Source organism: Sphingobium sp. B1D7B, from assembly GCF_025961965.1.
GTDB lineage: Bacteria > Pseudomonadota > Alphaproteobacteria > Sphingomonadales > Sphingomonadaceae > Sphingobium.
The window spans coordinates 3256241-3313149 of record NZ_JAOQOR010000001.1 but is presented as its reverse complement, the minus strand read 5'-3'; the positions used below and the strand labels follow the sequence as shown (position 1 = coordinate 3313149).

Genomic DNA, 56909 nt, shown 5'->3' with positions numbered 1-56909 from the left:
GGGTCTACATGTTTCCCGGAGTCTATCACTGCGCTGGCGGCTATATCGGCTATCAGCACGACCTGCTCGGGCCGATGGTCAATTGGGTAGAGCGGGGCGCGGCGCCCGGTGCGGTGGAAGGCGCTGCCATTCTGGCGGATGGCACGATCCGCCGCCGTCCGACCTATCCGTTCCCGGTGCAGGCACGCTATACGGGCCGGGGGGACATCAACGCCGCCAGCAGCTTTGCGCCGGTGCCCATCGCCAAGGATCATGACGACCGGTTCGATTGGGTGGGCGCCGGCATGGAGGCTGGTCCGCCGCCGGCTCCTTACTGACATGCGGCGCAGAGGGGAGACCGCTGCGCCGCATTCCACCCGCTACTTGCCGAGCTTCTTGTCGAAGAAGTTGACGATAACCTTGTAGGCATCCTGCGATTCCGGGATGACCGGATTGTAGAAGAAGCCGTGGAACAGACCGTCCCACACATGCAGATCGGCATCGGCGCCGGCCTTCACCATCTGGCCATGTGAGTAGACTGCGGAACTGAGCTCAAAGGCCCGCGTGCCGGTGATGAACAGCGTCGGCGGGAATTTGGCCAGCAGTTCGAGCGAGTTGGCCGGTGCGGCCAGCGGGTCCTTGATGTCGACCTTCTCGAGATACTGCAGCGGGGGAAGACCCTTGCCGAGTGGCGGCGGCGGCTCCGCCGGCGGGTTCGCCTCGCCGATGGCGGCGGTGGTATAATGCGCATCACCGCCGAAGCCGGGACCTTTTTCTAGCGTCATCCCGGCACAGAAAATGCCGATGGCGCCGGGCATGGGGAGCTTCTCCTTATCGAACCAGGCCATCGCCATGCCAACGAGCATGCCGCCCGCCGAGCAGCCATAGATGCCGATATCGGCCGGCTTGTAGGTCTTGAGCAGTTCGCGATAGACGCTGGCGACATCCTCGCTCGCGGCCGGGAAGCGATATTGCGGCGCCTGGCGATAATCGATCGTGATGACCTTATAGCCACCGAGCGACGCGATCGGCATCGATTCCAACTCGGCGCAACCCGGGTAGCAGCCGCCGAAGCCGCCGCCATGCAGGTTGAGCAGAATGCGCTTCTGGTTCTGCGGCTTGACCCCTTGCGTAGGCGTGTAAGTGATGGCGGGCACGCCTGCGATGGTCGTTTCCTGCCGGACCAGCGGGAACATCGCCTTGGCCGAGGCCATATAGGGCTTCATGAAGAAGGGGACGCCATTTTCCGGCAGCGTCTTCGATTCACGGTCCTGCATGTCGTGCAGATGCTCGGCCAGATAGGCCTTGGCTTCATCGGTCAGGAAACTGGAAACCGGTACGCTCATCGCGGGCACATGCACTGTGCCGTCGGAATCGATCTTCACTGGATTGCTGTCCGCCTTGTCAGCCGTTTGGGCCGGTGCGGCGGCGGGGAAGGCCAGCGCGACCACCGATGCGCCCGTAAGCGCCACTAGTCGCGACCACAGGCTGTACGCCGGGCGTTTGGCGAATGATTCTCCCATATAAACCTCTCATTTAGTCTGATTTTTGTGCCGCATCGCAAATTGGCATCTGGAATTGTTAGACTCACATGAATACAATCGATTGTAAAGGGGCCGTCCAAATCGGTCTTTTTGCTGGTCGAGGGAGAGTGGATATGGTCGGTCTGGCGCAGGGTAAGGGCGGGGTGCGGGCGCTTGCTGGCTTAGGAGCAGTGGCACTGGTGGCGGGCTGTCATCCTGCGGGGGCACGACCGGCGGCGGAGATGCCGACGGTCCAGCAACTCAGCACCGGCGGCGCGGCCTTTTCCGCCTCGGTGCCGGAGATCGCGGTCGACCCCGCTGACCCGCAGCGCGTCGCGGTCATATGGCGGGATCTGGCCATGACAAGGCCTGGCGAACCCGCCGGCGAGCGGGGCATGCAGTGCCACCTTTCGCTGTCCAAGGACGGTGGGCGCAGCTTCGATACCCAGCCGCTGGTCTGGACGATGGCCGACACGCCCGTGTGCAACTCGCCTTATGTGGACATTGGTCCGCAGGGCGAGCTGCTGATCGGCGCGACGCTGGCGGGCGTGCTGCCGCAGAACGCGCCGGAGGGCGAGCATGCGTCAGGGCGGGTAGTCATGCGCCTTTCGACCGACTGGGGCCATAATTGGTCCCCGATCTCCAGCGGCATCGCGACGGGGGAAGAGGCGCGGTTCGAGGCCAATGCCACGGTCCCGGCCGAAGCGACGCATGTGCCATGGGACGGGGGGCGCGGCGTGATCGACGCGGTGAGCGGGGAAATCATCCTCTCCGGCGGCTATCCGGCCCCGCCGGGCGAGGCGCTGCGCTCGCAGCGCTTCTACACCGTCTCGAAGGATCGCGGCAAAAGCTGGGGGCTGATCCGCGCCTTTGGTGCGCCCGGCTGGCCGCAGCGCTGGGACGGGCATTATGTCGTCGCCCACGGTACGCTTGCCTACAGCTATCTGGCGGAAGCCGTGCCGGTCGATGGCGTCAAGTGCTTGTGCGTGGTCTTCGCCACCAGCGCGGATGGCGGAGCGACGGTGCAGCGGCACCTCGTCACACAGGTCGAGTATTTCGACCGGCTGGTCCATTATCCGCCGATCGCCGCGCATCCGGCCCATGCTGGGCAATATGCGCTCGCGCTGGCGTCCGACAAGGCGGGGACGCCCTCGGTGCGCATCACGCGGGATGGCGGCGCCCACTGGCAGGCATTGGATGGCCCGGCTGCGCCTGAAGGCGTGGTGCGGTCGTCGCGGCCGGCGCTGGCCTATACGCCCGACGGCGTGCTGGGGCTGCTCTGGCGCGGCTATCACGCGGATGGCAGCTATGACCTCTACATCGCGGCGTCTGCCGATGGCGAGCGCTTCGGGCGGGTGCAGCGCGTCTCGCCCGCCTCATCCCGCGTGCCGGACGCGCTGGCGAAGGATTATTCCGCGGGTGGCGACTTCATCAGCAGTCTGGGCGCCGGGAGGGACGCGCTTCACGCCGCCTGGACAGGCTGGCCAGCAGGCGCGGCAGGGCAGGTGATATATGCGCGCGTTCCGCTGGCACCGCTGCTGGGCGACCTACCGCCGCCGAACAAATAAGATCGTTAGTCAAAACTAAATTCAAAATGTTGACACGATGTAGGGGATGGCCCTAGCATGACCATCAGCGGTGAAGGCGTGAGGGCTACAAAGTGCCCCCTGCCTGATCCTGCGCTGGAGGGGATGCATCGATGGGGCACCAGGCAAAGATCGTCGCGGCGATACTGATCTGTATCGCGGGCTTCTCGTTCAATCTGCTGAGCTTTGATTCCTTCATCTTCTTCGGCCTGCCGATGGTGGCCGGTGTTGCTGTGGCCTGGGCGAACACGCGCCGCCATGCCGATTGGCGGACGATTGACCAGGCGACCGATGTGATGCGCATCTACTTTGGCGGGCATCTGCTCTGGTCGTGCCTGCGCTTCTGGTTCACGGACATGCAACCCTCCGGGGCGCCCATGCATCCGATTGCGGGGCCGTTCCTTGCCTCGCTCTTTGCGACCGGCATTTTCCCGGCGGTCAAGGTGCTGGAGGGCATTGTCGGCGTAATGCTGCTGAGCAACCGTTTCGTTCCGCTGGCCCTCGTGCTGGAAGTGCCGACGAGCATGACGGTGTTCTATCTCAACACCTTCATCACCGCGCGGCTTAGTGGCCTGCTCACCGGGCCGACCGAATTGGGCGTAAACGTGCTGCTGATGCTCGCCTATTTCCAGCATTACCGCCCGATGCTGCGCGCAAAGCCGCGCGCTGCGCCGCCTTGGGCGCGCGAGGATCGCCTTGACGACAAGGCTCAATATAGTTATACAAAATCAAATAACATTTAATATACCGATGAATTCGGCGGTCTGGCGAGGTGCCAGTCGCTCAGGCATCCCGGCCATGATCGGGAGCAAGGGGAGGGAGATGAGATGAAGGCACGGAATTTTTCTGTCCGCGAACGGACGGGTCTGAAACTGGCGGTCTCCGCTTCGGCTCTGGTGTTGGCGGCGCTCGGCGCAGTGCCCGCCATGGCGCAGCAGGATGCATCGCCCCAGCAGGGCAGCTCTACGGATGCCGCGGATGCCGCGATTATCGTGACCGGCACGCGCATCAAGGGGGTCGCGCCGGTCGGTTCGCCGGTCATCCCCGTCGGTCGCGAGGAGATCGAGAAGCTCGGCGTCAGCACCACCAACGACGCGCTCCGCAAGCTCCCCCAGATCGTCAACTTCGGCGGCAATAACGAGCAGCAGGGTGGATCGATCATCCAGAACACCTCGCTCAATTCCTTCGCTGCGAAGTCGATCAACCTGCGTGGTCTGGGCACGGCCTCGACGCTCAGCCTGGTGAACGGCCACCGTGTCGCCCCGCAGGGCGCCAATGGCCAGCTCTTCGACGCCGATAACATCCCCGCCATCGCGCTGGAGCGCATCGAAGTGGTCGCGGACGGCGGCTCGGCCATTTACGGGTCGGATGCGGTCGGCGGTGTCGTCAACTTCATCATGCGCCGGCCGGACAATGTGTTCGAGGTGCAGGCCCGCGCCGGTTTTGCCGACTCCGTCGAGGAGTATATCGGCTCGGTCGCCTTCGGGCGGCGCTGGTCCAGCGGCGGCTTCTTCCTCGCCTACGAGTATCAGAACCGCACCGCGCTGGAAGCCGCCGACCGGCCGAACCTGTATAACAGCGACCTCTCGCCTTATGGCGGCGCGCCCAACCCGGTGCTCACCAATCCCGGCAACGTTCAGTTCGGGTCGAGCTTCTATGGTATTCCCGCCGGGCAGAATGGCACGAACGTGACGCTGGGCAAGCTGACGGCGACGCCCAATCGCGAGAATGCATGGATCGGCGCCGATGCCATTCCTTCCGGAAAGCGGCATACGGTGGTCGGCACCTTCCGCCAGGATTTCGACGATAACGTGACGTTCGTGGCCGATGGCCTGTTCTCGCGGCGTGAACTCACCAACCGTGGCATTGCCTCGACCGCGACGCTTTCGGTGCCGAACACGAACCCGTTCAGCCCGTGCGCGCCCGGCAAGGTGGACGATAGCGCCACGCTCAACTGCCCGGCCAATGGCACGCTGACCGTGCCTTACAGCTTCCTCGAGGATCTGGGTCCGCTCACGATCACCGGCTATGAGCAGATCTGGTCGCTCTCTGGCGGGCTGGAGATGAAGCTGAGCAACGACTGGAACGCCAACGTCACCACATATTACAGCGAGAACAAGGGCTACAGCCTGGCGACCAACCAGCTCAATACCAACGGTCTCAATCGGGCGCTCGGCGCTACCGTAGCCGGCACCACCAAGCCGGCGAGCGTGCCGTTCTTCAACCCGTTCTGCGACGGGCAGCAGTTCGATTGTAATTCCGAGGCGACTCTGGCGCTCTTCCGCGCGCAGACGGAACTTGAAGTGTTCAATCGCAGCTATGGCGGCTCGGCCAATATCGGCGGCTCACTCTTCCGCCTGCCGGGCGGTGACGTGCGCGTCTCGGTCGGTGGCGAGATCCGCTTTGACTATCTGTTCGGCAACGGTCAGCTCTCCAACACGCGCACTGCGAATGTCGATACCTTCGCGGGTGTGCCGACCTCTAACGAGCGCGACGTGCGTTCCGTCTATGCAGAAGCCTATGTGCCGCTGTTCGGCCCCGACAATGCCCGGCCGGGCCTGGAGAAGCTCGAGTTCAACGCCGCCGTCCGCTACGATCGCTATAGCGACGTCGGCTCGACGACCAATCCGCGCTTCGGTGTGACGTACGCCCCGGCATCCGGCATCCAGTTCCGCGGCAGCTACGGCACATCCTTCCGCGCGCCCTCGCTGGTCGACGTCAACAAATATGCCACCGCCGGCTTCCTGCCGCGCACCGGCAGCGGCTCGGCCGTGGGCCTGTCGCCCGCTGCGGGCTCGTTCCAATATGTCTATCCGATTGGCGGCAATCCGGACCTGAAGCCGGAGACGGCCACGACCTGGTCGCTGGGCATGGACCTGACGCCGGAACTGGCCAAGGGCTTCAACTTCAGCCTGACCTACTACAATATCGTCTACAAGGATAAGGTCGACACGGCCGCCTACAACGCGCCGATCGGCGCGGTGCTGAACTCGGGCGCCTATGACGATTTCATCGTGTTCAACCCGGTCTACTTCCCGAGCAAGACCAACCAGACGCTGGCCCAGTATGTCGCGTACTGGAACCAGATCACGGCCGATCCGCAATTGCCGGTGCTGGGCCTGGTCGACCCGACCACCGTCATCGCCATTGTCGATGCGCGCCGCAATAACAGCGGCGTGGTGGAGACGGACGGCTTCGACGTCTCGCTCGACTATACGCTCAACGGCAATGGCATCGATTTCCGCTTCGGCGCGCGGGCCAATTATGTCCTCCACTACAAGACCTCGCCGGTTCCCGGCGTTGCGCTCAAGGATGAGGTGAACCACTTCGGCTATCCGGCGCGCTTCACCGGCAAGGTTGAAGCGGGCGTGGACATCGGCGGCTTCTCCGGCACCGTGTTCCTCAACTATGTGAATTCGCGCACGATCACGCGTGACTTCCTGCCGGCAGCCGTGCCCGATCAGTATCAGAATATCGATCCGATCACGACGGTGGACCTCAGCCTGCGCTACAATTTCGGCGAAACCGGATCGATGATCACCAATGGTCTGGCGGCGTCGCTGAACGTGCTCAACGTGTTCGATGCCGATCCGCCGCTGGTGGTGAATGCGGGCGGCGCCACGCCGATCCGGTTCGACTCCAGCTATTCCAGCTCGATGGGCCGGTACATCTCGTTCCAGCTCTCGAAGAAGTTCTAACGGCTGAGGGGGGCGCCCGGACGAAGCCCAAGGGCTTCGTCCGGTCCGTCAGTTGTACCGGAGGCGATCCGCCATGGCACCCAGCACAGTCGCTTCGCCCACCGGTGGGCGCACGACCTTCGGCAGCGTCGTCTATGCCTGCCAGTTTCTCTATGGCGGCTGGTTCCTGTTCCACGGGCTGAACTACTGGCTGGAATTCTATCTGGACCGGTCGATCCAGCCGGGGCCGGGTCTCGTGCCCGCACTGGCAGAGTCCGGGGTGATGGCGCTGGTCAAGGCGCTGGAAGTCACCATTGGCTTGGCCCTGCTGCTCGATCTGTTCGCGGCGCTGGCGGTTGTCGCCGCCTGGCCGATCACGTTGATGATTGCGTTCGTCACGGCATCGCATGGCCGCCCGTTCGGCATGGGTGTGGCGGCGGTCATTATCGGGCTGAACGCGGTCATGTCGCTCGGCTATCTCCACCGCTACCGCCCGATGCTGGCGTGGAGCGCAGGGCCGCCCGGCGGTTCATCCGCCGCGCAGGGCTCGCGCATGGTGCCCGCGCGGCACGGCCTCGCCGCGCTTATGGGCATAGCCGCGGCCATCGGCATTACCTACCTCACTGTCTATCTTCGGCGCTAAGCGGGTATGACGTCTATCCGCCTGCCACTGCTCGCCTGTCTGCTGGCGGCTCTGCCGCTTTCTGTTGCGCCCGCACAGCAGAGCGCCGCTGCAACGCAGCCGCTCGTCATTGCGCGGCAAGGCAATTTCTTCGTCGGCGGGCATGAGGCGCAGACGCCGGACGGGCCGGTGATCGCCGGCGCCATGTACGTCGAATATCAGATCCCGGCGCAGCAGACGCATCCCTATCCCTTGGTGTTCTTTCATGGTGGGGCGTCCAGCGGGGCGAGCTTCTGGAGTACGCCCGACGGCCGCGAGGGCTGGGCGACGCTGTTCCTCCGCAAGGGCTATGCCGTCTATGTGGTCGATCGCCCGACGCTCGGCCGCTCACCGCATTATGAGGCGGTCGACGGGCGCAAGCTGATGCCTCCCGCCGGACTTCCCGCGCGGGAAGGGCAGGCGGCACCGCCTCCGCCGACCAGCAAGCCGGCGCATCTGCCCGGCACGAATGCGCCGGACGATCCCGCCGCCGCCTATATGCGGAGCGCGCGCCAATCCACCATCGAGGTGCCCTTCGGCGCGCCCGGCGATGCGCTGGCAGTCAGCGTTCATGTCGACCGGCTGGACCGGGAGGCGGGCGCAGCGCTGCTCGACCGGATCGGCCCCGCCATTCTGGTCACCCATTCGCGGGCGGGGACGACAGGCTGGCAGATCGCCGATGCGCGGCCGGCACTCGTCAAGGCCATTGTCGCCGCTGAGCCGAACGGCCCGCCTTTCTACAATGCCGCGCCAATGGGCACGCCGGGCGATCCGGTCGCGCGGCCTTTCGGTATTACCTATGCCGGCCTCCGCTTCGATCCGCTGGTCACGGAACTGCGCGACTTCGGGCCGCTCACGCAATTGCCGCCGGAGGATGGCCATAAGGTGGGCTGCTGGACGGTGGCGGGCAAAATGCCCCGGCTGGTCAATCTGGCGCAGGTGCGGGTGATCGTGCTGGTCGGCGGCGCATCCTATCATGCCGGTTACGATCACTGCACCGCGCAGTTTCTAGAGAAGGCGGGCGTATCCGTCGATCTCGTCCCGCTCGATGCGCATGGGTTCGTCGGCAACACCCATGGCTTCCCGACCGAGACCAACAATCATCTGATCGCCGATTTCATCGCCCGCTGGCTGGCGGAGCGCGACCTTTAGAACAAGCTGGGTCGCCGGTGCTGGAGCCCATCGCGGCAGCTTGGTTCGCCGATCTGACGATGACACCCCCGCTAATCGGCTTCCTGCCGCTTTCCGAAAGCGCCGCAACCCACCCTTAGCGTGGCGGTGGATTGCGCATATTGACAAGCGCGACGGAAATAATGGTCTATTTCCTGACATGTAAAGTCAATGTATGTAAATGACTGTCTCTACAATTTTGCGGAATTCGGTGCGTCCGAGAGAGCTGAAGTCGAAGTATAAATCAAATATTTTATTTAACGATTGTTAATTTAATATAACGATCTTAACCGACCTGGATTTCAATGACGACCTCTAAATACATCATGATGAAGAACGGAGGTGATGGCCTCGCGTTTATCGATTTCATTGTGACATATGGTGGATTGGCGTTGGATGGTCAGGACATCCAGTTTCTCGGCTCCTCATTGATCGATGCCGTTTTTGTCCGCCCCGGGGCGAGCTATGTTCTGAATACGGGAGGCGGAGCGGACCGCATTTATGTCGAAGGTCAGCTCTCCGATTACACGCTGAGTCGCAATAACGCGACGCTGATCCTGACGCGCACGGTGGACGGTAAAGTGGAGACCGTCCATGTGGCAGGCGCCAACGCGACGACCGCACCCGATGTGCTGGTGTTTTCAGATGGCAGCGTGAGCGTGAACGCCCTCTACACGCATGTTGCAGAAGGAACGGCCGTTCCAGTGCCGACGGGCGAAACCTCACTAGCCCCTCAAGGCGCGGCCGCGCCCGGTGCCGTTCTGGACGCCATAGTGAAGATCGGATGCTTCAACCCTGCTGGCGAGACGGTCGCCGCTTCGAAGCCGGGCGTCGCGTTCCAGATCCTCGGCAGTGCAGGTGTCGATAGGGTGTACGTCGCCGAGGGGACCACGATCGACGCTGCCTCGCTCGGCGGCGGCGTGGATGTGGTTTACTTCCGGGGACAATGGGCCGACTACACCAAGACCCTCACCGGCGCGCGTCTGACGCTCACCCGCACCGCAGGCGGGCACGTCGAGACGGTCGTCGTGGCATCAAGCGGCGGCACGCTCAACGATCTGCTGGTGTTCGCCGATGGGGCTGTGCGCTCGCAGGTGGCCGGCCAGGGGGTGAAGGCGGATGCCAACGTCGCTCTAGCGGATCTCGCCGGCTTTGATCCGAGCGTGTTCGTCGATCTGGTCGCACCCATTGCGCCCCGGCTATCGCTGGCCAACGATAACGGGACATCTCAGACGGACGGCCTGACCAATGACGGCCATATTCTCGTCACGCTTCTGGAGGCGGGAGCATCCTGGACATACAGTATCGACGGCGGACAGACCTGGCTCAAGGGCAAGGGGGAGACCTTCAGCCTTGCTGCGGGAACCTATGCGGCCGAGCAGGTTCAGGTCCGGCAGCGCGATGCGGCAGGGAACCTGTCCGAAGCCCGGCACAATGAGACTGTCCTGACCATCGATTCCACGCCGCCGGTGGCGCCCGTGATATCGGGCTTTTTTGATCCGATCGCGAGTTCGATCAACCCGTCGACGGGGGCGATCATCAACCTCGTGACGAGCCCGGTGGCTGGCGCTTCTGTTCTTCAGCAGGGCGCGACCAGTCTGCACGGAACAGGCACAGCCGGCAGCAAGGTCGTCGTCACCTTCGGGGCCTCTGAACAGCGGGTGGTGACGGTGGATGCCGCGGGGGCCTGGTCCCTGAATCTCACGCACGCGGACATCGTGTCATTCGGCATCGGGGCGGAGGCATTTACGGCCACCGTCAGCGATGACGCGGGTAATCTTTCAAGCACCACCGTCCCGCTGCAGATCAATGCACAAGCCTACACGACCAACGATGTGGCGGCCTCCGGCTATGGCAGTGAGTATGTCGACGCTCTGATTATCGGCGAGGCCGGCTGGTCCGGTGGCATCATCACTTACTCTTTCTCCGCCGGCTCGGGCGCGTCTGCCTGGTCGGAAAGTGAGAAGAGCGCCGTGCGATCGGCACTGGCTCTTTACGAGAATATCGCGAATTTGGACTTTCAGGAGACGGATGACTATGGCGAAGCGGTGGGCGGCGCGAATATCGCTCTCGAAAAATCGCCCGCTTCGACCTGGACCGAGCCTGGAATTCTGGCCGACTTCACCATTCCCTTCGGCGGATATAATGCCACGCAGGTCGGCCGCTTCAACTATGAGATATCCTATTGGCAGAATCTGAGCGAAGGGGGCCTCGCGTTCGACACGCTGGTGCATGAGCTTGGCCATGCCCTCGGCCTAGGCCACCCCTTCACGGATACCATCAACGGCGTCACGCAGACCCAATTTCCGGGTGTAGCGGCCAATGATGCCTATGCGCTCGGGACACTGGACCTGAATCAGGGCATCTGGACTATCATGTCCTACAATTTCGGCTGGGATGTGAAGGCGCCCCCAACCAGTTATGCTTGGGGCTTGTCGAAGACACCGATGGTCTTCGATGTTGCTGCGATACAGGCGATCTATGGCGCCAATCTCTCATACCGCACCGGTAACGACGTCTACACGCTGCCCACCGCCAGCAAGTCGGGTACGGGCTGGGCATGCATCTGGGATGCCGGGGGCGTGGACACGATCAGCAATGCGGGCAGTTCGCTCAACTGCGTCATCAACCTCAATGCCTATCCGCTCACGGCCGGCATCGACCCCACGCTCTATGTATCGCGGAATCTTGCGATAACCGGAGGATATACGATCGCTGCGGGGGCCGTGATCGAAAATGCGGTCGGCGGGGGAGGCCGCGACACGATCATCGGCAACCATGTTTCCAACCTGCTGACCGGGGGCGGCGCGGCCGATCAGTTCATATTCAATACCGCGCTGGGAGCGAGCAATGTCGACAGCATAAGCGACTTTTCTGTCAGCGCAGGTGACGTCATCGCGCTCGACAAGAGTATTTTCGACCGGCTCAGCAACCTCAGCGATCTGAGCGGTCACTTCGGTTATTCGACCCAGTCTGCGGATCCCGACCTGCTCGTCATTTACGATCCCGGCAGCGGAACGCTCAGTTACCGTGACGAAGCAAACGAGCTGATCGATTTCGCGATCCTGCTCAACAAGCCGCAGTCGATCACAGCCACATCTTTTGCGGTCCTCTGACCCGATCCGGCGCCGCCGCCGGACGCGGATCGCTAGCGTCGCGCATCGAAATAGCTGTCGAGGAAGGCCTGCGCTTCTGCGCGCGGGGTGCCGATGACGGCCGGCTGCGGGGAGAGGCGCATCAATTTGGGTGCCGTGTCGTCATAGCGCGGCCATTCCGGCAGGCCGGGGCCGTTGGGATTGCCGGTGCGGGCGAAGTTCACCCAATATTGCGAGACGAGGTCAGAGAGCTTGTGATCCTCAGGCGTCCACGGTTGATCCTCGACCTGCAGGTTGCGGAAGACATAGACGATCTCCGCTGAATGGAAGGCGCCCATTTCCGGCTTGCCGGGCCAGGGCTGATCGAACCAGTAGAGCCACGCGCCGGACTTACCGGTCTTGGCTTGAAGTTTGGCCCAGCTGCGCATCTGCCACTGGACGGCATCGGTCGAAGATTGGCCCAATTGGTCCTTGAATGCCCCGTAAATCCGGTCGTAAGCCGCGCCATTCGTGTCCGACCGCTGCACCCAATCCTTGCGGATGTTCGATCCCTCCATGGAGTTGGAGCCGACCAGCGTGGGCACGTCGTTCTGCTTGCCCGCTGCGAAGATGTTGTAGACGATGTCCGGCAGCACATAGCCGTCACGCTCGGTGGGCCAGAAGAAGGCCAGTTCCTTGGTGAACGCGTCCATCGGCAGCGCGCGGAGCTGCGCGACTGTTTCGCCGCCAAGCTTGCGGCCAAAGTCGGCACCATAAGCCTCCGCCTCGCGCATGTCCTTGCGGCCGACGAGGCCACCATCGGGATCGAACTGGGACGTGCTCTCGCCAATCGCGCGGTGGAACAATCCCTTGGCCAGCGGCGAGGCCTGCAGGATGCTGATCGCGGTGCTGCCGGCGGATTCGCCGAACACGGTGACGTTGCCCGGATTGCCGCCGAAGGCCGCGATGTTATCGCGCACCCATTTCAGCCCCTCGATCTGGTCGAGAATGCCGTAATTGCCCGAGGCCTTGTAAGGCGCTTCTGCGGTAAGACCCGGATGCGCCATGAAGCCGAGCGGGCCGACGCGGTAATTGAGAGTAACCAGCACCACACCCATTTTCGCAAGCGCAGTGCCGTCATAGGCTGGCTCGCGGTTGGAGCCGCCCAGGAAGCCGCCGCCGTAGATCCACACCATCACCGGGAGCGGCCCTTGGTGGTCGGCTGGCGTCCAGACATTTACCGAAAGGCAGTCCTCGCTCATCGGCCGTTGGTCGACCGGCGGGCGCCATTGCGGGCAGATCGGGCCGAACTGCGTTGCATCGCGCAGGCCGCTCCAACCGGAGGCCGCGACCGGTGCTTTCCAGCGTCGCTCGCCCGCGGTCGACGCGCCGAACGGGATGTTGAGGAACTTGCGCACGCCGTCCGCCTCGGCGCCTTTCAGCGCGCCCTGACGAATCGTCACCTGCGGCGCGGCGCCGGTGTCGGCTGCCAGGGGCGCGGCAGTGCCGGCGAGGAGGAGTGCGGCAAGCGCGCTACGGCGCATCAGAGGGATCGTCTTCATGGGAATCTCCGTTCAGGCCACACTGGCCGAGGGGCGGGCGCGGGCGGCAAATCCGGCCAGACCGCATAGAGCGAGCAGCACGGCGACGACGGCGAAGAAGGCAAAGGAGCCGCCCAGATCGAGCGAAATGACGCCGGTAAACGAGCTGAGCACCGCGCCCAGCCGCCCGGTGGCGGAGGCGACGCCCACGCCGGTTGCCCGCGCTGCGGTGGGGTAGGCCGTGGCGGCCAGCGTGTAGAGCGTGTTGTGAAGCCCCGCCATGCAGAAGCCGAGCGCGACCATTACCGGCAGGATGATGAGCGCCGAGACCACATCACTGCCGAGCAGCACGGCGAGAACGCCCGCGAGCAGGGCAGCGGCGCCGGCCAGGCCCATATGTGCGCGGCTGAACCCGGTGCGATCGAGCAGGATGCCGCTGAACAGCGCGCCGACCACCCCGCCCATATGGAAGGTGGTGATGCCAAGGCTGGTCATGGTGAGATCGAACCCCAATGTGCTCAGCATCGTCGGGACCCAGCTGAAGATGGTGTAGGAGGCCATCAGGCAGGTAAAAAAACCGCCCCAGAGCAGCAGGGTCTGGTGGCGCAGCGCCGGCGAGAGCAGCAGCCGCAGCGGCGCGATGACCGTGCTGGCTGGCGGCGGTGCATCGAAGCGATGGGCCGGGTCATGCGAGATGCGGCACCGCTTGAGCAATCGTGCCAGATCCTCATGTCTGCCGGCGCGCAGCAGGAAGCTGGGCGATTCCGGCAGGAAGACGATGAAGGCGAGGGCCAGCAGGATTGGCAGGGCGCCGGCGACGAAGAACAGTGTTCGCCATCCGAACATTTCCAATACCGAGGCGCCGAGCCCGCCGGCGATGATGCCGCCGATGGGGATGAACACCATGCCGATGGCGATGGCGCGGCCCCGGCGCTTTTCCGGCGTGAACTCGGAGATGAGCGCGGCACCGTTGGGGATCGCCGCGCCGATGCCGAGGCCATCGAGGAAGCGCACGAGCAGCAATTGCGTGGCGTCATGCGTGAAGCCACCGGCCACCGTCATCAGGCCGAACAGCAGGATGGCGACGATCAAGGCCCAGCGGCGGCCGATCCGATCGCCCATGATCCCGCCGATGATCGAGCCCAATGCGACGCCGGCCAGATTGGCGGCCGTCACCGGCGCGAACGCTCCACGGGGAATGCCCCAATCCGCAATCAGCGCCGGCAGCACGATGCCGAGAGACTGGTTGGCCAGCCCGTCGACCGCGAAGACCAGCGCGAAGCAGCCGAGCAACAGCTTCTGGAACGGGCTCCAGGCCGCATTGTCGATGGCCGTGCCCAGATCATGCGATACCACAGCTGACGCCGCGCCGCTGGGCTCGGCTGGCAGTGCCGTGCCGGCTGCTGGGGTGAAGGATGCCATGCTGCTCTCTCTCCGTGTCAGGCGTTGGTCTGTGGCCGGGGGCGATTCTGGTGTCGCGCGCTCACGGCGAATGGTTTCAAAGGGGGCGGGGCGGCTCCTGCGTGTCGAGGGCGCTCTCGCCCATGAAGCGCGGCGGCGCGGCATAGGCGCGCGCGGTCAGGAACGGCTGGTAATAGCGGAAATAGGCCAGCAGCAGCGCGCAGTTCACGCCGATCTCCAGCGGTCCTGTGATGAGCTGGCGCGGCAGGCCGACGACGATGGCATTGAGGTAGAAGATCGTGAAGCTGGTCGGCACCTGCAGCACCAGCATCAGCGGCACGAACCGGTTGGTCAGCAGCACGATGCCGACAAGGCCCTCCATGGCCTTGATGCCCGGGAAGAGGCCCATATCGAGCAGCGACTGGATGAACGGTCCGCCGATGGGGTGGGGCACGACCGGCTGCATGTCCGTCAGCCAGTAGCGCGAGGAGGACCAGATGAGATGCAGGCCGAAATAGATGCGCATCGCATCGGTCACATGGTCCGCCGTCGTACGCTTCGGGTCCAGCCGGCGCAGGATCAGCGCGCCCACGATACCGGCAAGGATCGGGAAGCCGAAGAACATGAACGTGTCGAACTTGCCGAACGCCAGATAGAGGCCGATGGCGCCGCTCAGCGCGGCCGGAACGATGAAGCCAGTGGTCAGCGGCTTGGGTGACGAGGGCATGGTGCTTCTTTCTGCTGGCGAGCGCCTTGGGGTCGTTCGCCCTGTGTCGTTGGTGGTGATACGCGGGTCATGTCCGGCGCTTGCGAGCCGCCCGATCAGTCGATGTAGCCCATCTCCCGATAATAGCGCGCGGCGCCGGGATGCAGCGGAACGCCCTTGCCGTCGCCAACCGTGCGTGGATCGATGGAATAGGGCCGCACAAACCATTTGAGCTCGCCGCGTGCCCGGTCGATGCCGCGCGCAGCGGCATAGGCGATGTCATCCGGCATATCGGCGCGACCGAACACGACTTCGCCGGACCGTCCGACCGTCTTGATCGCGCGATCCACCCCGCGCAGCACGCCCCAACGGGCGGTGGTGCGGACCATGTCAGCCTCCTTGACCATCTTGTCGAGCAGATCGTCCGGCAGATCGAGGAACTGGAGTTTGTGCGCGACGGTCAGCGCCGTCCAGAAGGAGGATTCAGGATTGTTCGCCGGGCTGGCGAGGCTGGAGATGACGACGTCGAATGGGGTCTCCGCCGTCACGTCGTGCGGGCTCTGGATCGAGCCACCCCAACTCTCCACGGTCGCCTTGTCGAGGCCGTAATAAGCGAGCACGGGCGCCTCGCTCGGCTGGCCATCGGTGAGAATGCGCACCGGCAGCTTGCGAGCACGGATTTCGGCGAGGCTCTTGATGCCGAGTTCCGGCTTGACCGCGACCAGCAGATAGGTCGGGTCCTCGATGCGCGCGATGAGGCGCAGGGCGGGATAGGGACCGTCCTTGGCGTAGATATATTGGCCGCGATAGGCCCAGCTCATCATCGATGCCTCGGTGATGCCAAAGTCGATGGGGGCGTTGATCCGCTGGGTCGTGCCGTGGCGCACATCGCCTTCCTTCAGCGGCGGGGGCAGGGCGGCCTTGCCCACCAGACGCGGCCCTTCGGTGCGGTTGCAATTGCGGCAGAGGATGATCTCATAGCCTTCCGGCGCCATCGCATCGCGGACGAACTCGCCCAGTTCGCCCCAGGGGCAGGCTTCCGGGCAGGCGGAGGCGAGGACGAGGCGCTTTGTGGCGTAACCGGTCTTGCCGACATCGGTCCAGCTTGAGTCGACGATCTTTTCCGGCTCTGCCGCGCGCGCCGGCATGCCCAGCGTGAGGCCGGCCAGGGCCAGGGCGATTGCAGATAGCAGCATGCGCATTGAAGACCGTCTCCCCTCAGGCGCCCGATCCAGTGTGTCGCGAGACTCGCAGGACAGGCAGCGGCTGGTCCAACCCCGCATTCTTCTGTTGGAAGCTTCGGTTAGGCAGCAAACAATATAAAAAATAGTATACTAATCTGGCGTCGTCAATGCCATGTGGTCGCGCGCCTTTCTAATATTTGACCTGTGGGCGCGCGAGAGCTTCAGTGCGCCATCTCCGCGGGTGCGCGCGGAGCATTCAGGGAAGCGGAGGCCTCCTCGGCGCGTTCGCGGGCGATGAGATCGGCCAACATGCGGCGCGCGGAAACCGGCGCCGTATCCGTCGCAAGCAGGATGGGGTTCAACTCGTTGATGTCGCTGACCGCGCCCATATTCTCCTGCACCATCTCGATCATCGGCTCGTCCTGCTGGCGGAAGGCCATGTCGAAGAAATCGAGCAGGGCTTGGTCGACCTCCGGCTCATCGCGACGGCGATTGCGGCCGTTGACGAAGAAATAATGGGAGGTGAACTCGGTCTCCGGCGTGATGATATGGAGCTGCGGGATATGCGCGCCGCTCTCGCGCGGCTGACCGACCTCCCAGCTGCCGAGCTTGAAGTCCAGCATCGCCGGCGGATGCCAGGTCATGGTGGTGTCGGTCTCCACCACTACCTTGGGGTCCATGCCGAACAGGCCCACATGCGCCGAGGAGGGGCCAAGGCCGCTGCGGATACGATGATTGGTGATCCAGCGATCGCCACGCTCCAGCCGCTGCGTGGTGGCGGCGAGCAATTGCTCTGGCGTGTAATTGCCCCCGCTGAACTGCGGGTGGATGAAGGCGGCGTGACTGAGGTCGAGCAGATTATCCACCACCAGCTCGTAGTGGCCCTTCACGTGCAACAGCCCGCGCACCACGGCATAGTCATCGGGCTGCTCAAGGAAATCGATGACCGGCAGCAGCGCCGGGTCCGCCTTTGCGGGGTCGCCGGGCCAGAACCAGATGATGCCGTAGCGCTCCAGCAGCGGCCAGGCGCGAATGTTCGCCGCAGGGAGTCCGGCCTTGGCCTTGCTATGCGGATTGAGCACGCATTCGCCATCCCGGTTGAAGCGCAGCCCGTGATAGGGGCATTCCAGCGTGTCATCGATGATCCGGCCGGCGGAGAGCGGCGCAAAGCGGTGCGGACAGCGATTGAGAATCATGGCTGCCTCGCCATGGCTGTCGCGGAACAGCACGGCCTTCTGATCGATCAGCGTGCGGGCCAGCGTGCCTTCGCCGAGTTCATGGGAATAGGCTGCGGCGTACCAGGTGTTTTTCAGGATCGAGAGCACTCACCACTCCATCAATATTTTGATCACGGCAACCGGGGCTTCCGCAACAGGACCAGGAGGCGCGCGCAGCAAACCTCTCCTGAATCATTGGTAGACGATTATGTATACCATACGAGTTATCCGCTGTCATCCGGCAAGTCGCCCGGTTGGTCACTCATCAAAGGTCCAGCACCAGCCGCTCGGTCAGCGCGCCGGAGCAGCAGATCATCATCATCTTGCCCTCGCGCTTCTCCTGCGGTGTCAGCACCGCGTCGAAATGTTCGGGCGTCCCGGCAAGCACTTCCGTTGCGCAGGCGCCGCAGGTGCCCTGCTCGCAGCTAGAGCTGGCCGGCACACCGGCCTCGCGCACCGCCTCGAGAATCGACTGACCAGGCGCCACGGCGAGCACCAGACCAGACCGGGCCAGTTCGACGATGATGCTGCCATCGGGGAGGGGCTGTTTTTCAGTCACGACCGGCAGTCTCTATCATGCTTTCCATTCCTCCGTCATAGGCCAGAATTATCTTAGTGCTAAGATATATTGACACGCAGCAAGGGCGAAAATACCCTCGGGGCCAATTCACCGGACGCGCCATTGCTGCACTCGGTGCCCCCATGATGGTTTTAGGAGATGCACAGTGGCCCGCGAAATGGTGACGGATGTTCTGGTGATCGGCGGCGGCTCCGCGGCCACGCGCGCGGCGCTGGAGGCCGCAGCGGCGGGCGTCGCCGTGATGCTTGTGGACAAGGGCACGGTCGGCGATAGCGGCTCGAGCCCGCACGCGCTGGTCGGCTTCAGCGTGCCGCTGCTGGATGAGGCGGATAGCTCCGCGCTGTTCGTGGAAGATTGGGCGAAGGCCAGCGGCGGCATTTGCGACCGTGATCTGGTGGCGCAATGCGCCGAGCATGGGCGCTTTCTGGCCGAGGATATGGAAGAGCGCGGCGTGCCCTTCATCCGCAATGCCGATGGAAGCTGGTTCATCTCCCGCCGCGCCGGCCATTCCGTGCGCCGGACCTTGCAGGCCCAGGGCCTGGGCAAGGGCAAGCACGCCAATGTCATTGCGCCCATGCGCACCGGCCTGATCGAGGCCGGCGTGACGCTGCAAGAAGGGACGATGATCACGCGCCTGCTCCTCAGCGATGGCGCCGTCGTGGGGGCATATGCGGTCGGCCCGGACGGCGAGCACTTCATCATCCGCGCCAAGGCCGTCGTGCTTGCCTCGGGCGGGGTGAACCGGCTCTACACGAAGCTCTGCGACGAAGTGGTCGAGCATGGCAGCCGCACCACGGGTGATTCCTACAGCCTGGCGTTCCATGCCGGCGCGCCGCTGATCGACATGGAGTTCGTCCAGTTCCGCGATTCGCCGCCCGCCGGGCCGATCTACGGCGCCGCTTACGTGAATTCGCTCGGCGAGCGGATCATGGAGAAATATGATCCCGAGAATATGGAATGCGCCCCGCGCTACATGATGGCGCGCGCCGTCTATACCGAGAATTTCGAGGGGCGCGGGCCGGTGGTCTGGCATGTCGAGGACGGGCAGGTCGCCCGCTCGCGCGCGCCGGTCGGCAATTATGAAGGCGGGCAGATCGTGGAGATCACCCTCATGTTCCAGCGCCTGATGGGCGGCGCGCGCATCGATGTGACCGCTGCGACGGCGGTGCCGGGCCTCTATGCAGCGGGCGAGGCGTCCGGGGGCATTCATGGCGGCGACCGGATGCAGGGCTGCGGCTTCCTGGAGACGCAGACCTTCGGCCGAATCGCCGGGCAGAGCGCGGCCCAGCGGGCGAAGACGACTGACTTGCCCGCGCTCGATCCCGCTGCGGTGGAGGCCGAGGCAGCGCGGCTGGCGCGCAGCACGGGCGCGCAGGATCCTGTCGCCCTGTTCGAGAGGGTGCGCGAGATCATGTGGGCGCAGGTCGGCGTGGTGTCCAACCGCACCCAGTTGACCGATGCCATCGCCAAATTTCAGGAGATCCAGCGCATCGCTGCGACCGATGTCGATCAGTCCGATCTGGTCGCCGCCGAGGAACTGCGCAATCTCGCGCTCACCGCCGAACTGGTGGCGACGGCCAAGCTCGCCCGCGAGGAGACGCGCAGCGGCCACGGGCGCACCGATTTCCCGCAGGAAGATCCCGCCTGGGTGCGCCACGTCCGCCTCGCGAACGCAGGCGATGGCGCGGTGGCTGTCGATACCATCCCGGTGGTCGAGTTCGCTGAAGCCTGACCGGCGCCACCACTCCCGCGTTCAGGGCAGCGCGGCCTCGATCGAGTGGAGCAGCTTGCGAAGGATCGCGTTGCAACGCTGCCGGTCCGCCTGCGAAAGGCTGCCCATCAGGCGCTGTTCCGTCGCAGTAAAGGCGGCCATGGTCCGCCCGGCCAGCGCGATGCCGTCGGGCGTGAGTTCGACGAGCAGCGAGCGCTGGTCGCTGGCATGCGAGACGCGGCGGATCAGGCCGCGCTGCTCCAGCCGCCGCGCCAGCCCGGTCAGCCCGCCCGAGGTCACCGGCACATAGCGCCCGGCGAGGTCGGTCGGCGCCGCGCGATAGGGCGCGCCGATGCGCATCAGGCCCGCGAGCAGACGAAACTCATTATCGGATAGCCCCGACGCCTTGAGCACCGCTGCCGTCTCCGCGCGCAACCGATCATCGATCCGCGCGACCCGCGCCGCAATCGCCCGCACATCGGCATCCAGCGCCGGAATGACAGCCTGCCACTCCCCGACAAGCGCATCGACCGCCGCATCCAGCCGATGCGCCTCGCTCTCCGCACGCAGGTGCGCAAGGCTCGGTGAGGAGCGTGTCGTGTCTGGTCCTGTCGAGCGCGCGCGGGAGGTCATCGGCGCTTCATAAGCCTTTGTAGCGGCTCAGTCCGCAGGATTATGCTTGGCGAGGAAATCCTCCATCGCGCGCAGGAGCGTCAACCGATCCGCTTCGCGCGTGAAATAGTGGTCTGCAAGCGGGACGGAGACCATCTCGACGCTCTTGCCGGCCTTCGTCATTGCGGCATGCATCCGGGTCGACTGGTTGTGATCGACGCGAACATCCTTCTTGCCGTGGATCAGCAAGAGCGGCGTCTTGATGCGACCCACGGCATTGTAAGGCGAAATTGCATCGAAGTCCGCCGCCATGCGCTGCCACTGCCCCTTGAAGAGGCGGGCGCGGGTTGAGCCTCCGAAGTCGTTCACATCGCGACGAACGTTGGATACGCCGCTGACCGAAATGGCACAACGATAGAGGTCCGGGTCCTTGGCGATCCCCCACATCGCTGCATAGCCGCCATAGGAAGCGCCGACGATGCACACCCGCTTGGGGTCGGCAATGCCCTGCTTCACAGCCCACATGACGCCGTCCGTCACATCATCCTGCATGGCCAGACCCATCTGGCCTTCGCCGGCTTTCAAAAAGGCCTCGCCATATCCTGTCGATCCCCGGAAGTTCGGCTGCAGAACTGCATAGCCCCGCTCGGCAAGGAACTGCACCCAGTAATCGTAGGTCAAACGGTCATGCGCCCATGGGCCGCCGTGCGGCATGACGATGAACGGCAGATTCTTGTCCGGTCTGCCGCGCGGCATTGTGAGCACGCCTTCGATCTGAAGCCCATCGCGCGCTTTGTATTCCACGTAAGTTGCGCGCGAGAGGCGTTTGCTCTCGATCCGCGGGTTGACGACGGCCAGCTTGGCCAGCGTATTGCTTGGTGCATCCAGAACATAGAGCAGGCCGGGATTGTCCGGCGTGCTGAATTTGACCAGCAGTCGGGAATGATCACTGTTGAAGCTGAGGATGTCGACCGTCGAGCCCGGCGAGGCCTTTTGAAGGTCGTTTTGATGCGCCTGCAAAGCGGGATCGAGCCAGCGGACCGGCGCCGCGCGGTCGTTCGTGACCACCCCGAGCAGCGCGGATGTCTGCTTATCCAGGATCACGGAATCGACTGGCGCATCGTCAAACACGGTGCGGGCGATTTTCCCCGTTATCAGGTTGCGCTCCACAATTGAGGTGACGCCCTTATCATTCGCCTCAAACACATAGCCATGGTCGGTCCCGGGCACGAAATAGAAGGGCACGGTGAGATATTCATCGACGCTGAGATTAGCGGTGTCGATGGTCCTCAGCCCGTTCTCGGCCTGTCCTCGGAACAGCAGGCTCGATTTGGTGGTCTGATCATTGTAGCCGATCCCGATACGGACCCGGCCCTGGGCATCGGCTCCCCATTCCGAGACGAACCGCCGGCTCTTTTCGACCAGCGATTTCTTTCCGGTCGTCACGTCGACGCTGTACACGGCACTCCAGAAGTCGGGATCACCCAGATACGGGCTGTTCTGGGCGGCCACCAGAATTCGCGTGCTGTCATCGGACGGCACCCAGAGAATATCGCCGGCGTTCTGCCCACCCATCTCCCAGAGCAATTGCGTTGCCTTGCCGGAGGTCCGGTTTACCGCGATCAGACGGCTCAGATACCAGTTCTCGCCTTCAATCGGCGCGAGCGCGATAACGTTGACGACAATATTATCATTGCCCACCCAGCGAATGGCGGACACGTCCATCAGATCGGGGACATTCAGGCGGATCATATTTGATCGGTCGCCTGTTAGCGGCATGATCGCGATCACCTGCTTGCCGCTGGTCGCGAGCAGGCCGGCGATGTTCTCACCATCGGGCGAGAGCTGGGGCATCTCGAAAAAGGGCAGCGCTGCGAAGGCTACTGTGGTGATCTGCGAGTTGGCCGCGACCGGCGGTGGAGGTGTCTGGCTGACCGCCGGGGGCGTCCAAAGGCCTGACAACAGCGCTGCCGCGACGACGATCCGCGCTGCAACGCGTGCGCGCGAAACGCGAATATCCTCCATCTATTCTTCCCCCCAGCGATATGGGGCTTGTTGGCCCCGGCCCGCAGCCTAGTAAAAGTCTCCGTCTATGCAATGTCTTACGTTCGCCGCGGCTTCCGGCAAGAGGAGCGGCCTTCGCGTTAAGCGGATAGGGCCGCGGTCGGGCTGGCGCTCGCCTTCCAACCCGCCAGCGCTTCTCGCGCCCGGTCGGTGTAGGCCTGTTTGCGCTGCTTCTTGCGCACGCTCTCGTCCTCGATGGGCGGGAAGAGGCCGAAGTTGACGTTCATCGGCTGGTAGCTCTCCGCGTCGGCGCCCCCGGTGATGTGGCCGAGCAGGGCACCCAGCGCGGTCTGCGGTGGGGGGAGGGGCATGTCACGTCCGCTCAGGTCCGTCGCGCAGAACAGGCCGGCAAGCAGGCCGACGGCGGCGCTCTCCACATAGCCCTCGCAGCCCGTGATCTGCCCGGCAAAGCGCACATGCGGCATGGCGCGCAGGCGCAGGCGATCGTCCAACAGTTCCGGGCTCTTGATGAAGGTGTTGCGATGCAGTCCGCCCAGCCGCGCAAATTGCGCGTTCTCAAGCGCGGGAATCGTCCTGAACAGAGCGGCTTGCGCCTCATATTTGAGTTTCGTCTGGAAGCCGACCATGTTCCACAGCGTGCCCAGCGCATTGTCCTGCCGCAGCTGCACGACGGCATAGGGCCAGCGGCCCGTGCGGGGATTGTCGAGCCCGACCGGCTTCATCGGCCCGTGGCGCAGCGTCTCGCGGCCGCGCTCTGCCATCACCTCGATGGGCATGCAGCCATCGAAATAGGGTGTGTCCTTCTCCCACTGCTTGAACTCGGTCTTGGGACCATCGAGCAGACCCTGGACGAAGGCGTCGTATTGATCCTTGTCCATCGGGCAGTTGATATAATCCTTGCCGTCGCCGTCGGGCGAACCCTTGTCCCAGCGGCTGGCTTTCCACGCGATCGACATGTCGATGCTGTCGCCATGGACGATGGGCGCGATGGCATCGAAGAAGGCGAGCTGGTCCTTGCCGGTCGTCCGCGCGATCGCCTCGGCCAGGGGGGCGGCGGTGAGCGGGCCGGTGGCAATGATCGTCGGGCCCTCCGCCGGAATGCCATCAACGCGTTCGCGCACCAGCTCGATCAGCGGATGCGCTTGGATGGCAGCGGTCACGCCCTGCGCGAAAATGTCCCGGTCCACCGCCAGCGCGGAGCCCGCTGGCAGCTTGCACTTGTCCGCCTGCGCCATGATGAGCGAACCGAGCGCGCGCATTTCCTGATGCAGCAGGCCGACGGCATTGCTGTTGGCATCGTCCGAACGGAAGCTGTTGGAGCAGACCATCTCGGCCAGTGCATCGGTCTCATGCGCAGGGGTCTGCTCTCCGCTGCCGCGCATCTCGGAGAGGCGCACGCGCACGCCGGCCTGGGCGAGCTGCCACGCCGCCTCGCTGCCGGCGAGGCCGCCGCCGATGATGTGCACCTGATGGGTCATGGTTCTTCAAATCCTGCCGGGAATGCGTGTTTCCCGTCCGCCCCTAGCCGCAGCTTGCTGTGACCGGCAACCGCGCTCATCGGGATCGGGCCATAGACATGCGGGAACAGAGCGCCGCCGCGCGAGACTTCCCAGCGCACGGTGTCGCCCAGCGGCGGCAGATCGACCATGACGAGGATGGCCGGATCGATATCGGCAAACCATTTGGCTGCCGTTTCCCGCACCTGTTCGCGGGCGGAAAGGTGGATGTAGCCATCGGCCAGATCGACCGGCGCGCCGGTAAAAACACCTGAGTCGCGCCATGCCGACCATTCCTCGGGGCGCAACAGCTTGAAGGCGAAGAGTTCTGTCATGAAACGACGCTACGGCATGGGCGGGGCGCCGTCCAGCGCTTGCCTTGAGGTGGGAAACACGGGCATTCCAATCGGTGAATCGATTGAAACAGAACGGGATATGCTCTTCATGTCGAGCGACGCCACGCCCATGTCCATGCTCACCGCAGGGCTTATTCGCCTGCTCGATGTCGAGCCGGCGGGAGAGCCCGGGCATTTCCTCGGCGATCGCAAGCCCGGGGGAGCAGGGCGCGTCTATGGCGGGCAGGTGGTCGGGCAGGCGCTGGCGGCCGCGGCCAAGACGGTGGCGACGGACAGGCCCGTGCATTCGCTGCACTGCTATTTCATGCGCCCGGGCAGTGAGGACTACCCCATCGACTATCAGGTGGACGCGGACATGGATGGCCGCGCCTTCTCAAACCGGCGGATCGTGGCCTGGCAGCAGGAGAAGCCGATCTTCAACATGATCGCGTCCTTCCATAAGGCCGAACGCGGTCCGGCGCACCAGAGCGACATGCCGCCGGTGCCGGACCCCGATGATCTCAAGGATCTCGGCGATCTCATCGAGCAGCATGAACTCCCGGCCGGTCCGGTGCTGCGCTGGATTGCCGGGCGCAACAGCCCGGTGCGCTTCCGTCCGGTGGGCGATATCCAGTCCGGCATCATCAAGATGCACGATGCCGCGCCGCAGCTGTGCTGGATGCGCGTGGGGGAGGGGCCGCTCGGCCTTGAGCAGCCCATGCAGCGGGCGATGCTGGGGTTCATCAGCGACATGCTGCTGCTGGCAACGGCCTACCGGCCGCACGGCCTGCACATCGGCAGCCCCGGGGTGGCCAGTGCCAGCATCGATCACAGCGTCTGGTTCCACGACGATGTAGAGTGCGGCGACTGGCTGCTTTACGTCACGGATAGCCCGTGGGCAGGGCATGGACGGGGCTTCGCGCGCGGGCATTTTTACGCGCGGGACGGTCGCCTGGTGGCCAGCGTCGCGCAGGAAGGGCTGATCCGCTTCCGCGACCCCGAGTGACGCGCGTCCCTTGGGACTGTCGGCCCCTAATATTCCATGCCATCAGGACATCCGTTGCGTTCGAGCCGCGCTGACGGCAAAGTTCATCGCACGAAAGCAGCATTGATCCGGGCCTGACAAAGGCACACCCCGGGCGGAACGGAGGAGTGGATGACCAGAATTCGGGCTGATCGGCCCTCTGTGACGATCAACTATGTCGCACGCACCGACGAACGGCCGCGTTATTATGCGAACGATCACAGCCGGGACACGGTGGTGATCGAAGAGCACGGCATGGCCGCCAGCGACGGACGGCATGAGGTGCTCGGCCTCGACACGGCCGGCGTGGCGCTGGTTGACGCGCCCACGGCGGTCACCGACTTTGCCGACAAGGCCAATTTTCCGGCCTATGCCGAGGAGATCGAAGCGCTGCTGCTGCGCGAGACGGGGGCGGATGTGGTGATCGTCACCGGTCCGCCGATCCTGCGCTTTTCGGAACGTTCCGGCAAGGCCGGCAGCAGCGATAACAGCCATCCCGCGCGCTTCGCCCATGTCGATGTCAGCGACGCGACGGCGCGGGGTTTTTCGGCGCAGCGTCAGCCCGCAGAGGGGGACATTGTTCGGGCCGCGCATTACAATGTCTGGCGCGTTCTTTCGCCCGCCCCGCAGGATGTGCCGCTGGCGATCTGCGATGCGCGGTCGGTCACCGGTGAAGAGCTGCTGCTCGCCGATGCGATTTTCGACAGTCCCTCGGGCGACTGGAGCTTCGAGGGCTATGTCGTCGCGCACGATCCGGCGCATCGCTGGCTTTGGTTTCCCGATATGACGACGGACGAGGCGATCATCTTCAAGACGCATGACAGCCGGGACGGGGGCGCCCGCTGCGTGCCGCACGTCGCGTTCGATGATCCGCTGTGCGATGACGAGGCACCGCCGCGCATCAGCGTCGAGGCGCGCGCCATTGCCTATTGGCGAGAGGGCGGGGATCGCGGTAAAGGTAAATTACCGTAAACCAAAATTATCCCGATGGCTGACCGTATCATCATCAGCTCTTAACCTTGTTCGGGTTAGGCGCAGGTCAAAGAGCTGAGAGTTCCAATGGCGACGAATGCACCTGTGATTACCGAAAAGAAAACTCGTTTCGAGCTGCTGAACTGGTTGATCGCCAACCCTGTTCTGGGGGCGGGTATTCTCGCGGTGCTCGTTCCGACGCTACTGCTCGTGGCAAGGGAAAGCTGGTCGACTGAGCAGGGCGCGCATGGTCCCATCGTGCTGGCCACCGGCCTGTGGCTGCTGTGGCGGGAATGGCAGAATGCTGCGGCCGTCGCGCGTCCGGCGCCGGGGCTTCCGATTGCCATCGCCTTCGCGATTCTCCTGCCGCTTTATTTCGTCTCGCGGGTCAGCAACATCGTCGAGACAGAGGGCTTTCTCATGTATGGCCTGGTCGTTGCGGCGCTGTTCAGCGCCATCGGCTGGGAGGCGCTCAAGCGGCTCTGGTTCCCGCTCATCTACCTGCTGTTCGTGCTGCCGCCGCCTGAGACGCTGGTGGCCATGGTCACCAATCCGCTCAAGATCATGCTGTCCGAATCCGCCGTCGGCTTCCTGTATCTGGTCGGTTATCCGGTCGCCTCGTCGGGCGTCACCATTCAGGTGGGCCAGTATCAGCTGCTTGTCGCGGAGGCCTGCGCGGGCCTCAACTCGCTCATCTCGCTCTCGGCCATCTCGCTATTTTATGTGTATCTGCGCCACCACGCCAATGTGCGCTACGCGCTGCTGATGATCGTGGCGATCGTGCCGGTCGCCGTGTTCGCCAATTTCGTGCGGATCGTACTGCTTGTGCTGCTGACCTATCATGGCGGCGAGGCAGCGGCGCAGGGCTTCCTGCATGATTTTGCGGGACTGACCATGTTCATGACCGCGCTGATCACCATATTCGCGATCGATCATCTCTTCGGGCTGCTGTTCCCGCGCCTGAAGGGCAGCAAGAGCGATCCTGTCTTAAAGCCAGCGGCCGAGCCCGCCCAGCCCTAAGGCCGGGCGCGGCGTGCCTCAGCTCCGCTGTTGGGCGATCAGGGTCGAGATGTCGTCCAGGATCGCCAGCCTCTCCTTTTTAAGGTCCTCCAGATGCTCGTCGCAGGCCGGCTCGATGTCGGTTTCGATCCGGTAGATCTGGCGCGTGAGCAGGTGGTGGCGCTCGGCAAGGGTGCGGAAATGCGCGTTGTGCAGCTTCAGGGCGTGAAGCACCTCATGGTCATGCGGGAACAGGTCGTCGAGCGTCTCGCGGGTATCAAGGGTCATGTTGCTCTCCTGGGTCTTGTCCGGCTTGCAATGATCCGATCGTGCCGGACGGAACGATAGCGCGCCTTGCGCAAGATCAATTCGTCGCCCACCGCCAGCGCATGGGCGGCGGGATTGCCCGCGCCCCTTGCCGTTGCGCGTCAACACGGCTAGAGGGCGCACCGGCTCTTTCCATCCTTGAAATAGACAGGCGCGACCCATGAAGATCAGCGGCGTGGATATTCGTCCCGGCAACAATATCGAATATGAAGGCGGCCTGTGGCGCGCCGTGAAGATCCAGCACACCCAGCCCGGCAAGGGCGGCGCCTATATGCAGGTTGAGCTGAAGAACCTGATCGACGGGCGCAAGAACAATGTGCGCTTCCGCTCTGCCGAGACGGTCGAGCGCATCCGCCTCGATACCAAGGATTTCCAGTATCTCTATGCCGAGGGCGACATGCTCGTCTTCATGGACACGGAGACCTATGAGCAGATCAACCTGCCCAACGATCTCGTCGGCGACGCCGCCGCCTTCCTGCAGGACGGCATGATGGTCATGCTGGAAATGTATGAAGAGCGCCCGATCAGCGTGCAGCTGCCCGAGACGGTCGAGGCGACCGTCGTCGAGGCGGACGCCGTGGTGAAGGGGCAGACCGCATCGGCCAGCTACAAGCCGGCGATTCTCGACAATGGCGTGCGCGTGATGGTGCCGCCGCACATCACCACCGGCACCCGGATCATCGTCGACGTGTATGAGCGCGAATATGTGAAGCGGGCCGACTGATGCGCGCTCTCCGCCTCGTCACCGGGCCCGCGCTGGTCCTGTCTCTCGCCTGGTCCGCGCCGTTGCTGGCGCAGGCCAAGCCCGCCAAGTCTGCGGGGCAGCCCAGCGAAGCCCAGCTTCAGCACGCGGCGGAGAATTTCCGCATCATGGTCAGCGGTCTGCAGTCCGACAAGATTCCGCAGCCAGTGAAGAGCATTCTCTTCACCTGCGCCTACGGGAATCCGTTCAGCAAGATCAGCGAGAATACCGACAAGCTGATGACCGAGAAGAAGCTGGACCGCAAAAATCCGACCCAGGTGCTCAGCGCCATGGCGGCCGTTTGCGGTTTGCGGCCCGAGATGGTCGCACCGCCCAAGAAGTGATTTCATTCCCTGACCGGCCGCTCTTCCGCGCCGGAGGAGACAGATTGACATGGTATCCCATTCCGGCCTGCTGACGGTCATCGAGCGCGCGGCCCGCAAGGTGGCTCCGCAACTGCGGCGCGACTTCGGCGAGGTTCAGCATCTTCAGGTCAGCCGCAAGGGGCCGGCCGACTTCGTGACCGTCGCCGACAAGAAGGCGGAGGACACGCTGGTCGCCGAGCTGAGCAAGGCGCGGCCGGACTGGGGCTTCCTGCTCGAGGAAGGCGGCGAGATCGCCGGCGATCCCATGAAGCCGCGCTGGGTGATCGATCCGCTCGATGGCACCACCAACTTCCTCCACGGCATCCCGCATTTCGCCATTTCCATCGCCGTGCAGGAGCCGCATCGCTCCGGGCAGGGCTGGGGCGAAGTGACGACCGGCATGATTTATCAGCCGATCACCGACGAGAGCTATTGGGCGGAGAAATCCCGTGGCGCGTGGCGGCATGACCAGCGCCTGCGCGTCTCGGCTCGTCGCGATCTGACCGAGGCGCTGATCGCCACCGGCATTCCGTTTATCGGCCACGGCGATTTCACTGAATGGAGCCGCATCTTCGGCGCCATCGCACCCTCGGTTGCGGGCATCCGCCGCTATGGCTCGGCCGCGCTCGATCTCGCCTGGGTGGCTTCCGGGCGCTATGACGGCTTCTGGGAGAGCGGCCTCTCGGCATGGGACGTGCAGGCCGGCATTCTTCTAGTGCGCGAGGCCGGCGGTTTCGTCACCGATTTCCGGGGTGGCGCCGAGCCCGTAGAGCGTCGCCAGGTGCTGGCCGCCAATGACGTGCTCCACAGCAAGCTCCACAAGCTGCTCGCCGGAGCGCTACGCAACATGTGATGCGGAACGGTCCGGCGCCGGCGACTATCGCTGCCGCCGTTTACCGGCCAACAAAAAAGGGTGCCCGCTGCTCGCCATTCGGCCAGCAGGGGCGCCCTTTTTGCTTGTGGACGGCGCGTCAGCCTTCGACGGCCTCGCTGTTGAGCTGGATATAATTGGCCAGGCCCATGCGCTCGATCATCTCGAACTGCGTCTCCAGCTTGTCGACATGGTCTTCCTCGCTGTCGAGGATATGCTGGAACAGGTCGCGGCTGACATAATCGCGCACGCTCTCGCAATGCTGGATGGCGTCGCGCAGCAGCGGGATCGCTTCCAGTTCGGTATCCAGGTCGGCCTTGAGCACTTCCTCGACCGTGCTGCCGATGCGCAGGCGCCCGAGCAGCTGGAAGTTGGGCAAGCCATCGAGAAACAAGATGCGCTCCGCCAGCTTGTCGGCGTGCTTCATCTCGTCGATCGATTCCTCATACTCGAACTTGGCGAGCTTCGAGATACCCCAGTGATCGAGAAGACGGTAGTGGAGGAAATACTGGTTGATGGCCGTCAGCTCGTTCTTGAGCGCGCCATTGAGAAATTCGATGACCTTTTCGTCACCCTTCATGTTCTGTCTCCATGTCGTCAGTCGATGGAGCGGAACTAGCAGCAAAGCGGCAATAATTCACGCGAGAACGTCTCGCAACCGTGGGCGCGATAGGTTCTTAATAGCGGCGCAGTTCTTCGCTAATGCCAATGATAGTCACGAAATCGGGGGGTGGCCCGCTTGGGTCAGGCCGTTGCCCAGGTGCCGGTCTGGCTCGGTGCATTGAGGCTGCGGCTGCAGCGCGACCGGCAGGAGGATTGCTCTTCCACCATCACATCTTCCGCATGATCGAGGCAGATGCGACATTGCGGCGTTTTGCCGAGCGCCCGGTAGGCGCTTTCGGGACACGTCACACCCTGGCGAGCAACGCTGCGCAGTTCCTGTTCCGTGATCGCATTACAGATACAGACAAGCATGATTCGTTGATAGTGTTGTTGCGAGGCATTTGCAATCTCCGACGTGATCGAATGCGACGAATGGTTGGGCATCCGGCCGGTCTGAGCCCATAGGGGAGGGGCTGACGCTCGGCTGATTTGTTGCGAATCATTCTCAGCCCGTCCAAGGGTTGCCTCGCAGGTGCAGCAGTCCTAAAGCGCCCCCATCAAAGGCTATTAAGCCTAGGGGATTCAAGTGGTCGATCTGTCGCAATATCTGCCGATCCTGCTGTTTCTGGTTGTCGCATTGGGCTTGTCGTGCGCGTTCGTGTTCCTGCCCATGGCCGTCGGCCGGCTGACGGGATCGCACAAGCCGGACCCGGAAAAGCTGAGCGAATATGAATGCGGCTTTCCCGCATTCGAGGATCCGCGCAGTCAGTTCGACGTGCGCTTCTATCTCGTCGCGATCCTGTTCATCATCTTTGATCTGGAAGCGGCGTTTCTCTTCCCCTGGTCGGTGAGTCTGGCTGAGATCGGCTGGGCCGGCTGGGGCGCGATGATGATCTTCATTTTCGAGCTGGTGCTCGGCCTCGTCTATGCCTGGAAGAAGGGAGCACTCGATTGGGAGTAGAACTTGAACGGCCGGGCACGTTGGGCGCTCCGCTGATCGGGGTTCCGCCGGCCACGCAGCCAGATCCCGAATTCTTCAAGGCGCTCTCCACCGAGGTGAGCGACAAGGGCTTTCTCGTCACGTCGACGGAAGACCTGTTCAACTGGGCGCGCACCGGCTCGCTGTGGTGGATGACCTTCGGCCTCGCCTGCTGCGCGGTCGAGATGATTCACGTGAACATGCCGCGCTACGACATGGAGCGCTTCGGCGCTGCCCCGCGCGCGTCTCCGCGCCAGAGCGACGTGATGATCGTCGCCGGCACGCTGTGCAACAAGATGGCTCCGGCGCTGCGCAAGGTCTACGACCAGATGAGCGAGCCGAAATACGTCATCTCGATGGGCTCGTGCGCCAATGGCGGCGGCTATTATCATTACAGCTACAGCGTCGTGCGCGGCTGCGACCGGATCGTGCCCGTGGACATCTATGTCCCCGGCTGCCCGCCGACCGCCGAAGCACTGCTTTATGGCATCATGCAGCTCCAGCGGAAAATCCGCCGGGTCGGCACGATAGAGCGTTGAGGGGGCGGATATGGTGACAGCCGTTCATTCCGCACCGCGGGTCGAGCCGATCGAGGGTCTGGCCGATGCCATTCGCGCCGCGCTGGGCGATGCCGTGCTGGCGATCAAGGATGCGCATTTCGAGCTGAGCGTGGGCGTGCAGCGCGAGGCGCTGGCCGATGCGTTGCAGCTTCTGCGCGATCGCTTCGACTATCAGCAGCTCATGGAGATCGCCGGGGTCGACTATCCCGAGCGAGCCGAGCGCTTCGAGGTCTGCTATCATCTGCTCTCGGTGACCAAGAACCATCGCTTGCGCGTCAAGGTGCGCACCGATGAGGATCATGCGGTGCCGACCGTCACGCATCTCTGGCCGGTTGCCGGCTGGCTCGAGCGCGAAGTGTTCGACATGTATGGCGTGCTGTTCGAGGGCAACACGGACCTGCGCCGCATCCTCACCGATTATGGCTTCAAGGGCTATCCGTTCCGCAAGGACTTCCCGCTCACGGGCTATGTCGAGCTGCGCTACTCGGAAGAGCAGAAGCGGGTGGTTTATGAGCCGGTGAAGCTGGCGCAGGACTTCCGCAGCTTCGACTTCATGAGCCCGTGGGAAGGCGCGCAATATGTGCTGCCGGGCGACGAGAAGGCCAAGGGTGAGGCGCCGGGTGCGCCCACGCCGCCACCTCCTCCGCCGCCACCCCCGCCAGCATCGGCTTCCCCGGACGCCAAGACGCCCAAGACGACGGACGAGCCTGCGGATACCGGTGCCGGTGCGCCGGCCGACAAGGCTGCGACCAAGCAGGCCCGTGCGCCGCGTGCCAAGAAGGCTGAGGTTGCGTCTGCGCCGGTGGAAGACACGCCCCCGGTGGAAAGCAAGCCGAAGCGTACGCGCAAGCCCAAGACGCCCGAGGGTGACGCCTGATGTCCGAATATCTCGACAAGCTGGAGCATCTTGTTGACGACGCCGATCCGGCGCTCGGCGACACCGCGATCCAGAACTATACGATCAACTTCGGCCCGCAGCATCCCGCTGCCCACGGCGTGCTGCGTCTGGTCATGGAGCTCGAGGGCGAGATCGTGGAGCGCTGCGATCCGCATGTCGGCCTGCTGCACCGCGGCACCGAGAAGCTGATCGAGTATAAGACCTATCTGCAGGCGCTGCCCTATTTCGACCGGCTGGATTATTGCTCGCCGCTCGGCATGGAGCACAGCTATGTGCTGGCCATCGAGAAGCTGCTGAACCTCGAAGTGCCGCTGCGCGCGCAATATCTGCGCGTGTTCTTCGCGGAACTGACGCGGATCAGCAATCACATGCTGAACCTTGGCTCTCATGTCATGGATGTCGGCGCGATGACGCCGAACCTGTGGATGTTCGAGATCCGCGAGGATTGCCTCAACTTCTTCGAGCGCGCCTCCGGCGCCCGCATGCACTCGGCCTATTTCCGGCCGGGCGGCGTTCATCAGGACGTGCCGCTCAAGCTGCTCACCGATATTGGCGACTGGCTCGACACGCGCCTGCCGCGCCTCTTCGAGGATGCGATCAGCCTGGTGGCGGACAACCGCATCTTCAAGCAGCGCAATGTCGACATCGCGGTCTGCTCCAAGGAAGACGCGCTGCGCTGGGGCTTCTCCGGTCCGATGCTCCGTGGCTCGGGCATTCCGTGGGATATCCGCAAGGCGCAACCCTACGATGTCTATGATCGCATGGAGTTCGACGTGCCCGTCGGCACCAACTTCGACTGCTACGACCGGTTCATGGTGCGCGTGGAGGAGGTCCGCCAGTCGGCGCGGATCATGAAGCAGTGCTTGAACGAGATGCCGGATGGCCCGGTCGCTTCGCTCGATCGCAAGGTCGTGCCGCCCAAGCGCGGCGAGATGAAGCAGTCGATGGAAGCACTGATCCACCACTTCAAGCTCTACACCGAGGGCTTCCACGTGCCCGAGGGCGAAGTCTATGTGGCGACCGAAAGCCCCAAGGGTGAGTTCGGCGTCTATTTGGTGAGCGACGGGACCAACAAGCCCTATCGCTGCAAGATCCGTCCGACCGCATTCAGCCATTTGCAGGCGATGGACTTTCTGATGAAGGGTCACATGCTGGCCGACACCACGGCCGTGCTCGGCGCGATGGACATCGTGTTCGGGGAGTGCGACCGGTGAGCGTTGCAACCATGCTGTCCGCTGACGAGCGCATCGCCATCACCCGCGAGATGATCGCGCGCTACAATCGTCAGGATGCCGACGCCTATGTCGAGTTGATGACGGACGAAGCCTGCGAGGCGAATTATCGCGGCGCCGTCGTGCGCGAAGGCAAGGAAGGGACCCGCTCGGGCCTCGCCGCCGCTTTCGCCAAATGGCCGCAGAACCATGCGGAGATCGTCGAGGCGCAGGCCATCGGCAATTACGTGCTGATGCGCGAGCATGTCACGCGCGGCCCGGCCAGCGATGGCTCGGAGCTGGTTGAGCCGTTCGACGTGATCGCAGTCTATTCATTCGAGGGCGACAAGGTGTCGCGCGTGGAGTTCATTCGATGAGGGGCGACGCAACACCCGTCTGGTTGCATATCCTGGTGCTGAGCCTTGCCGGCATGGTGCTGATCGTGCTGGACCGCATGGCCGATGTTCCCGATGGCGTGGTCGCCGGGCTGGCCTGCGCCACGGTCTATTTCTGGCTGACCTTCGGCGCGCCGGCCTACAGCAAGCGGATCCGCGAGAATGGCTGACGCACCCCAGATCCCCGATGAAGCCGAAGTCCGCGCCCGTTGGGGCGGCTTTGCCTGGACGCCGGAAAATGCCGAGCAGGCCAAGAAGGTCATCGCGCGCTATCCCGAGGGCCGCCAGCAGTCGGCAGTGATGCCGCTGCTCGATCTCGCCCAGCGGCAGGTCGGTGCGGAGACGAACACGCAGGGCTGGCTGCCGATCCCGGTGATCGAATATGTCGCTGCCCAGCTCGATATGCCGTTCATGCGCGCCTATGAGGTGGCGACCTTCTACACCATGTACAATCTGGCGCCGGTCGGCCGGTTCCATGTGCAGGTCTGCGGCACGACGCCGTGCATGCTGCGCGGCAGCGACGATGTGCTGGACGCCTGCACCAAGCGTGGCCTCAAGAAGGGCACGACCACCGCGGACGGCCTTTTCACGCTCACCGAGGTCGAGTGCCTCGGCGCCTGCGCCAATGCGCCGATGGTCCAGATCAACGACGACAATTACGAAGACCTGACCTTTGACAGCATGACGGCGATCCTCGACGATCTTGCGGCGGGCAAGCAGCCCAAGATCGGTCCGCAGATCGACCGCCAGACCAGCGCGCCCGAGGGCGGGCCGACGGCGACGAAGGCGATGGTCACCGAGAATCATGATTATCGGGGGGAATGGTAATGGCTGACGAAACGCCCGCCGCGCCGCCGCCCTTTGTCGGCCCGCTGGAAGACAAGGACCGCATCTTCACCAACGTCCATGGCTATCAGGACTGGCGCATCGACGCCGCCATGAAGCGGGGCGATTGGGACAATACCAAGAAGCTGCTGGAAATCGGCCAGGATGGCATCATCGACATCATGAAGGCCTCGGGCCTGCGTGGTCGCGGTGGCGCCGGCTTCCCGACCGGCATGAAGTGGAGCTTCATGCCCAAGGAAAGCAAGGACGGGCGTCCGAGCTTCCTGGTCATCAATGCGGACGAGTCCGAGCCGGGCTCGTGCAAGGACCGCGAGATCATCCGCCACGATCCGCACAAGCTGATCGAGGGCGCGCTCGTCGCCGGCTTCGCGATGCGCGCGCGGGCGGCCTATATCTACATCCGTGGCGAGTTCATCTACGAAGCGAAGGTGCTCTTCGCGGCGGTGGAAGAGGCTTATGCCAAGGGCTTCCTCGGCAAGAATGCCTGCGGCTCGGGCTATGATTTCGACGTGTTCGTGCATCGCGGGGCAGGGGCCTATATTTGCGGCGAGGAAACCGCGCAGATCGAGAGCCTCGAGGGCAAGAAGGGCCAGCCCCGCCTCAAGCCGCCATTCCCGGCGGGCGCGGGCCTCTATGGCTGCCCGACCACGGTCAACAATGTCGAGAGCATCGCGGTTGCGCCCACGATCCTGCGGCGCGGCGCGGCATGGTTCTCCAGCTTCGGGCGTGAGAATAATCGCGGCACCAAGCTCTTCCAGATCAGCGGCCATGTGAACAAGCCGTGCGTGATCGAGGAGAGCATGAGCATCCCGTTCCGCGAACTGATCGATCGCCATTGCGGGGGCATTCGCGGCGGCTGGGACAATCTTCTCGCGGTGATCCCCGGCGGCTCTTCGGTGCCCCTGGTGCCGGCCGCAGAAATCATGGACGCGCCGATGGACTTCGACGGCCTGCGCGCGCTCGGCTCAGGCCTCGGCACGGCAGCGGTCATCGTCATGGACAAGTCGACCGACATCGTCCGGGCGATCGCGCGGCTCAGCTACTTCTACAAGCATGAGAGCTGCGGCCAGTGCACGCCGTGCCGCGAAGGTACGGGCTGGATGTGGCGGGTGATGGAGCGGCTGGTGCGCGGCGATGCCGAGGTGGAAGAGATCGACATGCTCTTCCAGGTCACCAAGCAGGTCGAAGGCCACACCATCTGCGCGCTCGGCGACGCAGCCGCCTGGCCGATCCAGGGCCTCATTCGCCATTTCCGCCCCGAGATCGAGCGCCGCATCGCGGCCAAGCGCGGCGGCGCCCCTGTGCTGGAGGCAGCGGAGTAATCATGCCCACAGTCAAAGTAGACGGCATCGACATCGAAGTGCCCGCCGGAGCCACCGTGCTTCAGGCGTGCGAGCTGGCCGGCAAGGAAATTCCGCGCTTCTGCTATCATGAGCGCCTTTCCATCGCGGGCAATTGCCGCATGTGCCTTGTCGAGGTGAAGCCCGGGCCGCCCAAGCCGCAGGCGAGCTGCGCGCTGCCGGCCGCTGACGGGCAGGAAATCCGCACCGACAGCGAGATGGTGAAGAAGGCCCGCGAGGGCGTGATGGAGTTCCTGCTCATCAATCACCCGCTCGATTGCCCGATCTGCGATCAGGGCGGCGAGTGCGATCTGCAGGACCAGTCCGTTGCTTATGGGCGTGGCCAATCGCGCTACGACGAGAACAAGCGCGCGGTCACCGAGAAATATATGGGCCCCATCGTCAAGACGGTGATGACCCGCTGCATCCAGTGCACGCGCTGCGTGCGCTTTGCCGAGGAAGTGGCCGGCGTGCCGGAGATCGGCGCGATCTATCGCGGCGAGAACATGCAGATTACCACCTATCTGGAGCATGCCGCCAAGAGCGAGCTCTCCGGCAATGTGGTCGATCTTTGCCCGGTCGGTGCGCTGACGTCCAAGCCCTATGCCTTCGAGGCACGGCCCTGGGAGCTCAAGAAGACGCTCGCCATCGACGTGATGGATGCTGTGGGCACCAACATCCGCATCGACAGCCGGGGCCGCGCCGTGCTGCGCGTGCTGCCGCGCGTCAATGATGACGTGAACGAGGAGTGGGCGAGCGACAAGACCCGCCACGCCGTTGACGGGCTGATGCGCAAGCGGCTGGACAAGCCCTATGTTCGCAAGGACGGTCAGCTCGTCCCCGCGACATGGGACGAGGCCTTTGCGGCCATCGCTGCCGTGGCGAAAAGCGCCAACGGTTCGGTCGCGGCGATCGCCGGCGATCAGCTCGATTGCGAGACGATGTTCGCCGCACGGGAGCTGGTCCATGGCCTTGGCGGTTCGCTGCTCGAAGGCCGCCAGGGCGGCCTGGATTATGACGTCTCCAGCCTCTCGGCAGTGAACTTCAATTCGACGCTCGCCGGCATCGAGACGGCGGACGCGATCCTGCTGGTCGGCACTAATCTGCGTTGGGAAGCGCCGCTGATCAACACGCGCATCCGCAAGGCCATCAAGAAGGGCGCCAAGGTCTGGTCCATCGGGCCGGACGTGGACCTGACCTACAAGGTGATCTCGCTCGGCAACGATGCCGCGCTGCTCGCGAACCTGCCCAAGGACGTGCTTGATGCCTTCGCTGCGGCCGACCGCCCGGCGCTCATCATGGGCGGCGGTGCGCTGGCGGCCGCGGGCGTACACGGCGCCGCACTGGCGGCGGTGAACACGCTCGGTCTGATCAAGCCTGACTGGAACGGCTTCAACGTCGTCCACATGGCTGCCGCACGGATGGGCGGGCTGATGCTTGGCTATGCGGCACAGGGCGGCGTGAAGGCGATCGCGCAGAGCGAGCCCAAGCTGCTGTTCCTGATGGGCGCGGACGATGTGCCGTTCGATCTCTTCGGCAAGAGCTTCAAGGTCTATGTCGGCCATCATGGCGACAAGGGTGCGCATGCGGCGGACGTGATCCTGCCCGGCGCGGCCTACACCGAGAAGGCCGGCACCTATGTAAACACGGAAGGTCGCGTGCAGCGGGGCGACAAGGCCGTGTTCGCGCCGGGCGATGCCCGCGAGGACTGGACGATCCTGCGCGCGCTTTCTGATGTGCTGGGCAAGACGCTGCCGTTCGACAGCTTCGAGGCGCTCCGTGCTGCCATGTATGCCGCCGTCCCGGCGCTGGCGCAGGAAGGCCTGGTCGAATTCGGCTGGTCGGCCCCGTCGCTCGCGAGCAATGCGAGCGGCCCGATCAGCCTGCCGATCAAGGACTTCTACCTGACCAACGCCATCTGCCGGGCAAGCCCGACGATGAAGCGCTGCTCGGCAGAACTGGTCATGGGTGAAGAGTTCGCGGAGGCCGCGGAATGACTGAGTTTTTCCAGACCTATCTGGGGACGGGCTTCGGCTGGTTCGTCGCCAACCTGATCCTCATCCTGCTCATCGCGCTGCCCCTCATGCTGGCCGTCGCGATGATTATCTATGCCGACCGCAAGATCTGGGCGGCGATGGCGCTGCGCCGCGGCCCGAACGTTGTTGGTCCCTTTGGCCTGCTCCAGTCCTTTGCGGACGGCCTCAAGGTCTTCCTGCAGGAAACGATCATCCCGAGTGCGGCCAACAAGGGCCTGTTCATCCTCGCGCCGATCATCACCTTCACGGTGGCGCTGCTAGCCTGGGCGGTGATCCCATTCGATGCCGGAATGGTGCTGGCGGACATCAATGTCGGCCTGCTCTACATTCTCGCCATCAGCTCGCTCGGCGTTTACGGCGTGGTGATCTCGGGCTGGGCGTCCAATTCCAAATATCCCTTCTTCTCTGCGATGCGCGCCAGTGCGCAGATGATCTCCTATGAGGTCTCGATCGGCTTCGTGCTGATCAGCGTCGTGCTCTGGTCGGGCAGCTTCAATCTCTCGACCATCGTCGAGACGCAGCGCAGCTATTATGGCTTTTTGAATGGCCACGGCTTCAACCCGCTGCTCTTCCCGATGGCGGTGGTGTTCCTCATCTCGTCCATGGCGGAGACGGCGCGGGCGCCCTTCGACCTGACCGAGGCTGAATCCGAGCTCGTCGCCGGCTATCAGACCGAATATTCGTCGATGAGCTTCGCGCTCTTCTGGCTCGGTGAATATGCCAACGTCATCCTGATGTGCCTGCTCAACGCGCTGCTCTTCTGGGGTGGCTATCTGCCGCCGGTGGACTGGGCACCGCTCTATATCGTGCCGGGCATCATCTGGCTGCTCGCCAAGACTTTCATCTTCTTCTTCATCTTCTCATGGGTGAAGGCGACTGTGCCCCGCTTCCGCTATGACCAGCTCATGCGGCTGGGCTGGAAGGTCTTCCTGCCGCTCTCGCTCTTCTTCGTATTCCTCGTGTCCGGGTTCCTGATGTTGACCCGCTATGGAGGCGGCGCATGATTGCGCATCTCGTCAAATCCTTCACTCTCTGGGAGTTTTTGAAGGCGCACGCTTTGACCTTGAAATATTTCTTCAAGCCAAAGGCGACCATCAATTACCCCTATGAGAAGAACCCGATCTCGCCCCGCTTCCGCGGCGAGCATGCGCTGCGCCGTTATCCCAATGGCGAAGAGCGCTGCATCGCATGCAAGCTGTGCGAGGCAATCTGCCCGGCGCAGGCGATCACCATCGAGGCGCAGCCGCGCGACGATGGCTCGCGCCGCACGACGCGCTACGATATCGACATGGTGAAGTGCATCTATTGCGGCTTCTGCCAGGAAGCCTGCCCGGTCGACGCGATCGTGGAAGGCCCGAACTTCGAGTTTGCCACGGAAACCCGTGAAGAACTCTATTACGACAAGGCGAAACTGCTCGCCAATGGTGACAAATGGGAGCGGGCAATCGCGGCGAACCTTGCCGCCGATGCCCCCTACCGTTAAGGCGCCGCGAAGGGACCAGAGGGGGACGTTTTGACCGTTCAAGTTTTCGCCTTCTACCTGTTCGCGAGCATCGTCGTGGCATCCGCCACGATGGTCATTCTCGCGCGCAATCCGGTGCACAGCGTGCTCTGGCTCATCCTGGCGTTCTTCAACGCGGCGGGACTCATGGTGCTGCTCGGCGCCGAGTTCGTCGCGATGCTGCTCGTCATCGTCTATGTGGGTGCGGTCGCCGTGCTCTTCCTCTTCGTCGTGATGATGCTCGACATCGATTTCGCGGAGTTGCGAGCGGGATTCGTCAGTTATTTCCCGCTGGGCGGCGCCATCGCGCTGATCCTGCTGGTCGAGCTGGTGCTCGGCATCGCCATCTGGCAGGCCGGTGAGGTCACGCTCGCGCAGCGGGCTGCGCCAACACCGACGGACATGCCGAACATCCAGGCGATCGGCGCGCTGCTTTACTCGCGCTACATCTTCCTGTTCGAGGCGGCCGGGCTCATCCTGCTCGTTGCGATGATCGGCGCCATCGTGCTGACGCATCGCGCCCGGGGCGGCGTGCGCTCGCAGGACATTGGCAAGCAGGTCCGCCGCCGGCCCGAGGATGCCGTGCGCAACATCGATCAGCCGGTGGGCAAGGGGGTAGAGCTGTGAGCCTCTTCCGCATCAACGCTCCGTTCGTGTCGAGCGTCGTCGAGACACGTGGCGCACCCCGCTTCTCGACTTCGCTCGAAGCGAACGGAAAGGGAGGTCTTTCCGCATGATCGGCCTGGGTCATTATGTCGTCGTCAGCGCGATCCTGTTCGTGCTCGGCGTGCTCGGCATCTTCATCAACCGCAAGAACATCATCGTCATCCTGATGGCGATCGAGCTGATCCTGCTGGCGGTGAACATCAATCTCGTCGCGTTCAGCGCCTATCTGGGCGATCTGGTCGGGCAGGTCTTCGCCATGTTCGTTCTGACGGTGGCCGCCGGTGAAGCGGCGATCGGTCTGGCGATCCTCGTCATCTATTTCCGTCAGCGCGGCACCATCGCCGTCGACGATGTCAACCAGATGAAGGGCTGATCGCGTGATCTCAATCATCGTCTTCGGTCCGCTGCTTGCCGCGATCATCGCGGGGCTGGGTCAGCGCGCCATCGGCAGTGTGCCGTCCAAGATCATCACGACGGGCGCGCTGTTCCTCTCCTGCGCGCTGTCCTGGCCGATCTTCATCTCCTACCTTACCGGCAATGCGCAGCCGCAGATTGTCGAGCTGTTCACCTGGATGCGCTCGGGCACGCTGGACGTCAGCTGGGCGCTGCGGGTGGATTCGCTCACGGCGACGATGCTCGTGGTTATCACCAGCGTTTCCGCGCTGGTTCACCTGTATAGCTGGGGCTATATGGACGAAGACCCGGATCAGCCGCGCTTCTTCGCCTATCTCTCGCTGTTCACCTTCGCGATGCTGATGCTGGTGACCGCCAACAACCTGCTGCAGATGTTCTTCGGCTGGGAAGGGGTGGGCCTGGCGTCCTATCTGCTGATCGGTTTCTGGTACAAGAAGCCCTCGGCGGGCGCGGCAGCCATCAAGGCGTTCGTCGTCAACCGCGTCGGCGACTTGGGCTTCATGCTCGGTATCTTCGGCATCTATCTGGTGTTCGGCACGATCGACATTCCGGCGATCCTCGCGGCGGCCCCGACCATGGCCGGTTCGACCATCGGCTTCCTTGGCATGCGCCTCGACACCATGACGGTCCTCTGCCTGCTGCTGTTCATCGGCGCGATGGGCAAGTCCGCGCAGCTCGGCCTCCACACCTGGTTGCCGGACGCGATGGAAGGTCCGACGCCGGTCTCCGCACTGATCCATGCCGCGACCATGGTCACGGCAGGCGTGTTCATGGTCTGCCGCCTTTCGCCGCTGTTCGAGACGAGCGCGACGGCCATGGCGGTGGTTACCATCGTTGGCGCGGCAACCTGCATCTTCGCCGCCACCATCGGCACGGTGCAGACCGATATCAAGCGCGTGATCGCCTATTCGACCTGCTCGCAGCTCGGCTACATGTTCTTCGCTGCTGGTGTCGGCGCTTATGGCGCCGCCATGTTCCACCTGCTGACGCACGCCTTCTTCAAGGCGCTGTTGTTCCTTGGTGCCGGCTCGGTGATCCATGCCATGCACCATGAGCAGGACATGCGCTATTATGGCGGCCTGCGGAAATCGATCCCGATCACCTTCTGGACGATGCTGCTCGGCACGCTGGCTATTACCGGCGTCGGCATTCCCGGCACCTATTTCGGCTTTGCCGGCTTCTTCTCCAAGGATGCCATCCTGGAGAGCGCCTTCGCGGCGGGCGGCCATGGCACGGGCGCGTTCTTCGTCGGCGCCTTCGCGGCGCTGCTCACCAGCTTCTACAGCTGGCGCCTGATGTTCCTGACCTTCTGGGGCAAGCCCCGCTGGGCGGGCAGCGAGCACATTCAGCATGCTGTGCATGACGCGCATGGGCATGATGCCCACGGCCACGGTCATGACGACCATGCCCACGCCGAAGCACATGGCCATGCCGAGCATGGTGCGGACAATCCGCCCGCGCAGGAAGATGCGGGTCATGATCCGCACGGCCATGGCGTCGATGCGCAGGCGACTGGCACGGCAGGCTATCATCCCCATGAGAGCCCGCTGGTCATGCTCATCCCGCTCATCGTGCTGAGCCTTGGCGCGGTGCTGGGTGGCTATGTGTTCTACTACAGCTTCTTCGGAGTCGAGGAGGGCGCCCGCTTCTGGGCGGCCAGCACGCTCTATTTCAACGAGCATCTGGTCCATGCCGCGCATGAAGTGCCGTTCTGGGTGAAGGCGACGCCGGCCGTCGTCATGCTCACCGGCCTCGTCATCGCCTGGCTGGCCTATATCCGCCACACCGACTGGCCGGCCAAGTTCACGGCGCAGTTCTACATGCTCTACGACTTCCTGCTGCATAAGTGGTATTTCGATGAGCTGTACGATCTCATCTTCGTTCGCCCGGCCATGTGGCTTGGCCGCGTCTTCTGGAAGGGCGGCGACCAGGGGGTCATCGATCGGTTCGGTCCCAATGGCGCGGCGGCAGTCGTCGTCGCCGGCAGTCGGGTCACGCGGGCCATGCAGTCGGGCTATCTCTATTCCTATGCGCTGGTGATGCTGATTGGCCTCGCCGCGGCAGTCACCTGGGCGATCATGCCGAAATGAGCCAGAGCTTCCCCATCCTTTCGCTGATGCTCGCCGTTCCGATGATCGGCGCCATCGCCTGCCTGTTCGTCTCGGCGCAGTCGGCGCGCTGGATCGCGCTCGCCGCGACCCTGATCGACCTGGTGCTGGGCGCAATCCTCTGGCTGAGCTTTGACATGACGCCCGGCGCGGCGGAGTGGCAGTTCACCGAATATGCGCCGATCTTCGGGCGGTTCGCCTGGGCGCTGGGCATAGACGGCATCGCGCTGATGCTGATCGCGCTCACGGTGTTCCTGATGCCGATCTGCATCGGCGCGAGCTGGGAATCCGTGAAGGACCGCGTCGGCGAATATATGGCGGCGTTCCTGTTCATGGAGACGCTGATGATCGGCGTCTTCGCGGCGCAGGACATCTTCCTCTTCTACATCTTCTTCGAGGCCGGCCTCATCCCGATGTATCTCATCATCGGCATCTGGGGCGGCGCGGACCGGATCTACGCCAGCTACAAATTCTTCCTCTATACGCTGCTCGGCTCGGTGCTGATGCTCATCGCGATGCTGTGGATGGTCCGCGTGGCCGGCTCCACCGCCATTCCGGTTCTGATGGCCTATGACTTTCCGCCGCACGCGCAGACCTGGCTGTTCCTCGCCTTCTTCGCCAGCTTCGCGGTGAAGATGCCGATGTGGCCGGTCCACACCTGGCTGCCGGATGCGCACGTGCAGGCGCCGACCGCAGGGTCGGTCATCCTCGCCGGCGTGCTGCTGAAGATGGGCGGCTATGGCTTCATCCGCTTCTCGCTGCCGATGTTCCCTGTCGCCTCGGCCGAACTGGCCTGGCTGGTCTGGGGCCTCTCGATGGTCGCGGTGGTCTACACCAGCCTCGTCGCGCTGGTGCAGAGCGACATGAAGAAGCTGATTGCTTATTCCTCGGTCGCGCACATGGCGATCGTGACGGTCGGCCTGTTCGCGTTCAACCAGCAGGGCGTCGAGGGCGCCATGATGGTGATGCTGGGCCACGGCCTGGTTTCCGGCGCGCTCTTCCTGTGCGTGGGCATCATCTATGATCGCCTGCACACCCGCGAGATCAGTCGCTATGGCGGCCTTGCCATCAACATGCCCAAATATGCGCTGCTGTTCATGCTCTTCACCATGGCCTCCGTCGGGCTGCCCGGTACGAGCAACTTCGTCGGCGAGCTCTTGTCGCTGATGGGCATCTATCAGGCATCGAGCTGGGTCGCGCTTGTTTGCACCACCGGCATCATTCTGGGTGCCGCCTACATGCTGTGGCTCTATCGCCGCGTGGTGTTCGGCGACCTGGTCAAGGACGACGTTCGCGCCATGCCGGACCTCTCGGCGCGCGAACTGGCGCTGCTGGTGCCGATTGCCGCCGCAGTCCTGTGGATGGGCGTCTATCCCGAAAGCTTCCTCGCGCCGATGCGCGGCAATGTCGCCAGCATCGTTGCCCGCACCGAGGCCGTGAAGCCCGCCGGTGACGCCCATCTCACCAAGGGCACCGGCAAAGCCGTTGACACACATCACGAAGAACACGCCGAGGGGGCGCACTGATGGATAGCCTGGGCGTATTTGCTTCGGTCCTGCCGGAAATCACGCTGACGATCTCGGGCCTGGTCCTGCTGATGGTCAGTGCCTTTGCAGGCGATAGCGCCGGTCGCACGGTGAGCTGGCTCTCGGTGCTGGCGCTGGCCGTGGCCGGGCTGCTGCTCGCCACGCCGGCGGTGAATGCCGGCGGCCTGATCTTCGAGGGTCTCTACCGCGCCGATGCCTTTGCGAGCTTCGCCAAGGCACTGATCTTCTTCGCGGCTGCGGCCTGCATCGTCGTGGCACCGCGCTTCTTCGATGGCGACGGTGGCCTGCGTGCCGAATATCCGGTGCTGATCCTCTTCTCGTCCATCGGCATGTCGATGATGGTGTCGGCGGCCGATCTGCTGACGCTCTATATCGGCCTCGAGCTGCAGAGCCTGGCCGCCTATGTGCTCGCGAGCTTTGCCCGCAAGGATTCGCGGTCGGCAGAAGCGGGTCTCAAATATTTTGTGCTCGGCGGCCTCGCGAGCGGCATCCTGCTCTACGGCATGTCGCTGCTCTATGGCTTCTCCGGCACGACCAGCTTCACCGGTGTCGCCGCGGCGATGGCCGATGGCCTGAGCACCGGCGAGATGTTCGGCATGGTGTTCGTGCTGGCTGGTCTTGCCTTCAAGATCAGCGCCGTGCCGTTCCACATGTGGACGCCCGACGTGTATGAAGGTGCGCCGACGCCGGTTACCGCCTTCTTCGCCAGCGCACCCAAGGTCGCCGCGCTCGCGCTGACGGTGCGCGTCGCGATCAGCGCGATGGGGCCGAGCGGCGTCGCCTGGCAGCAGATCATCATCTTCATGGCCTTGGCCTCGATCGTGCTGGGCGCCGTTGCGGCGATCAACCAGCCCAACATCAAGCGGCTGCTCGCTTATTCGTCGATCAACAACATCGGTTTCGCACTGATCGGCCTGGCGGCCGGCACGGCCGAAGGCGTTGCAGCGGTGATGAGCTATCTGTTCATCTACATCATCATGACGGTCGGCAGCTTCATCTGCGTGCTGCAGATGCGCGATGAGGACGGCAATCCGGTCGAGACGATCGCGAGCCTCGCAGGCCTGTCGCGCTCGCGGCCGGGTCTGGCGGCGGCGCTGGCGATCTTCATGTTCAGCCTTGCGGGTATTCCGCCGCTGTTCGGCTTCTGGGCCAAGTTCCTGGTGTTCGATGCCGCCGTCGGTGCGGGCCTTACGCCGCTGGCCGCCATCGGTATTGCCGCCTCGGTCATCGGTGCCTTCTATTATCTCAAGGTGGTCAAGACGATGTACTTCGACCAGCCGGCCGAGCCTTATGGCACCGCCCGCAGCCCGCTGGAATATGGGCTTATGACCGCCTGCGCGGCGATCATCGTGGTGGGCTACCTGCTCAACCCCTGGCTCGACCGGGCGAGCGCGGCTGCTGCAGCCTCGCTATTCTGAGATCGTCGCGCGTCGCCTCACGAGCGGGGCGACGCGGCGGTGCGCAGTGGGCACATCGATGACCCTCGATCACTGCATGGCGTCACAGGGGCGCGGCTAAATGGCGCACGCGCGCATCCATGTCGTGCCGGAAACCGGCTCCACCAATGCCGATCTGCGCGCGCAGGCCGATAGCTGGCCGGATGGGCACTGGCTGCGCGCCGAGCGCCAGACGGCGGGGCGGGGGCGGCTTGGGCGTGCATGGCAAAGTCCGACGGGCAATCTCTACGCCTCCACGCTGATCGCGCTGCAGCCGGGCGATCCGCCTGTCACCGGCATCAGCCTGATGATGGGGATCGCGGTCCATGACGCACTTTCAAGCCTCGCAGACAATGCGCCGATCCTGCTGAAATGGCCCAATGATGTTCTTGCGGACGGCGCCAAGCTCGCGGGCATGTTGCTGGAGCGGGAGGGGCAGGCGATTATCGCCGGGATCGGGGTCAACATCACGACCGCGCCGGCGCTGGCCGACCGCCCGACCGTGGCGCTGAACTCACTGCCGGGCGGGGCCGGCTTCACTGCGGAGACAGTCCTCGACGCGCTGGTTCTTGCGGTCGACCGCTGGCTGCTGCTTTGGCGCACGGAGGGAATGGCCGCGCTCGTCCCGGCCTGGCTGGCGCGGGCGCATCCCATCGGCACGGCGCTGGTGGTGACAGGCACGGGTGACGCGCCCGTTCACGGTCGCTTTGCTGGCCTGCGCGACGATGGTGCGCTGATGCTCGCCTGTGACGACGGGACACAGGCCGTCATCCACAGCGGCGATGTCGGCATATTGCCTTGAATTCGACGCGGGAAACGCGCAACGCCGCCTGAGAGGATCAGCCCATGTTGCTAGCCATCGATGCCGGAAATACCAATGTCGTCTTCGCGCTGATCGCGTCCGATCGCACGATCCGCGCGCGCTGGCGGATCGCCACCGATCCGCGCCGTACCGGTGATGAATATGCCGTGTGGATCAACCAGCTGCTCCAGCTCGAAGGGCTGGGCATGAAGGATGTGACGGCGGTGATCGTCTCCACGGTCGTGCCGCGCGCGCTCCATAATCTCGACGTGCTGGCCCGCAAATATTTCGGCGTGGAGCCGCTGATCGCCGGCAAGCCGCCGGTGGAATGGCATATCAATGTCGACGTGCCGATGCCGCAGACGCTCGGCGCGGATCGCGCGCTCAATGCCGTCGCCGCCCATGACGCCTATGAAGGCGATCTCATCGTCATCGATTTCGGCACGGCAACCACCTTCGACTATATCGATTATACCGGCGCCTATAAGGGCGGGATCATTGCGCCGGGCATCAACCTGTCGCTCGATGCGCTGGTGAACAATGCCGCGAAACTGCCCCGCATCGCCATCGAATCCCCCCGTAACAATGATTCCGTGATCGGCCGCACCACGGAAGACCAGATGCTGATTGGTGTTTTCTGGGGATATGTGGCAATGATGGAGGGGCTGGTCATGCGGATGCGCAAAGAGATCGGCCGCCCGGCGACTGTCCTTGCCACCGGCGGCCTCGCCATTTTGTTCGACCAGAAGACCGATCTCTTCGATGCCATCGTGCCGGATCTCACATTGACCGGCCTGGCACTCCTTTATGAACGCAGCGGAAAAAGTGCATGACGCCAGGCGATGAACTTCTCTTCCTGGCCCTTGGTGGGTCAGGCGAAATCGGCATGAATCTCAATCTCTATGGCTGTCGTGGCAAATGGTTGATGGTGGATCTGGGGGTGACCTTCTCCGATCCGTCCTTCCCCGGGATCGATCTCATCATGCCGGACACCGCGTTCATCGAGGAGCGGCAGAAGGATCTGCTCGGCATCGTACTCACCCATGGGCATGAGGATCATATCGGCGCGGTGCCCTATCTTGCGGCCGATCTCGACGTGCCGATCTATGCGACGCCGTTCACCGCCGGTCTGGTGCGGGGCAAGCTTGCCGAGGAAGGTCTGACGGACAGCGTGACGCTGCATGTCATCCGGGAGGACGAGAGCTTCGAACTCGGCGACTTCCGGATGCGCTATCTGCCGCTGGCGCACTCGATTCCTGAAGGGAATGCGCTGCTGATCGAGACGCCCTTTGGCCGCATCTTCCACACCGGCGACTGGAAGCTCGACGACGAGCCGCAGATCGGCGTGCCCTCCACGGCGGAAGAGCTGAAGGCTGTGGGCGACCAGGGCGTATTGGCGCTCGTGTGCGACAGCACCAATGTGTTCAATCCCGAGGCCAGCGGCTCGGAAGGCTCTGTGCAGGCCGATCTGCTGAGCACCATCGCCGGCGCCAAGGGCAGGGTGGTGGTGACCACCTTCGCCAGCAATGCCGCGCGTTTGCAGACGCTGGCCAATGTTGCGCGGCTCACCGGCCGCAAGCTCTGCGTGGCGGGGCGCTCGCTCGATCGCATCATCACCATCGCCAAGGGCTGCGGCTATCTGCAGAATCTCCCGCCGATGCTGGACTTCGACGCGATCATGGCGGTGCCGCCGCGCGAGGCGATGGTCATCGCCACCGGGGGCCAGGGAGAATCCCGCGCCGCGCTCGCCCGCATCGCGACCGATCAACACCCGATCAAGCTGGATACCGGCGACACGGTGATCTTCTCGTCGCGCAAGATTCCCGGCAACGAACTGGCCATCGGCCGCATCCAGAATGCGCTGGCGGCCAAGAATGTAGTGATGATCACCGAGAACGATGCGCATATCCACGTCTCAGGCCACCCCGGGCGGCCGGAGCTGGCGGCGATGTATGGCTGGATCCGGCCCGAGATGATCGTGCCAGTGCATGGCGAACTGCGCCATATGGCCGAACAGGCGCGCTTTGCCGCCGAGCAGGGCATCGAACGCGGCATCGTGCAGACCAATGGCGACATCATCCGCCTCGCCCCGGATGGGCCGCACAAGATCGGTGAGACGCGCGCCGGGCGCCTCGTGCTGGATGGCGACGTGATCCTGCCGGCCGATGGCAACACCATGAACGAGCGTCGCAAGATCATGATCCATGGCCATATGAGCGTCGGCCTCGCCATTTCCGCCAAGGGCAAGATGCTGGGCGTGCCGGATATCCGCACCAAGGGCGTGCCGGTGGAGGATGATCGCGAGCAGTTTCTCGCCGATGCCGCCAAGGCCGTGGGCGCGGTTGTCGCCAAGGGCAAGGAGAGCGGGGACGTCGAGTCCCTGCGGGAAGCGGTGCGCATCGGCGCGCGGCGCGTGGCGTTCGAGTGGACCGGCAAGAAGCCGATCGTCGACGTGACGATCGTGCAGGCCGGCTGAGGGAGGCGAGGATGCAAATCGGCTCCGCGCTGGCGATCTATTTTCTGATCTGGTTTCTCAGCCTGTTTCTGGTGTTGCCGTTCGGCGTGCGCACCAGCGACGAGCTTGGGAAGGAGAAGGTGCCGGGGCAGGCGGACAGCGCACCCCATGAGTTCCGTTTCTTCCGCATGATCCTGCGCACGACGGTGCTTTCCGCCCTGTTCTTTGCGCTGTTCTACGCGAACTGGGAATATGGCTGGGTGACCATCCGCAGCTTCGACGGGTTTTTAAATGCGCCGGAGAGCCTCCGGCAATAAGCGGGGAGGCGGGCGCGCGGTTTCAGCCGCGCGCCCCGCTCAGTTCGGCCTCAATTTGGCCGAAGCCGGTCGATGCCCTGTGCAAGCGCCACGTAGAGCTTGCCGATATCCGACGAGATCATTGTCAGCGCCAGGGTGCTGCCGTCCTTGGCGGCCATCACCGTGCGCAGCAGCATTTCGAAGTCGCGGATGTAGCGGTTCACATGCTCGCGGAAGGTGGCATCGTCCTGATAGAGGGCGTGGATCTGCTTCGCCTCTGCATTGTTGACCAGCTTGGTCGCGCGCCGTGCGAATAGGCCCTGGTCGCCCTTGAGATAGGCGTTCCAGTCGCTGTCCGAGACATCCTTGTCGAACCACTTGCCGACATCGATGGCGTGCTCGCCCAATGCGCCGATGAGCATGGCCGATCGTTCGGAGATCAGATCGCGGTCCTGCGTCTCCAGCTTCTCGCGATGTGCGCTGATGGCGAGGTCGAGCGTCTTGCCGGCTTCGGCGAGGGTCAGCATGTCGCCGCTCAGCTTGTGGGTGGCCTTCTGGGCGGTCTGCGCAGCCTCGTCGGCCGCCTGAGCCAGCCGGGCCAGTTCGCTCGAGACGGTCGCCTCAACCACCTGCCGGATGGCCTTGTCGCTGGCCACTGCGAGCCCCTGCGCGGCTGCCGGGATCACGTTGTCCATCGCTTCTCGCGCGCGTGAGGCAGCAGCGTCGGCGGCATTGCGGACTTCGCCCAGCGCTTCCGCCAGACGCGGGCCGACCGTCTCGCCAAGCACCTCCATGCCACGACCTGCCTGCTCGACCGCATCGGCCAGCGCCGCGATTTGCTGGCGCTGCGCGGAAAGGGCATCCTGAGACTTGCACAAAGCCTCGGTGAGCACGCTGAGCTGGGTGTTGGTCGCCTTGTCCGACTCGCGCAACTGGCTGACGACGCCGGTCGCCACCGCTTCCACGGCTTCAAGCGCCGGCCCTGCCGTGCGGATGCGCTCGTGCATCGTGCCAAGCTGGCTTTCAACCCGGCCAATCGCGGCCGGCAGGCTCTCGTCCAGCTCGCGCACGCTGCTGTCCAGGGCGAGCAGCAGCGCTTCGGTGCGCTGGATAAGTTGGCCGGCATGGCCATCGCCGCGCCCCAGCGTCTCGATCAGGGCCTGGGTTTCCCCTGACAGCCGGCTGAGCGTGCCGGAAAGCTGCTGGGTGCGGGCGAGCGAGGCCTGCTCCAGCGCATCGAACGAATGCGCAAGCGCGGTTGCCTGCTCGCTCGTCTGGGTCAGCCACTGCGTGCTCCTGCCGGTCTGCCCTTCCAGCCGGACATCGAGGCTGTCCAGCAGGGCTTCCATCTCGCGGCAGGTGGCCGCGAAGCGATCCAGACCGCCGCTGGATGCGCGGTCGATCGCCGCGGCGCTCTGTTCGACGAGCGCGGCCAGCGCGGCGTTCTGCGCATCAAGGCGCTGTTCGGTCGCATCGAGCACGGATTTCACGCGGTCGATGGTGAGATCGAGACGGGCGGAGGAGAGTTCGGAGAGGTTGGTCAGCTCTTCTCCCGCGTCATGCGCTCCGTCACGCAGACCGGAGATCTGCGCCGAGAGCGCCTTGCCGGCATCGGTGAGCTGCAGGCGGACTTCCTCCGCCACCAAAGCTGTCGCCTGCAACTGATGATCGAGGGCATCGTGGCGCTGGCCCAGATCGCCACCGACCCGCGCGAGCGTTTCGCCCAGTGTCGCCAGCCGGTCCTCCAGCTTGGGCAGCGTATCGACCATCGCGGCGAGACGGTCGCCGACGGCACTCACGCGCGACAGCGAGGTCGTGCTGTTCTGGCCGAGCAGGTCGGTCTGCGCGGCGATTTCCGTCATGGATCGGCGCAGGGACTCGCTCGCCGCCTCGGCTGTCCGGGCGGTTTCGCGGGTCTGGCCGGCGAGCTGGCCGTTCACGTCGGTAAGCATGGTCAGGGCCTGGCGCGCTTCGCTGGTGATTTGCGCGGCGTCGTCGGCGCTGAGCGAGGCTACAGCCGCGGCCGGGCGTCGCATCAGGATCACGGCGAGGCCGCCAAGGATCAACAAGGGTGCCGTCGCGACTGCGATCAGGTTGATCAGCCATGCGGAGCGCGCGCCGATGTCCGGATCGGTCCCACTGGCGACCACAAGCGCGACCCAGCCGACGGCAATGACGCCCAAGCCCCCCAGAGCGGCTTTCCGCGCCGGGCTGAGCGGTTCGCTCTCTTCGGCGCCGTTTGCGAAGGATGTGGCCATGCCTTGATCTCCCCCAGAGGAACGATCGGGAAAGGCGGGCGCGTCCCAGCCTGCATCCGACTCGTTGCGGCGCGAGACGCCGTCCTGTTTCACGTGTTCTGGCCCCTTGTTGATGCCGCTAATCTGGTCGATATCCCGCCCATCCGTACCGTTTTGGGACGGATTTTCGACTTTTCGGGCGTCGGACATGACATTTCCTTAACATGTTCCCTCTGAGGGGGAACCCGGTTTTACACTCTGTTCACCTTTCGAAGGTTATCAGATGGCCATGGCATATGATCCTGGCACGCTCGAAGCAGCCCTTGCTGCGGCAGTCGGTTCCGACCGTGCGCTCATCGCGGATTTGCGTCGCGCATTCCTCGAGAGCGCAGGCCGGCAGGTTGATCTTCTCGCCCGTTCCCGCTGCGATGCGAACTGGACGATGGCGGCGCTGCGACTCAAGGGGCTGTGCGCCAGCTTTGGCGTTAATCGCCTGATGAACCTTGCCGACGAGGCACTGGTCGGCGCGCCGGGCGATCCGGTCATCCTGCGGCGCATCACCCAGGCGCTCGCGACGGTCGGGGCGGAAAACGAAGACTGACCGGCCGACCGCATGTGTCGGCTGATCACTCTCACGGCATCCCCCTGTGTCGAAATGGGGGCCTTGCAATCGGGCCACCGCATTGCCAGACAGATTGTCTGTGTCGAATGTCGGTCTCTAGGTAGCATCCATGGTGCTGGTCGCTCTGCTCAGTGCGCGCAATGCCGCACGGGACGGTCTGCAGTCGCCCGTGTCATCGGCGCTGCTGGATTTTGGCGGCCAGAGCCTCATCGAATATCAGGCGCGGCTGGCGCTGGGCGCGGGCGCGGAAAAGCTCATCATCCATGCGGATGCGGCAGCGGCCGAGGCGGACTTGCCCGGCCTCACTCGCATGGCCGATCACATCGCGCGGGAGACCGATTGCCCGGTGAGCGTGGTGCGCGACATGCCGGAACTGGCCCGCACGATTGGGCCGGAAGACCTTGTTCTGCTGATGGCGGAAGGCGCGGTGATCCCCTCAGAAGCGCTCGACGCCCTGACGATCAGCGGGGGCGAGGCGGTGCTGGTGCTGCCCTCGGGCGCGAGCACGGCCAGCTTCGAGCGGCTGGATGCCAGCAGCATGTGGGGCGGGGCGTTCTGTGTTTCCGGGGCACGGCTGCTCGCAACGCTGGATATGCTGGGCGAGTGGGATCTGGTGCTCACCTTGCTCCGTCGCGCCGTTCAGGATGGCGTGGAGCGGATCATGCTGCCGCCCGAGCCGGTGCTGCAGGGGCGGCTGGCCTTCCTCACCGATCAGTCCAGTGCCGATCTGGCGCTGAATGCGCTGAGCGATTACGCCCCCGACGCAAGCTGGCGCGATGGCGGCGGCGTTGCGGCCTTGCTGGCGCCGCTCTCGCGTACGTTGCTGCGCGAGTTGATGCACCGGCAGGCGGAACCGGGACATATCGCGCTGCTTGCCGTGCTGCTGTGCGCGGGCAGTGTGGCAGTGGGGCTCAGCGGATGGGCTTTTCCGGCGCTGCTCCTCATGCTGCCGGCGCTCGGCATCGCGGCGCTGGCAAATCGTTATGCCCAGCTGACCCTGCGGGCGACTGGTCGGCGTTGGCCGTTGGCGCTGGTGCAGGGCGGCGCGCTGCTGCTGCTCGGCATGACCGGTTTGCGGGCGGCAGGAGCGGATCCGCTGGCGCTCACCACGGTGCTGTTCGTGCTGCTGTTCCTCACTCTTTTCACCTTCGGGTCGGAACGAACCACGCCCACCGCGCTTTGGGAAGTGCAGCTTCGTCCCGGCGTCCCGGCGGCATTGCTGATGGTGCTGGCCGGCGTTATCGTCGGCTATGTGGGAATAGCCTTTGCGCTGCTCGGCTGGGTTCTGGCCGGTCTGCTGGCCGCGCGACTGTTCCATGTGGGAAGGTCCGAATTTTAGGGCCTGTTAAGCCTGTTTGGCTAGGGATGGGGCATGACGGGCGTGGGTGAACCGGTTCAGCAACGCCATGGCGGCGAGCGGGAAGGCGCGGTGTTTGCCGCGCGCTTTGCTCGTGGGCTGGCGCTGGAGGTTCGCCATGGCGCCGATCTCGCGCGGCTGGCCGACGATGCGCCGGGCCGCTGGACCGATGCCTTGCTGGCCGAAACGCGGATCCATCTTGCCGGGCTGATGAACGCGGTCGAGCAGGCGCTGGTCGCCGGACTGGCCCGTGAGCCTGTGGCCTCGGCCTCCGCCATGCCCGATACAGGCTATGCGCGGCAGGCGATCGAGCGGGACATCGCCGTGCTTTCGCCGGACTTGCTGCGCCATCTGCGTCATCGTGCCTGCGTGTCGCTGCTGATGCGGCAATATCGGCTCGAGGGTCGCCATGGCGATCGCTCGCGGCTGGAGAGCGAGGCCAGCGACAATGGTCGCTATCTCGATGCACTGGCTGGCCTCGCGCTGGCGGAGCGCAACTGGTGCGGGCCGATGTTGCTCGACGCAACGATCCTGCCGGACCTGCCGGCCGAGCTCTATCACGATCTCGTCTGGACCGTCGCGGCCCTGCTGGTAAACGGGAGTAGCGCACAAGCCGCCGGCGCCGATCCCATGCTGACGACGGCCATCGCGCGCGCCGCCGAGGGGCTGATTGCCCGTCATGATGAAGGGCAGGGCGCCATCGCACAGGCCCGCCGCTGCGCGCGTGCGCTTAATTCGGATCAACGCTTCGCCATCGCCCCGCACGCGCTGGCGGAAGCACGGCTGCTCCTCTTCGCTGCCATCGTGGAGTGCGAGGGCGGCATTGCGCTGGACGAGGTGCTGGAGGCGCTGATCGGCCCGCAGGATCGCGATCGCTTCGCCCTGTTGCGGGTTATGGGCGTGGACGATCCCGGCGCTTTTCAGGTCGCAGAGATGCTCGGCCCGGTCACCGGTCTCGCCGAAGGGGGCGATGCCGCGCTTGTCGCGTTTGTCGAGAGCTACCGCGCCTTTGACGCGGAACAGGCCATGCAATGGCTGCTCGACCGGATGAACCCGCGCGAGCTGGCGGACAAGCTCGCTCTGCTGGACGGCCGATGACAGTCGCGCCCCCCGGCACGGAGCCAATCCTGGCGCGGCTGGACGGCGACGGTCGCATCATCTCGGCCGACGCGCCGCTTGCGCGGTTGCAGGCCGATGCGGGCGGCGATCCGCATGGGCCGCTCGCCATTCCTGCGCTGGCCGCGCTCGTCCGCCTCGCCGCGCGGCTGCGCATCCCGATTTCTCGCGCGGTGCAGGCTGCACAGGGCGAGGCCGATCTCAGCATGTGGGTGCAAATCCGTCCCGAGGCGGACGGCTATGCCATGTCCATCGTCGACTGGCAGGTGCGCGCTCCGCGTCAATGGCCCGGTGAACTGGGCGTGCTGATGGCGCGCCGTCTGGCGCCCGCCGAGCCGGGCTGGCCGTGGCAAGTGGATACGCAACTGCGCTTCCGGCAGGTTGCGGCCGAAGCCGCCGCCGTCGGGCATGAGCCGCCCCGCGATGGCGAGCCGCTGACCGCCTATTTCCGCCTCGATGCGATCATTGCGGACGATGTGTCGCCGATGCCGCTGGTCGAGGCGCTGGCGCTGCGTATGCCGTTCACGGACCAGCATGCGCGCCTGCGGGCCGACGATGCGGTCTCCTATCGCATATCCGGCGAGCCGCTGTTCGATGAGCATGGCGCGCTGATGGGCTATCGCGGCCGCGCCGTGCCGCAGGAGAGCCAGCCCGCACAGGAACCCCGCGTCGAGGCAGAGGCGCCGTCTGCGGAGATCCACGATCTCTTTGGCGATGGCATGTTCGATGCCGGCTTCGCCCCCCGGCTGGACCGCGCCCTGCGCCAGCCGATCGGGCGGATCATCGCCAATGCCGGCAGCATTGCCGCGCAGGCCCATGGTGAACTGCGCGAGGAATATGCAGGCTATGGCGCGGACATCGCCCAGGCCAGCCGCCATCTGCTAGATCTGGTCGATGACTTGTCAGATCTTCACGCCATTGAGCGCCCCGATTTCCGGGTGGCGAAGGAGCGCGTCGATCTGGCCGATCTGGCGCGCCGAGCCGCCGGCCTGCTGCACGTCCGTGCGGGCGAGCGCGGCATTCGCATCCAGACGCCGCCGCTGGGCGAGAGTGCCATGGCCTGCGGTGAGTATCGCCGCGTACTGCAGATCCTCGTCAATCTCATCGGCAATGCGGTGCGGCATACCCCGCGCGACAGCACCATCTGGGTCCGCGTCGATAGCGAGGGCGGGCGTGCCCGCGTCGTCGTTGCGGATCAGGGCGGCGGCATCGACCCCGCCGATCACCAGCGCATTTTCGAGCGGTTCGAGCGACTGGGCCTCTCCGGCGGGGATGGCAGCGGGCTGGGGCTCTATATCTCCCGCCGTCTCGCACGCGCGATGAGCGGCGATCTGACGGTGGAAAGCGCGCTGGGGCAGGGCGCCCGTTTCACGCTCGATCTGCCGGTGTGGGCGGACGCCTGAGCGGAGACGGCCTGCTCAGGGCACCCGCAGCCCGCGCAATTCATAGCCGATCGACTGTTCGATCTCACAGGTCTTGCGAACGGCTGGCAGCGCCATCATCCGGTCGTAATGGGCGGTGAGGCCCGGCCAGTTCTCCACCGGCAGGGCGAGCGTGTGTCGCATCCGCCAGAATAGACGGAAAAGGTGGATGTCGGCCACCGAAAGCCTGCCGCCTACCGCCCATTCCTGACCCGCAAGCCGATGCTCCGCTTGTTCGAGCGCGGCCTCCGCGCGCTCTTGCCCGGCAATGAAGGAGGGATGCAG

The 56909-nt window shown here is 64.4% G+C and carries 54 protein-coding genes (2 of these 54 running past the window's edge); 38 read left to right on the top strand and 16 right to left on the bottom strand.

Annotated features, from left to right (window positions below; genetic code table 11):
* Nucleotides 1-317 carry the final stretch of a tannase/feruloyl esterase family alpha/beta hydrolase gene (locus tag M2336_RS15535; RefSeq protein ID WP_264573180.1) on the top strand. The gene continues 1255 nt to the left of window position 1, outside the view, so only the last 317 of its 1572 coding nucleotides appear in the window; the start codon falls outside the window, past its left edge; the stop codon is at nt 315-317.
* Nucleotides 318-359: 42 nt separating this feature from the next.
* Here the strand turns inward: M2336_RS15535 and M2336_RS15530 are convergent, their stop codons facing one another.
* Nucleotides 360-1502 carry an alpha/beta hydrolase gene (locus M2336_RS15530; protein WP_264573179.1) on the bottom strand — a complete coding sequence of 381 codons (1143 nt, stop codon included), beginning with the start codon at nt 1500-1502 and terminating at the stop codon, nt 360-362.
* Nucleotides 1503-1636: 134 nt separating this feature from the next.
* On the opposite strand from M2336_RS15530, the gene M2336_RS15525 reads away from it, so the two are divergent.
* The 6 genes from M2336_RS15525 to M2336_RS15500 all read left to right on the top strand — a co-directional run bounded on the left by M2336_RS15525 (nt 1637) and on the right by M2336_RS15500 (nt 11712).
* On the top strand, nt 1637-3070 hold the full coding sequence (locus M2336_RS15525) for a sialidase family protein (protein ID WP_264573178.1): 1434 nt from the start codon (nt 1637-1639) through the stop codon (nt 3068-3070).
* A 131-nt stretch (nt 3071-3201) separates the two neighbouring features.
* On the top strand, nt 3202-3831 hold the full coding sequence (locus tag M2336_RS15520) for a hypothetical protein (RefSeq protein ID WP_264573177.1): 630 nt from the start codon (nt 3202-3204) through the stop codon (nt 3829-3831).
* Nucleotides 3832-3915: 84 nt separating this feature from the next.
* The gene (locus tag M2336_RS15515; RefSeq protein WP_264573176.1) at nt 3916-6786 is read left to right on the top strand and encodes a TonB-dependent receptor plug domain-containing protein; all 2871 of its coding nucleotides are present in this window, start codon (nt 3916-3918) and stop codon (nt 6784-6786) included.
* 73 nt (nt 6787-6859) lie between these two features.
* Nucleotides 6860-7408, top strand: a complete 549-nt coding sequence (locus tag M2336_RS15510) for a hypothetical protein (RefSeq protein WP_264573175.1) — start codon at nt 6860-6862, stop codon at nt 7406-7408.
* A gap of 6 nt (nt 7409-7414) precedes the next feature.
* A complete protein-coding gene (locus M2336_RS15505; protein WP_264573174.1) occupies nt 7415-8578 on the top strand; it encodes an alpha/beta fold hydrolase in 1164 nt (387 codons plus the stop codon).
* Between the two features lie 323 nt (nt 8579-8901).
* A complete protein-coding gene (locus M2336_RS15500; protein WP_264593184.1) occupies nt 8902-11712 on the top strand; it encodes a M10 family metallopeptidase C-terminal domain-containing protein in 2811 nt (936 codons plus the stop codon).
* Nucleotides 11713-11744: 32 nt separating this feature from the next.
* On the opposite strand, the gene M2336_RS15495 is transcribed toward M2336_RS15500, so the two are convergent.
* From M2336_RS15495 to M2336_RS15470, 6 genes are all read right to left on the bottom strand, one after another.
* Nucleotides 11745-13232 (bottom strand): carboxylesterase/lipase family protein, encoded by a 1488-nt coding sequence (locus M2336_RS15495; RefSeq protein ID WP_264573172.1) that lies wholly within the window; start codon nt 13230-13232, stop codon nt 11745-11747.
* 12 nt (nt 13233-13244) lie between these two features.
* Entirely contained in the window at nt 13245-14633 is a 1389-nt protein-coding gene (locus tag M2336_RS15490) for an MFS transporter (RefSeq protein ID WP_264573171.1), read from the bottom strand.
* 76 nt (nt 14634-14709) lie between these two features.
* A complete protein-coding gene (locus tag M2336_RS15485; protein WP_181560100.1) occupies nt 14710-15339 on the bottom strand; it encodes a hypothetical protein in 630 nt (209 codons plus the stop codon).
* Between the two features lie 95 nt (nt 15340-15434).
* Nucleotides 15435-16514: a TAXI family TRAP transporter solute-binding subunit gene (locus M2336_RS15480; protein ID WP_264593183.1), complete on the bottom strand. Its 1080-nt coding sequence runs from the start codon at nt 16512-16514 to the stop codon at nt 15435-15437.
* 209 nt (nt 16515-16723) lie between these two features.
* Nucleotides 16724-17827: an aromatic ring-hydroxylating dioxygenase subunit alpha gene (locus M2336_RS15475; protein ID WP_264593182.1), complete on the bottom strand. Its 1104-nt coding sequence runs from the start codon at nt 17825-17827 to the stop codon at nt 16724-16726.
* Nucleotides 17828-17984: 157 nt separating this feature from the next.
* The gene (locus tag M2336_RS15470) at nt 17985-18278 is read right to left on the bottom strand and encodes a 2Fe-2S iron-sulfur cluster binding domain-containing protein (RefSeq protein WP_264593181.1); all 294 of its coding nucleotides are present in this window, start codon (nt 18276-18278) and stop codon (nt 17985-17987) included.
* Between the two features lie 166 nt (nt 18279-18444).
* On the opposite strand from M2336_RS15470, the gene M2336_RS15465 reads away from it, so the two are divergent.
* Nucleotides 18445-20031: an FAD-binding protein gene (locus tag M2336_RS15465; RefSeq protein ID WP_264593180.1), complete on the top strand. Its 1587-nt coding sequence runs from the start codon at nt 18445-18447 to the stop codon at nt 20029-20031.
* Nucleotides 20032-20052: 21 nt separating this feature from the next.
* Here the strand turns inward: M2336_RS15465 and M2336_RS15460 are convergent, their stop codons facing one another.
* From M2336_RS15460 to M2336_RS15445, 4 genes are all read right to left on the bottom strand, one after another.
* Nucleotides 20053-20643 carry a MarR family winged helix-turn-helix transcriptional regulator gene (locus M2336_RS15460; RefSeq protein WP_264593179.1) on the bottom strand — a complete coding sequence of 197 codons (591 nt, stop codon included), beginning with the start codon at nt 20641-20643 and terminating at the stop codon, nt 20053-20055.
* Between the two features lie 27 nt (nt 20644-20670).
* Nucleotides 20671-22647 (bottom strand): alpha/beta hydrolase family protein, encoded by a 1977-nt coding sequence (locus tag M2336_RS15455; RefSeq protein WP_264573166.1) that lies wholly within the window; start codon nt 22645-22647, stop codon nt 20671-20673.
* A gap of 119 nt (nt 22648-22766) precedes the next feature.
* A complete protein-coding gene (gene trmFO, locus M2336_RS15450) occupies nt 22767-24125 on the bottom strand; it encodes a methylenetetrahydrofolate--tRNA-(uracil(54)-C(5))-methyltransferase (FADH(2)-oxidizing) TrmFO (RefSeq protein WP_264573165.1) in 1359 nt (452 codons plus the stop codon).
* The gene (locus M2336_RS15445) at nt 24122-24478 is read right to left on the bottom strand and encodes a DUF952 domain-containing protein (RefSeq protein WP_264573164.1); all 357 of its coding nucleotides are present in this window, start codon (nt 24476-24478) and stop codon (nt 24122-24124) included. Before M2336_RS15445 ends, trmFO begins: the two co-directional genes overlap by 4 nt.
* On the opposite strand from M2336_RS15445, the gene M2336_RS15440 reads away from it, so the two are divergent.
* The 3 genes from M2336_RS15440 to xrtV all read left to right on the top strand — a co-directional run bounded on the left by M2336_RS15440 (nt 24477) and on the right by xrtV (nt 27494).
* On the top strand, nt 24477-25484 hold the full coding sequence (locus tag M2336_RS15440) for an acyl-CoA thioesterase (RefSeq protein WP_264593178.1): 1008 nt from the start codon (nt 24477-24479) through the stop codon (nt 25482-25484). The genes M2336_RS15445 and M2336_RS15440 overlap by 2 nt on opposite strands.
* 150 nt (nt 25485-25634) lie before the next feature.
* A complete protein-coding gene (locus tag M2336_RS15435) occupies nt 25635-26474 on the top strand; it encodes a CmcJ/NvfI family oxidoreductase (protein ID WP_264593177.1) in 840 nt (279 codons plus the stop codon).
* Between the two features lie 87 nt (nt 26475-26561).
* Nucleotides 26562-27494 carry an exosortase V gene (gene xrtV, locus M2336_RS15430; RefSeq protein WP_181560091.1) on the top strand — a complete coding sequence of 311 codons (933 nt, stop codon included), beginning with the start codon at nt 26562-26564 and terminating at the stop codon, nt 27492-27494.
* An 18-nt stretch (nt 27495-27512) separates the two neighbouring features.
* Here xrtV and M2336_RS15425 read toward each other — a convergent pair whose 3' ends face one another.
* The gene (locus M2336_RS15425; RefSeq protein ID WP_264573161.1) at nt 27513-27761 is read right to left on the bottom strand and encodes a YdcH family protein; all 249 of its coding nucleotides are present in this window, start codon (nt 27759-27761) and stop codon (nt 27513-27515) included.
* A gap of 199 nt (nt 27762-27960) precedes the next feature.
* On the opposite strand from M2336_RS15425, the gene efp reads away from it, so the two are divergent.
* The 3 genes from efp to M2336_RS15410 are packed head-to-tail and all read left to right on the top strand — an operon-like array spanning nt 27961 to nt 29760.
* Complete coding sequence (gene efp / locus M2336_RS15420; protein WP_181560089.1) at nt 27961-28524, top strand: elongation factor P; 564 nt, start codon at nt 27961-27963, stop codon at nt 28522-28524.
* Nucleotides 28524-28886 (top strand): hypothetical protein, encoded by a 363-nt coding sequence (locus M2336_RS15415; RefSeq protein WP_264573160.1) that lies wholly within the window; start codon nt 28524-28526, stop codon nt 28884-28886. Before efp ends, M2336_RS15415 begins: the two co-directional genes overlap by 1 nt.
* A 49-nt stretch (nt 28887-28935) precedes the next feature.
* On the top strand, nt 28936-29760 hold the full coding sequence (locus M2336_RS15410; RefSeq protein ID WP_181560087.1) for an inositol monophosphatase family protein: 825 nt from the start codon (nt 28936-28938) through the stop codon (nt 29758-29760).
* 118 nt (nt 29761-29878) lie between these two features.
* Here M2336_RS15410 and bfr read toward each other — a convergent pair whose 3' ends face one another.
* Together bfr and M2336_RS15400 are read right to left on the bottom strand one after the other, a co-directional pair.
* On the bottom strand, nt 29879-30358 hold the full coding sequence (gene bfr / locus M2336_RS15405) for a bacterioferritin (protein ID WP_181560086.1): 480 nt from the start codon (nt 30356-30358) through the stop codon (nt 29879-29881).
* Between the two features lie 164 nt (nt 30359-30522).
* Nucleotides 30523-30825 carry a (2Fe-2S)-binding protein gene (locus M2336_RS15400; RefSeq protein WP_319801477.1) on the bottom strand — a complete coding sequence of 101 codons (303 nt, stop codon included), beginning with the start codon at nt 30823-30825 and terminating at the stop codon, nt 30523-30525.
* Between the two features lie 142 nt (nt 30826-30967).
* Between M2336_RS15400 and M2336_RS15395 the strand changes: the two genes are divergently transcribed.
* From M2336_RS15395 to M2336_RS15300, 20 genes are all read left to right on the top strand, one after another.
* Entirely contained in the window at nt 30968-31342 is a 375-nt protein-coding gene (locus tag M2336_RS15395; protein WP_181560085.1) for an NADH-quinone oxidoreductase subunit A, read from the top strand.
* A complete protein-coding gene (locus M2336_RS15390; protein ID WP_181560084.1) occupies nt 31333-31899 on the top strand; it encodes a NuoB/complex I 20 kDa subunit family protein in 567 nt (188 codons plus the stop codon). The genes M2336_RS15395 and M2336_RS15390 overlap by 10 nt, the downstream gene beginning before the upstream one ends.
* 10 nt (nt 31900-31909) lie before the next feature.
* The gene (locus M2336_RS15385; protein ID WP_264573158.1) at nt 31910-32797 is read left to right on the top strand and encodes an NADH-quinone oxidoreductase subunit C; all 888 of its coding nucleotides are present in this window, start codon (nt 31910-31912) and stop codon (nt 32795-32797) included.
* The gene (locus M2336_RS15380) at nt 32797-34032 is read left to right on the top strand and encodes an NADH-quinone oxidoreductase subunit D (RefSeq protein WP_264573157.1); all 1236 of its coding nucleotides are present in this window, start codon (nt 32797-32799) and stop codon (nt 34030-34032) included. Before M2336_RS15385 ends, M2336_RS15380 begins: the two co-directional genes overlap by 1 nt.
* A gap of 11 nt (nt 34033-34043) precedes the next feature.
* On the top strand, nt 34044-34406 hold the full coding sequence (locus M2336_RS15375) for a nuclear transport factor 2 family protein (RefSeq protein WP_264574893.1): 363 nt from the start codon (nt 34044-34046) through the stop codon (nt 34404-34406).
* Entirely contained in the window at nt 34403-34594 is a 192-nt protein-coding gene (locus tag M2336_RS15370) for a hypothetical protein (RefSeq protein ID WP_181560082.1), read from the top strand. Before M2336_RS15375 ends, M2336_RS15370 begins: the two co-directional genes overlap by 4 nt.
* The gene (locus M2336_RS15365) at nt 34587-35252 is read left to right on the top strand and encodes a complex I 24 kDa subunit family protein (RefSeq protein ID WP_264573156.1); all 666 of its coding nucleotides are present in this window, start codon (nt 34587-34589) and stop codon (nt 35250-35252) included. The genes M2336_RS15370 and M2336_RS15365 overlap by 8 nt, the downstream gene beginning before the upstream one ends.
* Complete coding sequence (gene nuoF / locus M2336_RS15360) at nt 35252-36592, top strand: NADH-quinone oxidoreductase subunit NuoF (RefSeq protein WP_264573155.1); 1341 nt, start codon at nt 35252-35254, stop codon at nt 36590-36592. Before M2336_RS15365 ends, nuoF begins: the two co-directional genes overlap by 1 nt.
* Before the next feature lie 2 nt (nt 36593-36594).
* Nucleotides 36595-38607: an NADH-quinone oxidoreductase subunit NuoG gene (gene nuoG, locus M2336_RS15355; protein WP_264573154.1), complete on the top strand. Its 2013-nt coding sequence runs from the start codon at nt 36595-36597 to the stop codon at nt 38605-38607.
* Complete coding sequence (gene nuoH / locus M2336_RS15350) at nt 38604-39650, top strand: NADH-quinone oxidoreductase subunit NuoH (protein WP_264573153.1); 1047 nt, start codon at nt 38604-38606, stop codon at nt 39648-39650. The genes nuoG and nuoH overlap by 4 nt, the downstream gene beginning before the upstream one ends.
* Nucleotides 39647-40129: an NADH-quinone oxidoreductase subunit NuoI gene (nuoI, locus tag M2336_RS15345; RefSeq protein ID WP_264570750.1), complete on the top strand. Its 483-nt coding sequence runs from the start codon at nt 39647-39649 to the stop codon at nt 40127-40129. Before nuoH ends, nuoI begins: the two co-directional genes overlap by 4 nt.
* Nucleotides 40130-40159: 30 nt before the next feature.
* Nucleotides 40160-40774 carry an NADH-quinone oxidoreductase subunit J gene (locus tag M2336_RS15340; RefSeq protein WP_181560076.1) on the top strand — a complete coding sequence of 205 codons (615 nt, stop codon included), beginning with the start codon at nt 40160-40162 and terminating at the stop codon, nt 40772-40774.
* 106 nt (nt 40775-40880) lie between these two features.
* Nucleotides 40881-41186: an NADH-quinone oxidoreductase subunit NuoK gene (gene nuoK, locus M2336_RS15335; protein ID WP_181560075.1), complete on the top strand. Its 306-nt coding sequence runs from the start codon at nt 40881-40883 to the stop codon at nt 41184-41186.
* 4 nt (nt 41187-41190) lie between these two features.
* On the top strand, nt 41191-43317 hold the full coding sequence (gene nuoL / locus M2336_RS15330) for an NADH-quinone oxidoreductase subunit L (protein WP_264573152.1): 2127 nt from the start codon (nt 41191-41193) through the stop codon (nt 43315-43317).
* Nucleotides 43314-44861 carry an NADH-quinone oxidoreductase subunit M gene (locus M2336_RS15325; RefSeq protein WP_264593176.1) on the top strand — a complete coding sequence of 516 codons (1548 nt, stop codon included), beginning with the start codon at nt 43314-43316 and terminating at the stop codon, nt 44859-44861. The genes nuoL and M2336_RS15325 overlap by 4 nt, the downstream gene beginning before the upstream one ends.
* Nucleotides 44861-46300 (top strand): NADH-quinone oxidoreductase subunit NuoN, encoded by a 1440-nt coding sequence (nuoN, locus tag M2336_RS15320; RefSeq protein ID WP_181560072.1) that lies wholly within the window; start codon nt 44861-44863, stop codon nt 46298-46300. The genes M2336_RS15325 and nuoN overlap by 1 nt, the downstream gene beginning before the upstream one ends.
* 100 nt (nt 46301-46400) lie before the next feature.
* Nucleotides 46401-47120 carry a biotin--[acetyl-CoA-carboxylase] ligase gene (locus M2336_RS15315; RefSeq protein WP_264593175.1) on the top strand — a complete coding sequence of 240 codons (720 nt, stop codon included), beginning with the start codon at nt 46401-46403 and terminating at the stop codon, nt 47118-47120.
* 44 nt (nt 47121-47164) lie between these two features.
* Nucleotides 47165-47953 (top strand): type III pantothenate kinase, encoded by a 789-nt coding sequence (locus M2336_RS15310; RefSeq protein WP_264573148.1) that lies wholly within the window; start codon nt 47165-47167, stop codon nt 47951-47953.
* Nucleotides 47950-49596, top strand: coding sequence for a ribonuclease J (locus tag M2336_RS15305; protein ID WP_264573147.1), 1647 nt, complete (start codon nt 47950-47952; stop codon nt 49594-49596). The genes M2336_RS15310 and M2336_RS15305 overlap by 4 nt, the downstream gene beginning before the upstream one ends.
* Nucleotides 49597-49607: 11 nt before the next feature.
* Nucleotides 49608-49892, top strand: coding sequence for a DUF1467 family protein (locus M2336_RS15300; RefSeq protein ID WP_264570743.1), 285 nt, complete (start codon nt 49608-49610; stop codon nt 49890-49892).
* A gap of 50 nt (nt 49893-49942) precedes the next feature.
* On the opposite strand, the gene M2336_RS15295 is transcribed toward M2336_RS15300, so the two are convergent.
* Nucleotides 49943-52318, bottom strand: coding sequence for a hypothetical protein (locus M2336_RS15295; RefSeq protein WP_264593174.1), 2376 nt, complete (start codon nt 52316-52318; stop codon nt 49943-49945).
* A gap of 79 nt (nt 52319-52397) precedes the next feature.
* Between M2336_RS15295 and M2336_RS15290 the strand changes: the two genes are divergently transcribed.
* The 4 genes from M2336_RS15290 to M2336_RS15275 all read left to right on the top strand — a co-directional run bounded on the left by M2336_RS15290 (nt 52398) and on the right by M2336_RS15275 (nt 56606).
* Nucleotides 52398-52709 carry an Hpt domain-containing protein gene (locus M2336_RS15290; RefSeq protein WP_264570741.1) on the top strand — a complete coding sequence of 104 codons (312 nt, stop codon included), beginning with the start codon at nt 52398-52400 and terminating at the stop codon, nt 52707-52709.
* A gap of 130 nt (nt 52710-52839) precedes the next feature.
* Complete coding sequence (locus M2336_RS15285) at nt 52840-54069, top strand: hypothetical protein (RefSeq protein ID WP_264573145.1); 1230 nt, start codon at nt 52840-52842, stop codon at nt 54067-54069.
* Between the two features lie 33 nt (nt 54070-54102).
* A complete protein-coding gene (locus M2336_RS15280; RefSeq protein ID WP_264573144.1) occupies nt 54103-55185 on the top strand; it encodes a hypothetical protein in 1083 nt (360 codons plus the stop codon).
* On the top strand, nt 55182-56606 hold the full coding sequence (locus M2336_RS15275) for an ATP-binding protein (protein ID WP_264573143.1): 1425 nt from the start codon (nt 55182-55184) through the stop codon (nt 56604-56606). The genes M2336_RS15280 and M2336_RS15275 overlap by 4 nt, the downstream gene beginning before the upstream one ends.
* Before the next feature lie 15 nt (nt 56607-56621).
* Here M2336_RS15275 and M2336_RS15270 read toward each other — a convergent pair whose 3' ends face one another.
* A protein-coding gene (locus M2336_RS15270; RefSeq protein WP_264573142.1) for a glutathione S-transferase family protein crosses the window boundary here: on the bottom strand, nt 56622-56909 show its 3' end. It continues 306 nt past the right edge of the window; the window shows 288 of its 594 coding nt (coding positions 307-594); the start codon falls outside the window, past its right edge; it ends in the stop codon at nt 56622-56624.

Coding starts and splice junctions, on each gene's coding strand:
- M2336_RS15415 (WP_264573160.1), top strand. CDS start 28,524: ATGCGCGCTCTCCGCCTCGTCACCGGGCCCGCGCTGGTCCTGTCTCTC.
- nuoF (WP_264573155.1), top strand. CDS start 35,252: ATGGCTGACGAAACGCCCGCCGCGCCGCCGCCCTTTGTCGGCCCGCTG.
- M2336_RS15495 (WP_264573172.1), bottom strand. CDS start 13,232: ATGAAGACGATCCCTCTGATGCGCCGTAGCGCGCTTGCCGCACTCCTC.
- M2336_RS15460 (WP_264593179.1), bottom strand. CDS start 20,643: ATGACCTCCCGCGCGCGCTCGACAGGACCAGACACGACACGCTCCTCA.
- M2336_RS15290 (WP_264570741.1), top strand. CDS start 52,398: ATGGCATATGATCCTGGCACGCTCGAAGCAGCCCTTGCTGCGGCAGTC.
- efp (WP_181560089.1), top strand. CDS start 27,961: ATGAAGATCAGCGGCGTGGATATTCGTCCCGGCAACAATATCGAATAT.
- M2336_RS15300 (WP_264570743.1), top strand. CDS start 49,608: ATGCAAATCGGCTCCGCGCTGGCGATCTATTTTCTGATCTGGTTTCTC.
- M2336_RS15500 (WP_264593184.1), top strand. CDS start 8,902: ATGACGACCTCTAAATACATCATGATGAAGAACGGAGGTGATGGCCTC.
- M2336_RS15385 (WP_264573158.1), top strand. CDS start 31,910: ATGGTGACAGCCGTTCATTCCGCACCGCGGGTCGAGCCGATCGAGGGT.
- M2336_RS15285 (WP_264573145.1), top strand. CDS start 52,840: ATGGTGCTGGTCGCTCTGCTCAGTGCGCGCAATGCCGCACGGGACGGT.
- M2336_RS15325 (WP_264593176.1), top strand. CDS start 43,314: ATGAGCCAGAGCTTCCCCATCCTTTCGCTGATGCTCGCCGTTCCGATG.
- nuoG (WP_264573154.1), top strand. CDS start 36,595: ATGCCCACAGTCAAAGTAGACGGCATCGACATCGAAGTGCCCGCCGGA.
- M2336_RS15305 (WP_264573147.1), top strand. CDS start 47,950: ATGACGCCAGGCGATGAACTTCTCTTCCTGGCCCTTGGTGGGTCAGGC.
- M2336_RS15370 (WP_181560082.1), top strand. CDS start 34,403: ATGAGGGGCGACGCAACACCCGTCTGGTTGCATATCCTGGTGCTGAGC.
- xrtV (WP_181560091.1), top strand. CDS start 26,562: ATGGCGACGAATGCACCTGTGATTACCGAAAAGAAAACTCGTTTCGAG.
- M2336_RS15280 (WP_264573144.1), top strand. CDS start 54,103: ATGACGGGCGTGGGTGAACCGGTTCAGCAACGCCATGGCGGCGAGCGG.
- M2336_RS15425 (WP_264573161.1), bottom strand. CDS start 27,761: ATGACCCTTGATACCCGCGAGACGCTCGACGACCTGTTCCCGCATGAC.
- M2336_RS15515 (WP_264573176.1), top strand. CDS start 3,916: ATGAAGGCACGGAATTTTTCTGTCCGCGAACGGACGGGTCTGAAACTG.
- M2336_RS15480 (WP_264593183.1), bottom strand. CDS start 16,514: ATGCTGCTATCTGCAATCGCCCTGGCCCTGGCCGGCCTCACGCTGGGC.
- M2336_RS15315 (WP_264593175.1), top strand. CDS start 46,401: ATGGCGCACGCGCGCATCCATGTCGTGCCGGAAACCGGCTCCACCAAT.
- M2336_RS15375 (WP_264574893.1), top strand. CDS start 34,044: ATGCTGTCCGCTGACGAGCGCATCGCCATCACCCGCGAGATGATCGCG.
- M2336_RS15530 (WP_264573179.1), bottom strand. CDS start 1,502: ATGGGAGAATCATTCGCCAAACGCCCGGCGTACAGCCTGTGGTCGCGA.
- nuoN (WP_181560072.1), top strand. CDS start 44,861: ATGGATAGCCTGGGCGTATTTGCTTCGGTCCTGCCGGAAATCACGCTG.
- M2336_RS15520 (WP_264573177.1), top strand. CDS start 3,202: ATGGGGCACCAGGCAAAGATCGTCGCGGCGATACTGATCTGTATCGCG.
- M2336_RS15485 (WP_181560100.1), bottom strand. CDS start 15,339: ATGCCCTCGTCACCCAAGCCGCTGACCACTGGCTTCATCGTTCCGGCC.
- M2336_RS15510 (WP_264573175.1), top strand. CDS start 6,860: ATGGCACCCAGCACAGTCGCTTCGCCCACCGGTGGGCGCACGACCTTC.
- M2336_RS15400 (WP_319801477.1), bottom strand. CDS start 30,825: ATGCCCAACCATTCGTCGCATTCGATCACGTCGGAGATTGCAAATGCC.
- nuoK (WP_181560075.1), top strand. CDS start 40,881: ATGATCGGCCTGGGTCATTATGTCGTCGTCAGCGCGATCCTGTTCGTG.
- M2336_RS15410 (WP_181560087.1), top strand. CDS start 28,936: ATGGTATCCCATTCCGGCCTGCTGACGGTCATCGAGCGCGCGGCCCGC.
- M2336_RS15455 (WP_264573166.1), bottom strand. CDS start 22,647: ATGGAGGATATTCGCGTTTCGCGCGCACGCGTTGCAGCGCGGATCGTC.
- bfr (WP_181560086.1), bottom strand. CDS start 30,358: ATGAAGGGTGACGAAAAGGTCATCGAATTTCTCAATGGCGCGCTCAAG.
- M2336_RS15275 (WP_264573143.1), top strand. CDS start 55,182: ATGACAGTCGCGCCCCCCGGCACGGAGCCAATCCTGGCGCGGCTGGAC.
- trmFO (WP_264573165.1), bottom strand. CDS start 24,125: ATGACCCATCAGGTGCACATCATCGGCGGCGGCCTCGCCGGCAGCGAG.
- M2336_RS15505 (WP_264573174.1), top strand. CDS start 7,415: ATGACGTCTATCCGCCTGCCACTGCTCGCCTGTCTGCTGGCGGCTCTG.
- M2336_RS15435 (WP_264593177.1), top strand. CDS start 25,635: ATGACCAGAATTCGGGCTGATCGGCCCTCTGTGACGATCAACTATGTC.
- M2336_RS15440 (WP_264593178.1), top strand. CDS start 24,477: ATGAAACGACGCTACGGCATGGGCGGGGCGCCGTCCAGCGCTTGCCTT.
- M2336_RS15380 (WP_264573157.1), top strand. CDS start 32,797: ATGTCCGAATATCTCGACAAGCTGGAGCATCTTGTTGACGACGCCGAT.
- M2336_RS15445 (WP_264573164.1), bottom strand. CDS start 24,478: ATGACAGAACTCTTCGCCTTCAAGCTGTTGCGCCCCGAGGAATGGTCG.
- M2336_RS15310 (WP_264573148.1), top strand. CDS start 47,165: ATGTTGCTAGCCATCGATGCCGGAAATACCAATGTCGTCTTCGCGCTG.
- M2336_RS15525 (WP_264573178.1), top strand. CDS start 1,637: ATGGTCGGTCTGGCGCAGGGTAAGGGCGGGGTGCGGGCGCTTGCTGGC.
- M2336_RS15490 (WP_264573171.1), bottom strand. CDS start 14,633: ATGGCATCCTTCACCCCAGCAGCCGGCACGGCACTGCCAGCCGAGCCC.
- M2336_RS15365 (WP_264573156.1), top strand. CDS start 34,587: ATGGCTGACGCACCCCAGATCCCCGATGAAGCCGAAGTCCGCGCCCGT.
- M2336_RS15295 (WP_264593174.1), bottom strand. CDS start 52,318: ATGTCCGACGCCCGAAAAGTCGAAAATCCGTCCCAAAACGGTACGGAT.
- nuoI (WP_264570750.1), top strand. CDS start 39,647: ATGATTGCGCATCTCGTCAAATCCTTCACTCTCTGGGAGTTTTTGAAG.
- nuoH (WP_264573153.1), top strand. CDS start 38,604: ATGACTGAGTTTTTCCAGACCTATCTGGGGACGGGCTTCGGCTGGTTC.